Origin of the sequence: Segatella copri (genome assembly GCF_026015465.1) — a bacterium.
Lineage (GTDB): Bacteria > Bacteroidota > Bacteroidia > Bacteroidales > Bacteroidaceae > Prevotella > Prevotella copri_E.
This window is the reverse complement of the sequence record NZ_JAPDUQ010000002.1, coordinates 1-57,671: the sequence shown is the minus strand read 5'-3', so window position 1 is coordinate 57,671 and position 57,671 is coordinate 1. Positions and strand designations below refer to the sequence as shown.

The window sequence follows — 57,671 nt, the reverse complement described above, 5'->3', positions numbered from 1 at the left end:
ATCTGGACCGCGGACTGACCGTGGACGGAAGAGGAGATGCAAAAGTTAATAGTTTACAGTTTAAAGTTAATAGCAATAGTAATGACAATGTTGAAAATAATAGACTATCGGGCAACGACGGCAATACTGCTGTTTCTGCTGGCTCTGCTGTTCAGCCTGCCCAACCTGATAATAGCCATGGTGCTGATGCTCCTCATATCGGGGATTCTGGAGGCAATCAGGATGCTGGCGGACTGGGAGCCAGGGAGAAGAACCTGATTGCGTTTGACCTCTTTACGCAGGCTGCCGGACTCGGGGGTATGGAGATTGATACCGTGGGGTCGAGACACTCTTCGCTGCTGGCTATCATGAGCGCCGGTGCTTCGAGGGTGATGGAGGAAGAGGAACTGATGAAGGTGGTGAGGGTGAAAATGCCGAGCTACTATCAGGAGAACGACTGCCATCAACTGATTCATGACTTCTATGCGAAATATGCTGACAATACGAAGCCGATGTCGAGGGAAGTGATGAGGGTGAATGCGCTTGCGGAGCAGAAGGCGAATGAAGTGAAGAGTGAAGAACGAAGAGTGAATAATTCGAATGCTGTGACTAATTATGCTGTTCAAGGTTCGAATCTCAAAGTTCAAAGTACTGGGGAGGATTATCCTGACCCGCCGGAGATGCCGAAGAAACTGCCGAAGCTGGTGGAGCTGCTGATATCGAGGACACCGGAACTTTATAAGCCGGCTGTAGCGCACGCTATCTTCCCGCCGCTGGCTACGCATCTCTGGAAGACGAGGTTCCGGTATATTGACAACGTAGAGCACGAGGCGAGACTGATGACGCTGCTGCTTGCGGGTACCGGAGCGGGTAAGAGCAGCGTAAACAGGCCTATCGATTTCATTATGGAGGATATCAGGCTGAGGGATGCTGAAAACCTGAAGCGCGAGAAGGCGTGGAAGGATGAGATGCTGCGCAAGGGTGCCAACAAGGATAAGCGCAAGAGACCAGAAAACCTGATTATCCAGGAGATTGATGCGGATATGACGAACCCGGCTTTCGTGATGAGAACGGCCGAAGCGCAGGAACATTTCCTCTATACTTCGCTCAATGAGCTAGACCAGTTTGATGCGCTCAAGGGTAGCGGAAGCCAGCAGTTCCGTATCATGTGTCTTGCCGCAGACCCGGGTAACAAATATGGACAAACTCGCGTAGGAACGATGAGTGTTACGGAGCGTGTTACCATCCGGTTCAACTGGAATGCATCTACCACCATCCAGAAGGGTCAGCGTTACTTCTCTAGGGTTCTTACCGATGGTCCTATCAGCCGTATCAACTTCTGTACCATCCCCGAAAGGGAAATCGGCGAAGATATGCCTGTTTATGGAACTTATGATGAATCGTACCGTGAGGCGCTCAGGCCTTACATCGAAAATCTGAACAAAGTAACGGGCCTGATTGAGTGTAAGGAGGCGTTTCAGCTTGCCCTCAAACTGAAGGATGAGAATGCTGAGTTTGCCCGACTGTCGCAGGACAGGACGTTTGAGAATCTCTCGTTCCGTGCCAACGTCATCGCTTACCTGAAGGCATGCGTGCTGTATGTAGCCAACGGTTGCAAGTGGGAGCCGGAGATTGACGAGTTTATCCGCTGGAGCGAGCAGTATGACCTGTACTGCAAGATGCGGTTCTTCGGCGACATGATTGCGAAGGAGAACTATACGGCGGAGAGGAGTTCGAAGCGTGGGCCTCAGAATCTTTTACAGATTCTGCCCGATAGCTTTACGGCTGCGCAGTTGCTTGCCATCCGGCTGGAGCATGGACTGGATGCGAAGGGTACTGATATGATGATCAGGCAGTGGCTGCACCGGAATTATATCAGGCGGGCGTATCAGTATACGGGCAAGCGTGACAGTTGTGACAGTTGTGACAATTTTGAGAAGCTTAAGTATCGCCACGACGGTATGGTTATTGAATCTTAAATTTATTTTTACTTATGCAGATAGTTTTAAAACGTATAGCGAAGAAGAAGACCTACACGATAGGTCGCCTTTACATCCTGAAGGATGAGGATGTGAAGAAGCGCACGATTGAGACTGTGAACAAGTGCAGGGGGCTGAAGACGGTGTGCGAGGTGCCCCAGGAGAAGCTGAATGCGGACTCGTATTTCTGTGATACGATGGAGCCGTGCTGGCGCAATCTTCTGGGTGTGGAGCTGAGTCCTGCCGAGGAGAATGTGCGGTTGGGGCGTGTATCGGGCAAGAAGGCGCAGAAGATGAAGGGCAAGACGGCGATACCTGAGGGCACTTATCCGGTGGTGGTCAGCAAGTCGCCGAGTTTTAAGATGTGGTTGCCGCTGCTGTTGGGTGTCCCCAATTTTGAGGGCATCCGCATTCATGCCGGCAATTATCCCGATGATACGCAGGGCTGCATCCTGGTGGGTGAGAACCGTGTAAAAGGCATGGTTGTGAACTCCCGCATCTGGCTCCACCGCCTCATCAATGCCATTACCGCTGCGAGAGACAGGGATGAGAGCATTTGGATTACGATTTTATAGTGATTAGTGTTTAATTTTAATACATTTTTATATCATGGAAAAAAATTATAAAACAAAAAAGGAAGAAATGAAGAATGAAAAGACAGCGGGGAATGCTGTTGTGTTTGAAAACCCTGAATTCGGTAAGATTCGTACCTTGACCGATGAAGATGGAGAACCCTTGTTCTGTGCAAAGGATGTCTGTGATATACTGGGGTATAAAAAATCAAGAAACGCTGTAAACCAGTTGGTTAACCACCTTGACGCCCTAAAACAGGGCGTCAAGGTATCGGGCAGCCTTCGTAAGGATGGAAGCCGAACAGTACGAACTCAGCAGATGCTTTTCGTCAACGAGAGCGGTTTCTATGCTTTGGTTCTCGGCTCCAAGCTTCCAACGGCGGTGAAGTTCAAAAACTGGGTTACTTCCGAGGTGCTGCCACAGATTCGCAAGACGGGCGGTTATATTCCGGTACAGCAGGGAGAGAGTGATGAGGAGACAATTCGACATGCTGAAGAGATTCTCAGGGCTACACTCAAGGAGAAGGAGAATCTGCTGAAAAACCAGCAGGTACAGATTGATCAGCAGAAGAAACTCATCGGTGAACAGGATACGGAGATTCGTCGGCTGAACGGTGTGGTGGACGAACAGGTGGTTTGCATCGCCAAGAACGGTGAGAACATCATCCAGTTGGAGAATCAGGTGGATCATCTTCTGCCAAAGGCGCTCTACACCGACAATGTGCTCAACTCTGTTTCCTGCTATACCACCACGCAGATAGCGAAGGAGCTGGGTATCACGGCACAGGAGTTGAACCGCCAGCTCTGTGCCCTTCATATCCAGTACTACCAGAGCGGCCAGTATCTGCTCTATGCTGATTATGCCCACATGGGCCTGGCGAAGAGCCGCACCCGCTACTCTACCCTCCCCGACCCTCACTGCGATGGGGCACAGGAGAAGCTGGGCACCGCCTACACCCACACCTACCTCGTATGGACAGAAAGAGGAAGGAAGTTCATACATTTATTAAAGGTAAAAGGGTAAAAAAGTAAAAAAGAGCCTAGCGGGGATAAGCTAGCTAGGGCTCTTTTTACCTTTTTTAGGGGGACCAGCGATGGAATCGCTGGGGACGGGGGCAGGAAGGGGAAAGGCCTCTTCCTGCCTCTTTGCGCCCCTTTGCGCCCCTTTGCGCTCCGTTCCCAGCGATTCCATCGCTGGTCCTCTAAAAAAAGGGAGAAAAATTTGGTAGTTAGTAAATAAAGCCGTAACTTTGCATGCTCTTAAGCAGAATAAAGGAAATAGATTAGTAATTAAAAGCAAATATGAATAATCATACGACATCAATAACGACAAACAAGAAACATCACTACCGGGAACTGCTGGCTATCGGCATTCCTATCATCATAGGACAGCTGGGTACCATCATTCTGGGATTTGCTGATACGCTGATGATTGGCCATCACAGTACACCCGAACTGGCGGCTGCCGGACTGGTGAACAATATCTTCGGTCTCGTTTTCGTATCCTATATGGGATTCACCTACGGACTCACTCCTATCATCGGACGGCTCTACGGCGAGGAACGGACCGACTGCATCGGACAGAAAGTGCGCAATGCCTTCTGTGCCAACATGCTGACGGGCATCATCTTCACCCTCGCCCTCGTTGTGCTCTACCTGAATCTGGAGCGCATCGGACAGCCTGAAGAGCTGCTCTCGCTCATCCGTCCTTACTTTCTGGTAAACCTTGCCTCGGTGCTCTTCATGGGCATCTTCTTCACGATGAAGCAATTTCTTGACGGACTCGGACAGACCAAGGTGGCGATGTGGGCGATGATTGGCGGCAACGTAATCAATATCCTGGGCAACTGGGTACTGATTTACGGTGTGGCGGGTTTCCCGGAACTGGGTTTGCTGGGAGCCGGTATTTCGACGCTGGTGAGCCGTATTCTGATGGCGCTGGCAATGGTGGGCATGCTGATGACGGGCAAGAATTTCGGGGAATACAGACGCGATATTCTGCACAGTTCTCTGACCAAGGCAGACTTCAGGGAGATGAACCGGTTGGGCTGGCCTGTGGCGCTGCAGCTGGGCATGGAATCGGCTGCCTTCACGCTGAGCTGTGTGATGGTGGGCTGGCTGGGAACCATTCCGCTGGCGGCTCATCAGGTGATGATAACCCTCTCGCAGCTCTTCTATCTCGTGCTTTCGGGCATGGCGGCTGCGCTGGCTATCCGCGTGAGCCATTTTATGGGTCAGAAGGACTACGGGGCAGTTCGCCGCAATGCCTACGACGGGTTCCGGCTGAACCTGCTGTTCTCGCTGTGTATGGGTTTGCCGGTATTCCTGCTTCGCCATCAGATAGGTGGCTGGTTTAATGATAATGTGGAGGTGCAGGCGTATGTGGCTACGCTGATTATCCTGATGATGGTATATCAGTTTGGCGACGGACTGCAGTATACCTTTGCCAATGCGCTGCGTGGCATCGCCTGTGTGAAGCCGATGGTGCTCTATGCCTTCATCGCCTATTTCGTCATCTCCTTGCCGCTGGGCTACACCCTGGGGTTCCCTTGCGGCTTGGGCATTCTGGGCATCTGGTTAGCCTTCCCGTTTGGTCTGACCATAGCAGGCGAAATGTATCGCAGAAGATTTGAGAAGGAACTGAAGAAGATAGAAAAGAAATAAAGAATTAGGCACGGGGGGAAAGAATTAGGCACGGATTACACGGATTACACGGATTTATAGAGACATGCTCTAAACGAGTTATAATCTCAAAAAAAATCCGTGTAATCCGTGAAATCCGTGCCTAAAAACGAGAGATAACTCAAAACGAGTTGTAATCTCGAAAAAAATCCGTGCCTAAAAACGGGATTTACTCAGCAACCTGCTCAGCACGATCATCTACGTTCTCACCCTCTGTAGGAGCGAGAGTAGCCTTGAAATCGGTGATGCCGTACTTAGCGAGAATGTTGTACCACTGGAGGAGCTTCTTGATATCGCTGTCGTGAACACGGTCGCGATCGTAGTTAGGAAGAACCTCAGCAAAATAAGCGTGGAGCTCAGCAACAGGCGCCTTCTTGTAGTTGAAAGTGCTAGGCTTGCCCTCTTCCTTCTTGCTTACGCTGTCGAGCACTTCCCAGAGTGGCACCTCATCAGCGTCTGTATACATAGCGATGTCACCAAGGCTTGTTACGCGGTCGGTAGCGAAAGCTGGGATACGCTTGTGAGTCTCATCGAGTGTTTCTACGATGAGGTTTCTGTTACCTCTTGATACCAATTTATAAAGGCCTGGTTTGCCTGCAATTGAAAGGATTGTTTCCATTGTCTTTTCTGTTATTCTTTATTATTAATGATATCTAATAATTTCCTTACCTGTGCATCGATATCCTGCTCGCCATCGTTCACGATTTCGAAATCGGAGCGGGCTGCAAGTTCTTCCTGCGGCATGACGGCATCTATCCACTGCTGCGCCTTCTCTGCCGGGATATGGTCGCGCTGCATGATGCGCTGGATGCGGACCGGGACGGGAGCCGTTACGCAGACCACGAAATCGAGGTGGATACGGCGGTAGAAACCGCTATCGAAGAGGATGGCACTCTCCATCCACTCATAGCTGCTCTGCTCGAAATCGCGCGCCACAGCCGGATGAACCACATCGTTGACAGCCTGCTTGTTAGCCTCGCCAGCCAACAGAAACTGAGCCAGCACGGGCTTCTGCAAAACGCCCTCTGCACTATAAACCTGCTCGCCCACCAGCTTCTTCAAGCCAGCCTGCAAGCGGGCATCGGTGCGCATGAGCCGCTTAGCCTCAGCATCGCAGTCGTAAACCCGGATGCCCTGTTTCTCCAATATCCGGCACACATAACTCTTTCCGCTACCTATACCCCCCGTTATCGCTATCTTCATCATAGTAGAAAACTATCAACTATAAACTATCAATTATCAACTATCATTGCTGTTCCAGCAGATAATCTACCGTTTTCAGTTCGAGATGCGCCTTGCTCACCGAGCGCGGCACGCTGCGCAACTGGAGTTTGCACTTGTCAGAAGGGTTGTTAGCCAGATCGTTATAATCTACTACCACCTTAAACTGGCTCGGCTTGATGGTTCTGAAGAGGCTGGCTCCGATGGTGAATCTTACCGCCACTTTAGATGGGAAGGTACGGAGCACCATGTTATCTGGCATGTTGATGGCCGTAACAGGCACCTCGACCGACTCTTCGGTAAGCACATCAGGATATACCGCCAGACGCACCATCTGAGGCACAATCTTCATGCCACGTATCTTCTTGATAGGTACGCTGCGATGAATGGTATCCTGCAGGTTGCGCATGTTGAACGGCTCGATTTCTACCGATTCCAACTGGTCGAGCTGCTTCTTGTTGGCATAAACCGTAACCGTAGACGGCAGGAATTCGGTATGTGCCAGATAATAGCTCTTGCTGGTTGTAATCTTACCTCTGAACACCACAGGCACCCGCTTGGAAGAGCCGTAGGTGAAGAAGAAATCGAATTTTGCCGGCTTGATGGAAATCAGTTTGGTAGAGCCATAGAGCTGGGATGCCACCTGTTTCTGCACATCAGCCATCGGAATCTGTCCCGTTCCCGTTTCCTCGTCGGCATAATTGGCAAACCGGAATGTGAGCGGATGAATCTTGCCTCCGTAAGCATAGGTAACGAGTGTGAATCCCTTATCGCGCACCGTAATATGCACGGTATCAGTGAGTTCGCCGGTTATCACCGCATTGCGGGGCACGCCGGTTAACTGCACAGGAATATTGAATTCTCTCTCGGTAGTCTCATTGAGCGTCATCATCAGCCAGAAGATGCCGCTGAGAGCGAGAAAGAACAAAAAAATCAGAAACTCCTTATTCAGACCACTGAACAGGAAGTTTCTGACAGCTTTTAATATGCTCTTGATACTATGCATTAGGTGTCTGACTAGCTGCATCAGCAAACACGTAGCCCTTAGCTACAGTGATTACCACGCCACGAGCTATCTCAACATCAACGGTATTAGCCTCGAGGTTAACACGCTTAATTGTGCCATAAACACCGCCGCCTGTAACCACCTTGGTACCCTCTGCCAAAGCATTCTGGAACTTGCGGATTTCCTTCTGCTTCTTCTGCTGAGGACGGATCATAAAGAACCACATGATAGCGAAGATAGCTACCATCATGATGAGAAAACTCATGCTGCTACCACCGGCAGCTGCTTGCAATACTAAATTTGTCATGTTGTTAAAGTATTATCTATTATTATTTTATGTTCTATATATAAATAAGGTGTGACCAGCAAGAAAGGCCTCCGTTATTTACTCACCCTCGCCCGGAGCGCGATGAATGCGCGGACGACGGCCGGCTGAGTGCTGGTTGTCTGGGCGCTGTTTGCCGGCATGTTCGCCGTGCTGTGCGTGCTGCTTGCGCTCAGGCATCTCCTTCTGGATGAGGTTGCGGCTGATGAGCTCGCGGCAGATGTTGTCGATCATACCGTTAACATAACCGCCGCTTCGAGGAGTGCTGTATGCCTTGGCAAGTTCTACATACTCGTTGATAGTGACGGTAGCCGGGATGCCAGGGAAGTTCACAATCTCAGCGATGGCAATCTGCATGATAATTACATCCATATAGGCAAGACGTGAGAAATCCCAGTTGCGCAAAGCCTCGCTCATATAGCGCTGGTAGGTATCGCAGTTGAGGATGGTAGCACGGAAGAGCTTGCGTGCAAACTCTCTGTCTTCAGCATCCTTGTATTCTGGCAGCAATTCCTGCTTGGCCTTAGCTTCCGGGTCGAAACGCTTGATAGTCTTCAATACGAAAGTATCTATGATATCCTTGTCATCGTTCCAGTAGAGGCTCTTCTCCTCGAGGAATGCATCAAGATCTTCATTATTCTGAATGAACTGCTTGTAGATGCGGCGCCATACCTCGCGGTCGCGGCTGTACTCGTCGAGATCGGCGAGTTCCTCATCAATAGCACCGCTGATATAATCAGCATAGAGATCGCTAGACGTAATCGCAGTATACAGTTTGCGCACCATTTCGATATCCTCATCCCAGTTGGAATGCTTTACATCTATCCATTCGAGCAGCATCTTGTTCTCTTCGAGCTGCAGAGCGAACTTATTGAATGCGAAACGTGGTGAAGGTTCCTGCTCACCCTCTCTTTTGGCACGAGCTACATCTACATCGTAGCGCTTGCGTGCCTCCTGGGTGATGGCAACGATGAGCTGCAACATGTAGTTGTACAAATCGTATGACTTGGAGAGACTAAACATCAGCTCCTTCTCAGCGTTATCCATGTTATGATCGCTGTTTTGATAGTATGCGTAGGTTAACTGCACAATCTTACGTCTTATCAAATCCCTATTAATCATTCTCTAATGTTTTAAAAGATTCATTTATTAAATTACCTAATACGCTTGCAAAAATACACATTAAATAGGTAATAGACAAGAAAACGGGCAAAAATTTCAGTTTATTTAAGCAAAAAATTGTATTTTCCTTAATTTTTCTGCATGTAGGACATGTTTTTCTATAAAAAGTTTGCTCATTCCAAATAATTTTCGTAATTTTGCACCCGCTTTAAGCAAAGCTAATCCGTGTGATGGCGAGTTAAGGCACATTTTTTATTAATAACTTAATTTAGAGTAACACAAAATGAAAGAGATTAATGTAACAGGTCAGAAGCGTACAGACCTTGGCAAGAAAGCTTCTAAGACATTGCGTAAGGAAGGTTTGATTCCATGTAACCTTTATGGTGAGAAGAAGGGCGAGAACGGTGCTCCTGAGGCTTTGTCATTCGCAGTTCCATTCGCTGAGTTGCGTAAAATCATCTACACTCCTCATGTATACGTTATCAACCTCATCATCGACGGTGAGAGCCACACTGCTATCATGAAGGAGATTCAGTTCCACCCAACAACAGACGCTCCTCTGCACGTTGACTTCTACGAGGTTAACGACCAGAAGCCTATCACTATCGGTATTCCAGTTAAGTTGACAGGTCTTGCACAGGGTGTACGTGATGGTGGTCGTATGAACCTCTCTATCCGTAAGATCAACGTTACAGCTCCTTACCAGGTTATTCCTGAGCACCTCGATATCGACGTTACTGAGTTGAAGATCGGTAAGAGCATCAAGGTAGGTGACCTCTCATTCGAGGGTCTTGAGTTGGCTACAAGCAAGGCTGTTGTAGTTTGCTCTATCAAGATGACACGTAACGCTCAGCTCGCAGCTCAGGCTGCTGATGATGCAGAGGCTTAATCGCTGAGTCATCAAGAGATTTTACGAACCTGAGTAAAGCATTATCAAACATTGGATAAATATTTGATTTGTGGGCTTGGTAACCCTGGCGATGAATACGCCGGCACCAGGCACAACACAGGATTTATGGTATTGGACGCTTTTGCTAAAGCGTCCAATATTCATTTTGAGGATAAGCGATATGGCTTCGTAGCCGAGACTACGCTCAAGGGAAGAAAGATTTTCCTGCTCAAACCTACCACATTCATGAACCTCAGCGGTAATGCGGTAAGATATTGGCTGAATCAGGAAAAGATTGACCAGAGCCGACTGCTCGTTATCAGCGATGAGCTAGCCCTGCCTCTGGGTGCTTTCCGACTGAAGGCGAACGGCAGCAACGGCGGCCATAACGGATTGGGACATATCCAGCAGCTTATCGGTCAGAATTATGCCCGCCTGCGCATGGGCATCGGCAACGATTATCCGCGTGGCGGCCAGATAGACTGGGTGCTGGGCAAATATACTGAAGAAGACATGAAGCAGCTTCAGCCAGCCATCGACCTGGGTGTAGACATCATCAAAAGCTTCGTATTGGCTGGTATCGACATCACCATGAACCAATACAATAAGCTAGGGAAGAAGTAATCATGAAAGAATCAGCAAGAATAGACAAGTGGCTCTGGGCTGCCCGCATTTACAAGACCCGCAGCATTGCTGCCGATGCCTGTAAGAATGGCCGCGTAACGGTAGGAGGCGTAACGAGAAAGCCTTCCTTCATCATCAAGCGTGGCGATGTGGTGAGCGTAAAGAAAGCCCCTATCACCTACTCTTTCGAGGTTCTCGACTGCATAGAGCAGCGCGTAGGCGCCAAGATGCTGTATGGTGTCTATAAGAACGTAACCGACCCTAAGCAATACGAGCTCCTGGAGATGAGCCGCATCAGCGGATTCGTAGACAGAGCCCGAGGCACCGGTCGCCCAACTAAGAAGGAACGTCGTGCCCTGGACGCCTTCGTAGATCCAGCCATGTTTGGATTTGACGAAGAAGACTGGGACGAAGATGAAGAATAAAAAAGAATCCCTATACATCTTTTATACTGTATAGGGATTTTTTTTTATTCCCATTGAGCATTCTTCTTTTGCTGGCTCTTTTCATGAATAATCAACCCGACAGCAAAAAGACAAATCAGGATGAGTGCTCCACAAATCATTGCGAAATTAATTTCTTGTGTAGTCATAATTATTTTCCTTTCTTTCTTTTATTATTTTTATCGTCAGGACTATTAAGGTGCACAAACCAAAGCCCTAAGCCTAATATTACCATCATTATTAATATTGCTATAGCAACCATTCCTGGGGTATTCATGTCTCCAAAAAAACTTGCTAGCAAGAGCGCCGTCAACATATACTTGGCAACGTCCATTAACCATTTTCCAAATTCCAGTCCCATAAGCATTTCTATTTAGCTCTGCAAATATACAACTTTTTATGAAACAATGCAAGAAAACGGGAATAAAAAAAATCTAAAAATATTCTATTTGGTAACAATTTCGTATTTTTTCGCCCGATTTTAGCAAATAATCATTAATTTGTTTGGACTCTATTGTAAAAAATCCTATCTTTGCACCCGAGAGATGATGGAAAGGCATGATAAATGGCTACCTCATTTTCAGCTTTATAGTAACATACTATTTCAAAAGCTACGAGAATATTAACAGTTTTAAATTTATAAATTGAAAGAGTTATGAAAAAATTATTTGTTATGGCAGCTATGGTGCTGTCTTCAGTAGGTGCTTTCGCACAGCAGGCTGCAGGTACAACAACTATTCAGCCTAAGGTAGGTTTGAACGTTTCTACTATCGCTGACGGCGATTGGAAAGCTGGTTTCGCTGCAGGTGCAGAATTGCAGTATCAGGCTACAGACAAGGTAGGTATCGCTGTTGGCGCTCTCTACTCTGCTCAGGGCACAAAATCAGACCATGTAACTTGGACTCCAGGATATATCAACGTACCTGTAACATTGAACTACTATGTAGCTCAGGGTCTCGCTCTCAAGGCTGGTATTCAGCCAGGTTTCATGGTAGGTAAGGATGATATGCCTGACGAGGTTCTTAAGACATTCGACCTTTCTGTACCAGTAGGTCTCTCTTATGAGTATTCTAACTTTGTATTCGATGCTCGCTACAACATCGGCTGTACAAAGGTATTCAAGCACTCAGACGAAGGTTACAACAACGTAATCCAGATTACTGTAGGTTACAAGTTCGCTCTCTAATCGAGAACTCTTGATAAGACAAAATAACAAGAGGGTGTGTCATAAGTCTGTGACGCACCCCTTTTTATTTTTTGCCTTTTCACAGATACGAAATCTTTAAAAAACATTTTTATTTACAACAAAGCCCAAACTTTCACAAGCTCGGGCTTTGCCTTTCCGCAAAAGATTTGTATCTTTGCAGAAAACTTCTTTAAGTATGGCAAAGATACAAATAAAATCTGAAACTCGGCACGAATTGAGCTTTTTTCCTAACTCTTTCGATGATTATGTGCCAAAAGACAGCAAAGTTCGTATGGTGGATCGTATTGTTCGCAGTATGGACATCAACCCTCTCATGGATACCTATGATGGGATTGGTGCTCCTCCTTACAGTCCGAAGATGCTTCTAAGTTTAGTTGTTTTTGCCTATATCAATGGCGTTTATTCCTGTCGTGGCATAGCGGACGCACTTAAATACGATGTTCGCTATATGTGGATTTGTGGAGGTAAGCAATTATCTTTCGCAACAATCAACCGCTTTAGATCCAATCATATGATTAAATGCATCGACTTTTATTTTGATGCAGTCGTCTCCATATTGGTTGAAAAGGGCGTGATTAGTCTGGAGGAACAATATGTTGATGGCACTAAGATAGAGTCGAAAGCAAACAAGTACACGTTTGTATGGAAGAAGACTGTGGAAAAGAACAGGGCTAAGCTCTTGGAAAAGACCTCTGCTGCATTGGCTCAGATAAAAGAACAAATTCGCCTGAATGGCGGGAGTGACATTAAGGAAGAAGACAGCGAGCCAGCCACTTCCGCCAAGGATGTAGAGAGAAGTGCACGTTTGTGTGAGAGGCAAGCTAAGAACCTTCCTAAGGCAAAGCTTACAGGAAGAGAGAAGCAAAAGCTAAATACTCAGATAGATCACTTGTTCAAAGCCTCGGACAAACTGTGCGAGTATGAAAAATCACTGGATATACTGGGCGAGAGAAACAGTTACTCCAAGACTGATCCCGATGCGACCTTCATGCGCCTCAAGGAAGATGCCATGAACAATGGGCAGACAAAGCCTGCCTATAACCTTCAAATTGCGACAGAGAATCAATATTGGACGAATTTCGCCCTTTATCCCAATCCAACAGACACCCTGACCTTCAAGCCTTTTTTGGATAAGTACAAGAAAAGATATGGAAAGCAATCCAAGAGCGTCACCGCAGACTCAGGGTATGGCTCGGAGGAGAACTACGAGTACCTAGAGATGGAAGAAATGATGGGTTATGTAAAGTACAACTGGTTTCACAAGGAACAGCATAAGCCTTTCAAGGAGGATGCCTTCAACCAAGCGAACTTCTACTACAACAGGGATGATGACTATTATGTCTGCCCCATGGGACAACACATGGAACCTTGTGGACAACGGCAAACGAAAAGTGACTCCGGCTATGTGTCTGTCATTACATTATATAGAGCACAACGATGTGATGGATGTCCGCTTGGAAGTCTCTGCAAGAAATCCAAAGGCAACAGAACCATATATGTCAACCATAAACTGAATGCATATAAAAAGGAAGCCTTCCTGCTACTAACGTCTGAAGAGGGCTTGAAACACAGAAGCCAGCGACCGATAGAGCCGGAAGCTGTATTTGGGCAGATGAAGGCAGATATGCATTATAAGCGATTCAGGCATTTTGGAATGGACAAGGTTTACATGGATCTAGGATTGTTCGGAATGGGATTCAATTTGAAGAAATATTTGGGTATAAAACGATAAAACTCAATTTTGTTTTTTTATCGTCAGGGATAACTATGCCCTTTTGTGGGCTTTGGGGCTGTTTTGTTATCGATAAAACAAGAAAAGTAAAGTTTCTATACAATATAATAAGATTCCCTTTGTGAAGAAAGACTACGATTCAACTAGAATATATAGAAACACACACAAAAAAAGGGTGCGTCACAGACTTATGACACACCCTCTTTCTTTTTTTCTCGTCATATCTGTTTGAAATAAGCCTCACGTAAACATGGAGTGAGGCTTACTATCGTTTAAAATGAAGCTTACTTCATTTTCTTTTCTAGAACATTCTGCCGCCTGGACGACCACCGCCAAAACCGCCATTGAATGGACGACCATGGAAGTTTGGACGGCCACCAGGACCACCAGGACCACCAGGACCTTCAGGTCCACCCCTACGGGCATCCTTGCCTCCGAAGAGATTCAGGCGGTAAATCACGTGCAGCATCGCATAGCTGTTGATGGCATTATACTCCGTATCCGTGCGGGATGTAGCAGAAATGGCACGAGAGAAGGTGCTCTGCTGGCGGAGGATATCGTAGAACTGCAGCATGATGGTAAGAGGCTTGCCCTTCAGGAAGCCCTGAGAGAGCTGCGCATTCCATACAAACTCATCCGTATTCATGCTGCTGTCGCTATAACCGCGGCGGCTGCTGATAGAGAGGCTTGAGTTCAGACTGGTGCCCCAAGGCGCTGTAAGCGTCATGCTAGGACCATAAGAGAACTGCCAGGTATTGAGGTTGCTGTTTGGCTGCAACTTGTTTGTAGCATGGTTATAATTCAATGTTCCATCGAGCGAAAGCTCCAGCCAGTTGTTGCGATAGCTGAAAGAGAGGCGCTCTCTCCAAGTAGTACTGCGGGTGGTATTCTTCTGGGAATCAGACTGCTTGTCGAGACTCAGATAACTCACGTAGTTGTTGTAACCCAAGTAGGTGTCGGTATTCAAGTTCCATACACCGGCACTATCGATAGAGCAGTTGAACATAAAGGCTCCCATCACATTCCAGTTGCCATTGATATTCTCAGGTCGGGTGATTCTACCACCAGTCTTCTCATCGTAGGTCACCTTGTTGCTGATGCTATTGTTGGTGGTTGAGAAGTTGATGAAGGTCATGACACCCTTGTTGTGGTTCTGCACGAAATTGTTGTAGAACAATCGGAAGTTCTGGGTGAACGATGGCTTCAAACCAGGGTTACCCTTCGAGATGTTCAGCGGGTCGCTGTTATCTGTGATATCAAGCAACTGAGAGATGCTTGGCTGAGAAGTGGTACCACGGTAGTTCACACGCAGGTTGCTCATCTTTGAGAAGCGATAACGGAAATCGAAGGTTGGACTCACATTCACCACATTGCGAACGGTATCTACATGCACTCCCTGATAATCCTGGATATACTTCGACTGCTGTGGCTGAACCATCACACCGAAGTTCAGGTTGTACTTCTGACGGACGAATCGCATCATCACCTGGATATCGTGATTATAGTTGCGATACTCTGAGAAACGGCTCTGATCATCATCCTTGTAATCTTCGAGATGACCGGCAAACGGATTCAGATAACTATCCCAACTACGATATTCATGATCGCCATTCATCGCATACTTGCTGAAATCGTAGGTGCTGCGGTCGCTCTTGGAGTAGCTGTAAGTAAACTTATAGCTGAACTGCAGGAAGGTAGCCTTCCAGAGTGGCTCACTATAGGTCAACTGGCCCGCATAGCTGTAATTCTTCGAAGGAGTCAGGTTATAGCGATTGGTCTGATAAGTAGAATCCTTACCCTCCGCTGTCTGTACGAGATAGAGCTTGGCATTGTTGAGCGAGATGCTCTTGCTGTCATTATCCGTATATTTGGCATCCACACGGAAGGTGATGTTACGTCCCTTGTTGCCCAACTTGCGGTTCACCTGCAGCATACCTCTGATATTGTTATTATCAGAATAGGTGATTCCGTTAGTCAACTGACTGTTCACCATAGCCTCAGCCTTCTCCAACTCATCAATACCTTCCTCAGAAAGAGGGTCTTTGGAGGTAATGGTATAAGGATCCTTGTTGTAAGAAGCCGACTGGCTGTCACTCAATCCATCGCTGGTACTCCAGGAGATGGAAGGACGGAAGAGGATATTGGTCATAGAGTCTGGCATCCACTCCAAGCGGATGTTGCCGTTCCAGCTGTTGTTGCGGGAGAAATTCTGAGTCAAGCTGTTGCTGAACGAAGAGCTGCTACCCATGAAGTTCTCGCTGGAACGACGGCTCCAAATATCGCCATCGCTGTGATTCCAGCGAAGTGAAGTATTGAACTTGAATTTATCTTTCAGTTCATAATTATAGTTAGCACCTATCATCTTGCTGGCATTCAAACCGTTAGCACCTCCGAAACCTCTACCGGGGCCACCGCCTCCGAAACCACGGTCGCTGGTGTTATTGGCATTGGCAAAGAGCATGAATCGGCTGTTATTAGAGAAATAACCGCCCATACCACGCATGTTATAGCGGCTCTTGTTGCCCACGCCCAGGTCGATATTGGAAATCAGACCCTTATTCATACCCTTCTTGACACCGAAGTCGAGCACGGTCTGCTCCTCGCCGTCATCAATACCGGTTACCTTAGAGAGATCACTCTTCTCATCGTATGCCTTGATTTTCTCGATGATGCTGGTAGGCAGGTTCTTCAGGGCAGTCTTGGTATCACCGGTCATAAACTCCTTGCCGTCTACCAGAATCTTCTTTACCTCCTTACCATTAATCTTGATGGTACCGTCATCGCTCACCTCTGCACCCGGCAGACGCTTTACGAGTTCCTCAACTACCGAGCCTTCCGGTGTGCGATAGGCAGAAGAATTGTACACGAAAGTATCCTCCTTCAGGGTTACCTTCTGAGCCATGGCTGTTACCACTGCGCCTTTCAGCATGATAGCCTCAGCACCCAGCACAATCTTACCCATAGCCAGATCCTTGTTATCAGAAATTTGGATACGCTTCACGGTAGACTTATATCCTACACTCGAAATCTTGAGCAGATACTTGCCATTAGCCGGAGCGGTGACGTGAAAGAGTCCGTTCTCATTACTGATGGCACCAGCCACATACGTGCTGTCGCTCTTAAGCAATTGAATAGTTACCTGCTCAATGGCCTCCTTGGTATCGCGGTCGGTAATCTGACCGGATATCAGTCGCTGCTGAGCAAAGGATGCTATTGCCATCAACAGCAGCAGCATCGTCAGAATCGATTTTTTCATTCTTATTTTTAATTTGTTATTATATTCACTTGTTCGTTATTTCCACCTGACCATTATTTTCACTTAACCGTTATGATATTTTAATAACCATTTTTGTTAATCTGGTAGTTTTGACGCGTTAAATACACCAAGGTTTAATGCATTCTGAGATAAAAAACGCAAAATTAGCAACTTTTTTTTTGTATTGTCTCCATTTTAGTGTATCTTTGCACGAAAATTAATACGTTAGAATGTTATGGAACAAAGAGTAATCATATCAACCCAACTGGAAAGCGAACTGGTAAGTGCACTTTCTGAGTGTGAGCACGACAAGCTTTTTGTGCTTACAGATACTACGACATTGGAACTATGCATGCCTGTATTGCAGAGTTTTTACTGCATGAAGGAAGCCCATATCATCACTATTCCGGCTACCGACAGCCATAAAGACATCGACAGCCTGATGATGGTATGGAAAGGACTGCAGGAGGGAGGAGCTTCACGCCACTCCTGTATGATTAATCTGGGCGGCGGCATGGTAACCGACCTGGGTGGCTTTGCTGCCAGCACTTTTAAGAGAGGTATCAACTTTATCAATATCCCTACCACCCTGCTGGCTATGGTAGACGCATCGGTAGGTGGAAAGACAGGCATCAACTTCGGCGGATTGAAGAACGAAGTAGGTGTATTCAATGATTCAAAATTTGTTATTCTCGATACAGAGTTCCTGAAGACGCTCGATGCAGAAAACATCTGTTCGGGCTATGCAGAAATGCTGAAACATGGTCTGATTTCTACAGAAGCAATGTGGGAAGAACTGGTCAGTTTCGACCTCGACAAGCCTGATTTGAAGCAGTTGCAGCGCATGGTAGGCGACAGCGTGAAGGTAAAGGAGCGCATTGTAGAGCAGGATCCGCACGAGCAGGGCATCCGCAAGGCGCTGAACCTGGGGCATACTTTCGGTCATGCATTCGAGAGTTGGGCTTTGAAGCGCAAGCCTATCCTGCATGGTTATGCAGTGGCATTCGGTCTCATCCCTGAACTCTATCTGAGTGTTGCCAAAACCGGATTCCCTACTGAGAAGATGCGCCAGACCGTAAACTTCATCAAGGAATTCTATGGTTCACTGGATATTACCTGCGATGACTATGATGAGCTCATCGAACTGATGCACCACGACAAGAAGAACCAGAATGGCATCATCAACTTCACGATGCTAGGTGGCATAGGCGATATCCGTATCAACCAGACAGCTACGACAGAAGAGATCAAGGAAGCACTCGATTTCTTCAGAGAAGGATAATTCAGCTAAAGAATCTTTCTTCAGAGAATCTCTTTAAAGAAGGATAGCACGCTTCGGCTTTCCGGTTTCGGTAAGCGGAAGCTGGTTTACATGAAGGTATTCTCTAGGAATCCAATATTTATGATCAGATAAGAGGCGGCGAACAGTCGCCTCTATTTTTTCCATATCCTCATCTTCCGTCAAGAGGACAGCAATTTCTCCAAACTTCCCGTCTTTCTTCTTGACAATCATGAAAGCTTTTTCGAGATAAGGTTTCAACAGAGCCTCAACCTCTTCTATCTGAATCTTGATGCCTCCGCTGCAAATCACATTGTCTTTTCTGCCTTTGATGCGAAAACGGAGTTTTTCCACCTTATTATATATATAGGATTCTATTTCCACTATATCGTTCGTTACCAGGGGCTCTGCACAGACCTGCGGAGCATCTATCACCAGACATCCTTCCTCGGTCTGACTGATTTTCACACTATCGAAAGGCTGGTACCATTCGCTAGCCTCAGCACCGTTAATTCTTCTCAGGGCAATATGCGAGAGCGTTTCGGTCATTCCGTAGGTACTCCAGATGGCAATATCGCCGGGAAGAGCCTTCAGTTTCTGTTCGAGAGCCTCATCTATGGCTCCACCACCGATAATAAGATGCCTGATGCGGCAGAGACGAGCCCGCTCTTCAGGAACCTGCAGGGTATTATAAACCTGCATCGGGACCATCGCAGCGAAGGTAATCTCTTCATTTACATCTTTCAAAGGATGCCCACTTGGGTAAACTGAAATAAGATGGAGATGGCGCTCTATACTCCGCACCACCACCATCTTACCTGCAATATAATCGAGCGACATACAGAGCAGGGCGCTATCACCAGGTTTCAATCCCAGGAAATCACAAGTGATGCGGGCCGAGTTGAGCATCCGCTTTTTCTCAACCAACATCGGTTTAGGCTTGCCTGTAGAACCACTTGTATGAACAAGCATCCGGTCGCTACCGTTATTCCATTCTGAAAGGAATTCTTCTAAAGTCATTTTACTACAAACAGTTTGTCACCACGAATCTCCAAAGGCATCGGTATATTATCAGTAAAGAGCTGTCCGGTGCCCAAGCCTTGCGGCATCTTGACATTAGGACCATATACTTTAGCTGCATAATGAGCAATAGCATTCAGACCGATATTACTCTCAAGAGCAGAAGTAATCCAGCTGCCGATACCGCGCTGGTTAGCCAGTTCTACCCACTCGTTACATCCATAGATTCCACCATGAAGTGAAGGCTTGAGGATGATATACTGAGGACGGACCGTATCGAGCAAAGCCTGCTTCATACTCCGGACATTCACACCAATCAACTCCTCGTCTAGGGCGATAGGAAGCGGTGTTTCGCGACAAAGCTGAGCCATCTTAGGCCACTGATGCTGCTTGATAGGCTGCTCAATCGAATGAATGTCATATTTAGCCAAAGCCTCCAGCTGACTCATTGCATTCTCCGGCAAGAAGCCGCCATTGGCATCTACACGCAACTCAACCTGCTCCTTGGTATACACATCACGGATGCGCTTGATGAGATCGAGTTCCTTGAAAAAATCGATGGCACCGATCTTCAGTTTCACGCAATGGAAACCCGCCTGGAGCTTCTCCTCCAACCGGGCCAGCATTTCCTCGTAAGTACCCATCCACACCAATCCGTTGATTGTGATACCTTCTTCACCTCTTCCGAAAGGAGAATCGAAAAGATCTGTCAGGTTCTCCATTCCGGCTGGAACAGAAACCCCTTTCTGCTTCAACATTTCTGAAGAAGAAGATGCTCCTTCAGCAGGAACAATCTCCAAAAACTTCTTCGCTGCATCGAAGAACGAAGCGAAGGCTGTTTCCAAACCGAAGGTGATGCTAGGATAAGCACGAATCATATCGTAAGGAATGCGTCCCATCTGCTCCACCATCTGACAAACCTGTCGCAGGGTCATCTCATATTCCGGTTTGGCATCGCAACTGAGATCAGGGAGCGTAGCACACTCTCCCACTCCCTCTACTCCCGGCAATTCATCCGATGTAAGGGTGAGATAATAACTGTGTCTCGTGGTATATACGCCACGAGACGTGCCTGCCGGCTGCTTGAAGTGGAGCGTGCGCTCCGAGATTTCTATCTTATACATTCTTTATATAATCTATATATCAATACAATTGAATTCTTCACTCTTCGTTCTTCACTTCCCTTCCCCTACTTTTTCTGTTTCAATTCGTAGAGATCCTTACGGCGGTCGCGAAGATTTCTTACAGCACCGTAGGTATGAAGCTCATTCAAGAGATTCAGGTCAACATCTGATACGAGAATCATCTCGGTATTAGGTGTTGCCTCTGAACGCTTGCCATCGTTAGGGAAAGCAAAGTCGCAAGGGGTGAACACGGCGCTCTGGGCATACTGGATATCCATGTTGTGAACACGTGGCAGGTTGCCCACACTACCCGCAATGGCAACATAGCACTCGTTCTCGATGGCACGGGCCTGTGCACATACTCTTACTCGGGAGTAAGCATTCTGGGTATCGGTCATGAATGGAACGAAGAGAATCTGCATGCCATCCTCAGCCATTAATCTTGACAACTCAGGGAACTCCACATCATAGCAGATGACGATACCAATCTTACCGCAATCGGTATCAAAGGTCTGGATATGGCTACCACCACTCAATCCCCAGCACTTCTGCTCATCTGGTGTAACATGAATCTTCTCGTACATGTCTACGCTACCATCTCTGCGGCAGAGGAAGCCCACATTATAGAGGGAATCGTCCTTAAGATAAGGCATACTACCCGTGATGATATTGATGTTGTAACTGATGGCCAACTCGCGGAAACGGTCACGGATTTCTTCGGTATACTGCGCCATCTTTCGGATGCTCTGCGCCTCACCCAAATCATTGAAACGAGCCATCAAAGGCGCATTGAAATACTCTGGAAAGAGTATGAAATCGCTCTTGTAATCGCTCACAGAATCAACGAAGAACTCAACCTGTTCAAAGAGGTCATCCACCGAAGCGTATGGGCGCATCTGCCACTGTACCAATCCGATTCTTACGGTTGGCTTGCGGTCTACATAAGAATCCGTAGGCGGCTGATAATAGATGTTATCCCACTGCAAGAGGGTGGCGCAGTGTTCGCTCTCCTCATCGCTAGGAAGATAGTTGCGGATTACGCGGCGCACGTGGAAATCATTGGAAAGCTGGAAGGTAAGAACCGGGTCATAGATTTCACGGTTTCTTACATGCTCAATATACTCCTTAGGGCGCATCTTATCGGCATACTTGTGATAGTTTGGTATACGACCGCCAAACATGATAGCCTTCAGATTGAGCTTCTCGCAGAGTTCCTTGCGATACTCATACATACGGCGAGCCAGGCGCAAACCACGATAATCAGGGTGGATAAATACCTCGATGCCGTAAAGAATGTTTCCATTAGGATCGTGAGTATTGAAGGTTTCATTACCCGTAACCTGAGCATAGGTATGATCGCCCTTCACCATATTATAATTGACGATGATAGAGAGCGCACAGCCCACAATCTTATCATCAACGATAATAACCACCTGACCCTCAGGGAAGATAGTAATGAGTTTCTTAATCTGTTCTTTTGTCCAGAATACATCTGAGTCTGCGTAAATACGCTTAAACGACTTGGCAAGCTGATCATAATCCTCCATACGGAGGTTGCGCATGCCTACCTTTTCGATTTTTCGAGTTGGTTCCATAACAACTGTATTTTTATTATTATCTAAATCCGGGTGCAAAGATACAGCAAATTATAGATACGACAAAGAGTTTTCGCAAATAATTGACATTTACGAAAACTCTTTTCATGTATTTTACACAAAGAGCGCGTTTACGCTTAAAATCAGATGCTAATATTTGGCATTTTCCTGTGGAATCGCTTCATCATGATCATTCAGATAAAACAACTTCACAGGATGATACTTCTCACTTGCCACAGAATATTCTTCCTGGCGATAACGGGTCAGGATGCCTCCTATCCCCAACATCGTATGAAAAGCCGAAAGACTCGTCTGTACCTGTTGGGTACGATGACCAGACAAAGTTTTCAGTATTCCCGGATATTGCTTTCCATAACCTTCTGATGTCCAGATGATGAAAGGAACATGCAGTTCATAATCAGATGCCTTCGGGGCGGCGTGCAGAAAGAGGCGACGGTCATCATCAAAGATATTCTCTCCATGGTCGCTGGTATAGAGCAGCGCCGATGTAGGTTGGCTATATACCCCATCCGTCTTTGCCTGAGTCTTCTCCCATTTCTGCAGACGTTCTACGATACCATGCAGGATATAATCGGTATACCGGATGGTATTATCGTATGCATTCAGCAGGTCACGCCGGTTCTCTGGCTTCGCTTCGCTCTTACTGTCAGGTTTAAAGAAAGCGAAATTACGGGGATAGCGCTCTTGGTAATTAAAGTGAGAACCATAAGTATGAAGTACCACGAAGAGTTTCCGATAACGGTATTGCTTGGATGAAGAAGCATCTGCCGCAGGCAATATCCCATCCAACTTCTGCAACAAATCACTATCATAATGATTATCTTTTGCAGAAGCACCTTCCTTCAGGAAGTAATGTTCATCAGCCTGTTCGCCAAGGAAATCAATAAAAGAATGATTAGGCAGCTGATTGCTGATAAATACGGTATGAAATCCCGCCTCCCTGAAAGCTGCCAGGATACCTTTCTCATGAAAGAGACGTTCGAAATCCTCTGCTGATGCAGCCGACAGGAGCATAGGAACACTCTTATGCGTAGTATTACTCTGGGTTGTAGCATCGGGAAAAGCTATGATTCCAGGAGTCTTGGAAAGCAAAGGATTGGTATCGCGCGGATAGCCATAGAGACTGAAATTGTGGGCTCTCGCCGTCTCTCCCACCACCATCACATACACCTCGGGAGCCTCAGCATCGTGCTCGCTCCTGGCATCAAACCTGAAATTTCTGCTTGCCTCCCTGTAATTCTCTGAAGCCGCATCACGCTCGAAAGCAAGATAGAGATTATAGCAAACGTTAACAGGATAAAGCTGGTTGCGCAAGCGATAATCATCTACAGCCACATAGCAAGCCAGCAGACAGAATAAACCGACAGCAGCTATCTCCAAAGCCCAACGACGCACTCGATGCTGGAGTTGAACCACTATCATCCCTTTCTTGCTGATATTGACAACAGCCAGAACCAGCAAAGGAAGATAAACCACAAAAACACCCACCACAGCAGGCAACAGATTATCAAGCAGTTCCTTCACCTCGCCAGGATTGGTAGTTACAAGATTCAGAAACATATCTACCGCTATCACTCCCGTCCCGAAGAGATAAAGCAATACCAGTTGGAAGGCAGCGAAAAAAACAAAAAGAAAAGCCCACCAGATCATCTTACCCGGGCATCTGGTTAACGAAAAGAACCACATGTAGAGTGCCAAAGGCAGCAACACATTGGCACCACAAGCCCAAGGAGCCAGACATTCAGTATAGCACAGAGCTATATTAGGCAACAACAATGCTCCCACAGCATACCCGTAAAGGAATGCTCCCGATGACACCTTATTATATATATCCGTAAAACTGTTCATTCTACTTTTTCATTAACACTTTAAAGAGCATTATCAAACTACATAAAGAGCATTATTACTAAAACGCTTCATTGATATTGAAGAGAAAACCAGACTGCCCCGACTTACCGAATCCATAATCCAGACGTACATTCACATTCTTCTTAAATTCCCAGCGATAACCTACACCGGCATTCGGCAAAATCTGTTTAGAGCGCAATGCCGAGAATTTCGGGAAGATGGTTCCTGCTCCAACCCACACTACGATGCCATTACGCTTCCATACATGTTGGCGCAACTCAACCGTTGCTTCCAGAGAATGCTTATCGCGATAACGGCCTTCATAATAGCCACGCATGGAATGAGTACCACCCAATTCAGCCATCATTCCCCACGAAGGATTGCCAAAGTTGAGGTTAGCCCCAATGTCCTCGGCAAGAACCGTTCCCTTACCCAGTTGCTGATAGGCATCAAAACGAAATGCCGTCGTACTGAAAGCATAATCATTTCCCATAAATCCAGGTCTGAACATCTGATTGATATTCAAACAGATACCACGATGTGGATTCGTAAGATTATCTCTGTTATCATATACCAGAGAAACGCCAGCTCCTACATTCCAAGTATGCTGATCCATGCCTTGCAGTAATTCCGGACGCTCAATATGTTTACCTATTACATAGTCATAACTCGCCATCGGTCCGATATAGAAATTATCTGCTACACGAAACAGGAAGCTAACTTCAGCCTGAGCCTGCCAACGCTTCATGTCACTCTTATTGGCATCGTTATCGCCCATCTCATAGCCTATTCCCCAAAAATCAGCGGGAAAAGAATAGAAATAAAGGTGATAATCGATGCGATATCTTCCTTTAGGAGCAATATGGTTACCACGGACACCCAACATATAGAAACCTACAGAACTGACATCACCATAAAGCGAGACATTAGAAGGAGGAAGAATACTGTCATTCGGATCAGTACGGTATAGTCCTGCTGCCACCAATCCCAATCCAAACTTGGTATCAGAGGCATAATGAGGACCACCTATCACACTAAAATCGAAACGCTTATGCTTCTTGTTTTTGTTGGAATCATTAAAGTAGTCAAGAATCCGGTTCACCCATGATTTCCCGGCACGTAAAGCCATCGTATCCACCTTCTCTGCAGATGAGATACTATCGGTTACAGAAAGCTCAGAGGCATAGCTGCCCAATGCCAACATCATAATAAGTATTGTCAGAATATGCTTCATTTTGTTGATTTTATTATTTTAATACACTAATGCTACATTATCAATCCACAAGGTATTGCCTGGAGTTCCGATATAGGCTCCACCATCGGATGAGGAGAACTGAAGAATCAGATGAGTAGGTTTTTCGTTAGCACTCGCCCATCCTACTTCTTTTACCGGCACACTCTTACCCTTGCTGTTACGGGCATAGTCAGTGGATCGCAGTCCCATAGTAGCAGCCTGATAACCTGCCATGTGGCGGATATCGCCATAATGGATTGTATAGGTAGCATCTTCCACCCATCTATCGGTACTCTTTCCGAATCTGACTACCATCGTACCCACACGTTTAGCTGTTATATTTCCCTTAGCATCTTCATGCCGTTTCTGCAGATAGAGCACAGCTATAGCATGATCTCGACCTGCAACCGTAGAGGCTCCGCTAAATCCATTCTGCTTGATACGATTGGCTGCATTAGGAAAAGAAGTCTTATAATCAAAGCGCAAAGCCTTAGGACGTGCGGTGAATGGTATACCCCAGTTTATGGCTTTAGGACCATCCTTGGTACTTGTTATCGGTTCACGAACATCACCCAGAAAGAGAGAACCGGCAGCCAAAACCTTGATATTGATGAGTCCCAGCACTTTTACTTTCTCTATATGGGTTACCAGTTTGGCACAATATCCACTACCATGTTTATCACGAAACACAGAGTTATTCGTCTTATAGATGCCCGATACATGTGCCAGGACATTAGAGGAACCCCAAGGCGAACCACCCTTATTGCTATAAGGAATATTACCATTGATAGTCATATTAGGTCCAACGGCATAAACTTTTTTCTGATTTCCTCCGATAATGCCTGATTCTTTGATATTCCTGATTACCCAGTGGTCCATATTACCATATTTAAAAGGAACCACCTTTTCCTGTCCCTTAACGGGAAGGCACGACAAGGTAGCAACCGCCATAACGATGCCTGATATTATTTTTTTCTTCATATCCGTTTCTTTTATATATCATTAAGGCTGCAAAGATAGAAAAATATTTTCTAGTTTTCAGTTTTCTTCGACATAAAGCATAAAAAATTAAGAAATAATAATATATTTACTGCATTTTAATTGCCATAAAACAAAAAAGTCCTGCATTTGCTGTTATAAACAAATACAGGACTCCTGATTCAATATACAAAACAAAATCTCTTGCACCGGTTACAATAAAAACATGTTCCGATTACTCCAAAAGCTATTATCGGTTTGAATACATATTATCGTAATACTTCTGGTAATCACCCGATGTTACATTATCCATCCATTCCTGGTTATCGAGATACCATTTTACGGTCTCCTCGATACCCTCCTCAAACTGGAGAGATGGCTCCCAGCCGAGTTCCTTCTGCAACTTTCTAGAGTCAATAGCATAACGCATATCGTGACCCTTTCTGTCTGTTACATAAGTGATGAGATCCATATCCTCGCCTTCCTTTCTGCCGAGCAATCTATCCACAGTCTTGATAACCACCTTGATGATATCGATATTCTTCCACTCGTTGAAACCACCAATGTTATAGGTCTCGGCAATCTTACCCTTGTGGAAAATCATATCGATGGCACGGGCATGATCTACTACATACAACCAGTCGCGCACGTTCTCACCCTTACCATATACTGGCAATGGCTTGCGATGACGAATATTGTTGATAAACAGCGGAATCAACTTCTCAGGGAACTGGTATGGACCGTAGTTGTTGGAGCAGTTGGTCACGATGGTAGGCATACCGTATGTATCGTGGAAAGCACGGACGAAGTGGTCTGAGCTTGCCTTGGATGCAGAATATGGAGAGTGAGGATTGTACTTGGTTGTCTCCAAGAAGAATTCCTCGCCGTAAGCCTCGTGGTTCTTATCGCTGGATGCCTTGGTAGTGAATGGTGCAGGGATGCCCTCAGGATGAGTCATCTGCAAGGCACCGTAAACCTCATCGGTAGAGATGTGGTAGAAGCGCTTACCCTCGTATCCCTCAGGAAGACTTTCCCAGTAAATCTTTGCCGCCTGGAGCAGAGACAGAGTACCCATCACGTTGGTCTGAGCGAAAGTGAATGGATCCTTGATACTTCTATCTACGTGGCTCTCGGCAGCGAGATGGATGATGCCATCCACCTGATAGTCCTGCATCAGTTTCAACATCAGGTCGAAATCACAGATATCACCCTTTACGAAAGTATAGTTAGGCTTGTCCTCGATGTCCTTGAGGTTAGCCAGGTTGCCTGCGTATGTCAACTTGTCGAGGTTGATGATGTGATACTCAGGATATTTGTTCACGAAAAGTCTTACTACGTGTGAGCCGATGAAACCAGCACCGCCCGTGATAATGATATTCTTCATTTCAATTAATAATTTATAATTAATAATTATTTTGCTGCCGCCAATTCAGCGATGCACTTCTTCAAACTGTCAGTCCAGTATGGCACCTTAAATCCGAAAGTCTGCTTCAGCTTACTCTTGTCAAGTACAGAGAAGTGAGGACGCTTCACTGGGCTTGGGAACTCCTCGCTGTAGCAAGGCTGTATATCGCAAGTATTTCCGCTCAGTTCGCAGATAATCTTAGCGAAATCAAACCAAGAGCAGACACCCTCATTAGAGAAGTGGTAGATGCCCGTCTTATCCAACTGGTCAGTTTCGATGATATGTGAGATGACAGCAGCCAGGTCGCCAGCATAAGTTGGAGTACCCACTTGGTCGAAGACCACCTTCAGGGTGTCGTGGCTTGCCGTGAGACTCTGCATGGTCTTCACGAAGTTCTTACCCCACTGCGAGTAGAGCCATGCTGTACGGATGATGATATGCTTGCATCCAGTAGCTTCAATACTCTTTTCGCCTGCAAGTTTCGTTTTACCATATACCCCCAAAGGATTCGTTTCCCAATCTTCACGGCAAGGTATATTCTTGTCGCCCTGAAAAACATAGTCGGTAGATACATGAATCAAAGTACCATCTACCTCCTTCATAGCCTGTGCCAAATTTCCCGCAGCAGTATTGTTGAGCAGATTAGCCAGATCGTAATCTGTTTCAGCCTTATCTACGTTGGTATAAGCAGCGCAGTTAACAATTACCTGAATATCATTCTCCCTCACCTTTTCTCGGATAGCGTCAAGATTGGTGATATCCAGTTTTTCATAGCCTTCAGCCACATCGGTGAAGACAAACTTGTGATTGCTTTTTGGGGCACAGATTTGCATTTCATGTCCCAATTGACCATTAGCGCCTGTTACTAATATATTCATTGTTTTAATATTTTATTCAATATAATATTTTAAAGTCTACTTACCATTTCCCTCTACACATGAAGAAAACTGATTTTTTCTCTCGAAATCTATTTACTACTACCTATATATATAAAATATGTGGCAAAGGTAAAAAAAAAAATTGAGTTGACCAAAAAAAAGAAAAGAAAAGAGAAGAAACTAACATATATTAAACAAAGACCGCCACACTTTTTCACAAAAGCATGGCGGTTTTCCCTAAAACATAATAGATAAGCTTTGCCTTTAAGGGCAAACTTGAATCATCAAGTAGCCTAGTCTATTACCAATCCTTTTTTCCCTAATATAAACTAAACCTGTTTTCCTATTTAAATCAACATACTAAATCAACAAAAGGAATTTTCTTTATCATTAAATACTTTTAGAAGACTTGAAGTGGTAATTAAACCATAAAAACTACTGTTTTCTGATTTCGTTTGCAAAGTTATATCATTTTTTTCAAAGTTGTATACCTAAGTAGCATTTTGGTAAAAAATCAGTCTACCAAAGAAACAGATAACTCATTAAGAATCAGACGCTTTAATATATTAACTATTTTTATCTAAAGTAAATGGCATTATATGAAAGGAAATTTGTATCTTTGCACCACAAAACGGACAAAAGGACGAAAATGACATTTAAAAGACGATTTTGTTATAATTATAAAGAAGCATTAAAGATGAAACTACTTATATATTTACTTCTTTTGCTTACTATGCCATTGGCTGCTCAAGGCAAAACGGACGAGAAGACTTTATTGGATTGTATTGACAAGATGATTGAAAACGACCAATATTATCAGGGAATCAAGGAAAAGGAATTGAAACATCTGAAGCGGCAAGCTTATGAAGCTGAAGACGACCAAACCCGACTACTGTTTCTTGACAGCATATATCATGCCTATAGTGCTTATCGCTACGACTCAGCATACGCATATATGAAACAGGGGCTTGAATTGGCAGAAAAATGTCATAACACCTATTATATATTACGTAACCAGATAAACCGGGCGTCCATACTCTCGGTGAGGGGATTTTATGGCAAAGCAGAAAGCTTACTCCAATCGCTCAATCCTGATGAGATGCCATACCAGCTGAAGCAATACTATTACTTCACATACGCCTGGCTCTACAACTATTGGGAATCATACGCCAAGAACTCAGATTATGCCGAAGAATTCCGTGCCCAGAAAAAACAGTATATGACCCTTCTGATACAGAGTTTCAACGAAAACAATAAGCATAACGTCTTCTATCAGTATCTCATGGGCGAATACGCCTATCTCCACAACCCTATCAGCAAGGAATCGCTCAACTATTATCTGAAGGCACTGAAGATGTCGCCAGCCAAATCCCGCATACATGCCATGTCGGCTTATGGTATAGCCAGATATTACAAAAATACCGGCAAATTCGACCTTTACGAGGAATATCTCGTAGAGGCATCCGTGAGCGATGGATTGTGCCAACTCAAAGAAACTGTTGCGCTTCAAAAGCTAGCCTACTACATCTTTAAAAAGGATGCGAGCAACAGTAAGAGAGCTGCCAAATATATCCAGCACACGATGGAAGATGCACAATTCTTCAACAACCAACTGCGCATGATGGAGATTTCCAACATCCTTCCAGTCATCGCTTCAGCCAACCAGCAGGCTGCCGAGCGCTCTCGTACCCGCTTTCTTTGGGGGTTCATTGGTGTAAGCATAGCGCTGGTCATCATCCTCATCCTCTCCTTAGTCAACAACCGACAGAAGAACAGACTGAAGAAAAACAAGGCTGAGATTGAAGAACAGAACGAGAAGCAGAAAGAGATGAATGCACAGCTCACCGAACTGAACCAGCAGCTGGTAGAGACCAATATCAAGCGAGAGACCTACATGCGCCTCTTTATGGACATCAGTGCGGCTTATATCAGCAAGTTATCAGATTACCGCAAACTGGTAAGCCGTAAGATCAAGGCAAACCAGACCGCCGATTTGCTGAAGAGTCTCAACACCCATAAATTGGAAGAAGAGGAATCACAGATGTTCTACAACCGGTTCGATAAGGCATTCATGGAGTTGTATCCGGGTTTCGTTACAGAATTGAACAAGCTTCTGCTGCCAGAATGTCAAATGGAAGTTCCTACTACTCACGACCTGACTACTGAGATTCGCATCTTTGCCCTGATGCGACTGGGTGTAACCGACAGCCAGGAGATTGCCACCCTGCTGCATTACTCCACCCAGACCATCTATAACTACAAGTCTGGAATGCGGGCAAAGGCGATTAATCGAGATACATTCGAATCAGATATCAATCAGCTTTGCCACATCATTAATAGTTAATAATTAATAGTTTACAGTTTATAGCATAAACCGCTTTGGCTATCTTGCTCAACGGCGCAGCCTCTATAAACTATTAACTATTAACTGTAAACTATTAACTAGCTTCTGTGTATCACGGTTCCGTTAGCCTGATGCGTAGCAAGAACCAGCACCTCAGCTATTTGCACGTGTTCCGGGGCACTTGCAGCATAGAAGGCTACATCAGCCACGTCATCACCGTTCAGAGGCTCTATGCCGCGGTAAACGTTGTCTGCGCGATTCTGGTCACCATGGAAACGGATGTTAGAGAAGTTTGTTTCAACCAAACCCGGTTTCACATTAGTAACACGCACTTTCGTATGTGCCACATCAATACGCAAGCCGTCTGTAATAGCCTTTACAGCCGCTTTGGTAGCACAATATACATTACCTCCAGCATAAGCAGCATCACCCGCCACACTACCTATATTGATTACATGACCATGATTACGCTCCACCATACCAGGTACTATCAGACGAGTCATGGTTAAGAGGCCCTTAATATTGGTATCAATCATCTGGTCCCAATCTTCAAAATCGCCCTCATATTCAGGTTCCAATCCACGTGCGAGTCCCGCATTATTGATAAGCACATCCACATTGCGCCACTCCTCAGGGATGTAATCCACCGCTTTCTTGGCAGCTTCACGGTTACGCACATCGAAAGCCAAGGCAAGCACCTCAACGCCCTCAGCCTCGAGTTCTTTCTTCAGGATTTCCAACTTTCCCGTGTTTCTACCTGTAAGAATCAGGTTATAGCCGCCACGGGCAAAACGACGTGCACAACCTTCACCAATACCGCTTGTTGCGCCTGTAATAAGAGCAATTTTATTCATATTCTTTGATACTTTGAATTATACTTAGAACTTTTGATACTTTGAACTTTATGATTAGCGAAGCAATTGAATTCTTCACTCTTCACTTAAAGAATAAGGACTCTGACCTCAGCATTCGCCATTTTTTCTATCTGGTTCATCGGACGTTTATAATAAACACTCTGGATAGCCTTGTTGATGATGCCATGCCCCACAGCAAGAACGGTCTGGTCAGGATAAGTAACCTTGAGCCAGGTAAGGAAATTCTGGGCTCTTGATTTCATCTTTTCCAGCGTCTCTATGTTGTCCGGCCAATCCTTTGGGTCCTTCGGCAGGTCAGGGATGAATTTACCCGTAAAATCGCCCCAATCGCGCTCTCTGAGCAAGGGAGTGGTGACAACGGGATGCGAGCCGGCGATAATTTCACAGGTCTGTATACTGCGATAGAGATCGCTCGATACGAAAACATCGATAGGTGTACCCGCCATTTTCCTGGCCACTTCCTCAGCCTGCTCAATACCTTTCATATTGAGTTTTCCCGGTGTTTGTCCCTGCATAATTTGCGCCTTGTTATCCACCGTTTCACCATGGCGCACCAAATATAATTTTGTCATTGTCTTTACTTTTTCCGTCTATATCAAAAATGAGTTTTTACTTTTCCTAAGTCTATACTCCAGACATAGTTTTTACTTTCACTAAGTCTCTTTCCAAGACATCATGATTCTGATTTTGCTTACAAAATTACGGCTTTCTATCGAGACCAACAAATAATTTGCGTTAAATATAGCAATAATTAGCGTTAAATATAGCAATAATTTAAGTTTATATAAAAAACTTCTTGCTAGTTTCGGATTTCTTTCGTAACTTTGCCCCGAAATAACAAAATCAGTTTTAGTATGAAGGTAATACACAGTTCAATATTCCGCGCAGTATGCGCCATCATCGTAGGAGTCCTGCTCATCCAATATCGTGAGCAGACCGTCACCTGGATAACCATCGCCATCGGTGTTTTGTTTTTCCTTTCAGGTGTCATCTCCCTTGCCAGTTATTGGGCAGCCAAGCGCAATGCAGAGAAGATGCAGGGCCAGATTCTGTATGATTCCAATGGTAAGCCTATCATGGGTATGATACCTAAATTCCCGCTTGTGAGTGTAGGCAGTCTTATCCTGGGATTGCTGCTTGCCCTGATGCCTCAGGTGTTTATCGCCTGGCTGATGTTCATCCTGGCATTCATTCTGATTCTGGGTGCTCTGACCCAGTTTGCCAACCTGGCTTCAGCAGCTAAGATGGGACGCGTAGGCATTCTCTTCTGGCTCTTCCCTTCAGCCCTTCTTCTGCTGGGTCTGCTCGCCATCATTAAGCCTTCAGCCATCGCCTCTGCTCCTCTTTTCATCATCGGTTGGGGTATGCTCATCTATGGAGTAGTAGAGCTTCTCAACGCCTTTAAAGTCTCCAACAACAAGAGAATCTGGCTGAAGAACCAGCAGCAGAAACAGGATTCAAAGGAGATTTATGTGGATGTAGAGGAAGTGAAGAACGAAGAGTAAAACAACGAAATCATTATATCATCATATATGAATAAAATTAAGTCTCTCTTTGCCTGGTTATGGCAAAAGTTTCGCGCATTCTGTACCTGGTACAAAGGATTGTATCAGGGCAGAGCGTGGTATACCAAGACCCTCGTTGCCTTGGCAAGTTGTATAGTCGCCTTCATCTTGTATCTGGGCGCAGTAGATATCAACTTCTTATGGCTCTTCGGCAAGTCACCTGGCTATTTCTCAGGCATCCTGGACCCACAGACCTCAGAGGCCTCTGAAATCTATTCGGCTGATGGAAAGCTCATCGGCAAGTATTTCAACGAAAATCGTACTCCGGTAGAATATGATGAGGTAACACCTGATTTCTTCAAGGCACTGGTAGATACCGAGGATGAACGATTCTACAAGCACATCGGTATCGATCCTATCGGTGTGTTTGCTGCTGCCAAGGATGCACTCCTCCATCATAACGGGCGCGGTGCTTCTACCATCACACAGCAGCTGGCGAAGAACATGTTCCGTGTACGTTCGCAATATTCTACCGGTTTGCTGGGCAAGATTCCTGTACTCCGCCTGCTCATCATCAAGAGCAAGGAGTGGATCATCGCGGTTAAACTCGAAACGGTGTTCAGCAAGAAGGAAATCATCACCATGTATGCTAATACGGTAGATTTCGGTAGCAATTCCTATGGTATCAAAACCGCTGCGAAGACCTACTTCAACACCACCCCTAAGGAGTTGACCACCGGTCAGGCTGCCGTGCTCGTAGGCATGCTCAAGGCTACCACCTACTACAACCCACGCACCAACCCGGAGAACAGTCTTGCACGCCGCAACACCGTATTATATAATATGGTGACACATGGCGATCTCTCAAAAGACAGATACAATGAACTGAAAGATGAGCCTATCAAGCTCGATTTCAAGGTAGAAGAAAACTACGACGGACAGGCTAAATACTTCCGTGAGGCAGTAGCCAACTACCTGAAAGACTGGTGTAAAGACGAAGGTTACGACCTCTATACCAGCGGTTTGAAGATTTATACCACCATCGATACCCGCATGCAGAAGTATGCAGAAGATGCAGCCCGCAAGCAGATGAAACAGGTACAGCAGAACTTCAACAACCACTGGAGCATCCGCCGTACCCAGGCAGGCAAAGGCAACTGGATGGGTCAGGATCCTTGGCAGGATGAGAACCACAACGTGATACCAAACTTCATCCAGGGCATCGCCGAGCGCCAGCCATTCTACAAGGCATTGGTAGCCCGCTTCCCTAATAATCCCGACTCAGTAAACTATTACTATAAGGAGTGGGTTCACCCGGTTAAGGTGTTCGATTATGACAAGGGCAGCATCACGATGAACATGACATCAGAAGACTCCATCAAGTATATGACCACCTTCATGCACTGCGCCTTTGTAGCCATGGAGCCACAGACCGGAGCAGTAAAGGCATGGGTGGGCGATATCGACTTCGACCACTGGAAGTATGACAAGGTAACAGCCGAGCGCCAGCCTGGTTCTACCTTCAAGCTCTTTGTTTATACCGAGGCGATGAATCAGGGTTTAACCCCTTGTGACAAGCGTCGCGACGAATATATCTCTATGGAGGTATACGATAAGAAGAAGCACGAAATGACCATCTGGCGTCCATCCAATGCCAATGGTTCGTTCTCGGGCGACAGTATCCCATTGAAGAGTGCCTTTGCCAAGAGTATCAACTCTGTGGCTGTAAGATTAGGACAGGAGATGGGCATCAAGCGCATCATCGAGACAGCCAAGAAGATGGGTATCAACAGTCCGCTGGATGACACCCCTTCTCTCGCCCTCGGTTCCAGCGATGTCAACCTTCTGGAGATGGCATGCGCCTACAGCACCATTGCCAACAATGGCAAGCACCACGATCCGGTATTGGTTACCAAGATTGTAGACCACGATGGTAAGGTGGTTTACGAGGGTCCTTCTACAGAAGAGCAGGTAATACCTTACAAGAGTGCCTTCCTCATGCAGCAGCTCTTACAGGGCGGTATGAAGGAGCCGGGAGGTACATCCCAGAGTCTCTGGGGCTATGTAGGCAACTACCGTGATACAGAGTTCGGTGGAAAGACAGGTACCACCAATAACCACTCCGATGCCTGGTTCATGTGTGTGAGCCCTAAGCTCGTAGTTGGTGCCTGGGTAGGAGGCGAATACCGCTGTCTCCACTTCCGCACCGGAGCCTTGGGTCAGGGTTCGAGAACCGCTCTTCCTGTGTGCGGTTACTTCCTCCAGAGTGTCTTTGGCGACCCAGCCTTCCAGCAGTATCACGGCAAGTTTGACAAGCCACAGGACAGCGATATCACCAGCGATATGTACATCTGTGCAAGCTATGCACCAAAGCCAAAGGTAGATACCACCAAGGTAGACAGTACCGCCTTCCAGGAAGAGATTGTTCTCGATGACGAAGGCAACCCTATCATCCGCGAGGTTCCTGCCAAGAAGGCTGAAAGCGAATCTGCCACCGGTACTGCCACCACAGAAGAAAAGAAAGAGAAGAAGAAGGCCAAGCCAACCGAGCAGCCAATCAACTTCGATGATCTTTAAATTTAGTTTATAGTTTATAGTTTATAGCGGCTACGCCGTTTAGCAAGAAGGCGATTTAATGTGGCTTATGCTATAAACTATAAATTATAAACTATAAATTAAATACAATGATTGATCTCGACAACCCGGAGTTGCAGAATGCACTCCAAATCATACAGTTTACCCGTCGTTCGCTTTTCCTTACCGGAAAGGCGGGGACGGGTAAATCTACTTTTTTACGTTATATAGCCGCTAATACCAAGAAGAAACATATCATTCTTGCCCCAACAGGCATTGCGGCCATCAACGCCGGAGGAAGCACGCTCCACAGCTTTTTCAAGCTTCCTTTCCACCCGCTGCTACCCAACGACAGCATGTATTCCGTCCGCAACATCCGCAACACCCTGAAGTATAATTCAGAGAAGATAAAGATTATCCGCGAGGTAGAGCTCATCATCATCGATGAGATCAGTATGGTTCGTGCCGATATCATCGATTTCCTGGACAAGATATTGCGGGTATATTGCCGCAACATGCGAGAGCCTTTCGGGGGCAAGCAGCTGCTTCTGGTGGGCGATATCTTCCAGCTGGAGCCTGTGGTAAGAGAGGACGACCGCCGTCTGCTCAGCCCCTTCTACCGCAGCAGTTTCTTCTTCAATGCCAAGGTGTTCGAATACTTCAAGCTCGTGAGCATTGAACTCAAGAAGGTATACCGTCAGAGCGATCCCGTTTTCATCAGCATCCTCGACCATATCCGCACGTCTCAGGTGCCCATGCAGGATCTCCAGCGCCTCAACCAGCGCGTGGGAGCCCAGCTCGATGAGAGCGATTCCAAACTTGCCATCACCCTCTCTACACGCCGCGATACGGTAGATTACATCAACGACAGCCAACTCCAGCGTCTTCCGGGAGAGCCTTGCCTCTTCCGTGGCCACATACAGGGCGAGTTTCCGGAGAGCAGTCTCCCTACCCCTATCGAGCTGTACCTCAAGACGGGGGCTCAGGTTATCTTCATCAAGAATGATATCGAGCATCAGTGGGTGAATGGCACGCTGGGCACCATCATCGGTTTTGATGAGGATGAGGATGCCAAGATTTATGTGCGCACCGAGGAAGGCAAGGATGTGATGGTGGAGCCTGCGGCATGGAGCAACATGAGATACCATTTCAATGAGGTTGAGAAAAAGATTGAGGAGGAAGAGATTGGCAGATACGAGCAGTACCCCATCCGTCTGGCTTGGGCGATAACGGTTCATAAGAGCCAGGGCCTCACCTTCAACCAGGTGAAGATTGATTTCACGGGTGGTGTCTTTGCGGGCGGACAGACGTATGTTGCCTTGTCCCGCTGCACCAGTCTCGAGGGCATCAGTCTTCAGGAGCCGTTGCGTCAGAGTGATGTTTTCGTGCGCAATGATGTCAAGCAGTTTGCCCGTCATTATAACGACCAGAGCACCATCAACACAGCGCTTACCCAGAGTAAGGCCGACAAGCAGTATCATGATGCCGTCAAGGCCTTTGACAGGGGCGATATGCAGTCGGCTCTCGACAACTTCTTCCTTGCCATCCACAGCCGTTATGATATCGAGCAGCCGCTTGCCAAGCGTTTCATCCGCAGAAAGCTGAACAGGGTGAACGAGCTTCAGGCAGAGAACGAGCGGTTGCGCGAAGAAATAAGAAAGAAGAATGAAGAGAAGGAGAAGCAGCAGAAGTTCCTCAAGCGCCTTGCCACGGAGTATGTGATTATGGGGAAGGAGTGCGAAAAAGAGGGAATGAAAGAGGCTGCCATCATGAATTACCGCAAGGCCCTTACCCTTTATCCTGAGCACCCGGAGGCGAAAAAAAGGCTTTTAAAAGTAAAAAGGTAAAAAGCAATATAGATAAAACAAAAAAAACAGGCAAAATCACTTGCCTGTTTTTTTGTTTTATCTATAAGCTGAAAAGCTTTATCAACTGGAAACTTTCAACTATAAGCTATCATCTAGTACCATTGTACAGCGTTCGAATAACCGCTGCGCTTGTCGTATTTCAGCGCATCTGTCAGGGTGGCTGCGTTACAACGGAAGGTGAAGTTGTAGCTCGTATATGGAGCGAGAACCACAGAACAGCTCATGTTAAAACAGTGAAGATCACGAGCCAGACTGGCGGTGGTCATACTGATCTTGTGGTTGTCAAAATCATAACCGGATGAGAAACTGATGTTCCAGCCATCACTGATTCTTACGTTACCACTCATGTTTAGAGTCTGGGTAAACTTATATGCATAGCGCATCGTCTTCTCATTGAACTTTTCTCTTCGCGTATCCTCGCGCATTGTTACACCATAACCGAAGGTCAGCGACCATGGCATCTTAAACGCCATATAACCATCTGAATCCGTTTCAGCCTTGCCGCCCTTCTTGGCTGCCGTCTTACCCTTCTCCATGCTGTCGTCTACGTTGCTCTCGATGTCGGTATCCAGACCTTCATCGTCATCATCATTGCGCTGGCTGTCCTTCTTGTCGTCCTCATCATCGCCCCCGCCAAAGAGTTTCTTCAGCTTCTCCGGGTTCAGTGTGAACGAGAAGTTTTGCGACATACCCTGGAATCGTCCGAACCTGCCCTTGCCCCACTCCGTATGGGTACCCACATAAACATTGTTCTGGTCGTCCAGCTCGTAGGCATAGGTGGCAAACACAGCGTCCATGTTGAAGGTATAGTTCTTCCACCACTTCAGTCTGAGTTTGATATTCATATCGCTCCAAGGGCGAACCTTAGCTGCGGTATTGTAACTCATGTTGATGTCGAACGCATCGATGATACTGAGTTTCTTGTATCCGGTAGAGTCCTTATCGCTCTTCACCTTCATCTCGATGTTGTTGCCCAGGGAAAACGAGATATTACCACTCTTACCCTTGCCCGGCGCATCGTAAAGGGCATTGGCATACTTCGAGTAGCTCACCAGTGATACGTTTCCGTCGGCATCGGTCTTCTGGTAGGTGTCCCAGTAGCCGTAGCGTGAAGCTCCGAAGTCTGGGGCATAACTGAAACTCACCGTAGGAGTAAACACGTGGCGCACAGCCTGTATTTTATCTCCGAAGAGCTTGCGGCTTGGTATGTAGAAACCATAGAGTTTGGTAGAGAGACCTACGCTCATGTTCCAGTTATATACGTTGTTGAAACCGTAGATGGTATCACATTTCTCCGTTTGGCTGGCTTCATCCCATGATCTCTCCACCTTGTTGGTATACATACGGTCAGTGAAATTGAACGATGGGTTCACATTGAGATATTTGAAGAGCGTGAATGTAGCGCTCACCGGTATCTGATGCTGCCATCCGTTGCGCCAGTCCTTGATGAGTGAACTGTGCATCAGCTTATCCTCTTTGGTATTGATGCTGTTAGAGATGTGTCCCGTATAGCTCATGGCTATCTTCTCGTACCATTTCTCATCGCCCACCATCTTCTTTCTTCTGAACGGATAGAAGCGAGAGATGCTGATGTTGAGGTCGGGCAGCGTCATGGCGATGGATTTATCGCGCATGTTCTGCGAGAGGTTGGCGGTGGAACTGAGCGTCATACCGATGCTTGAGAACGAGGTGCTCCAGTTAACAGATGAGGTTCGCGTACTCTGCGTCATCGTCTGCGGATTGTAGAGCGAATTGAGGTTGTTGCGTTCGTAGCTCGATGTGGCGAAGTTCACACTTGCCGAAAGCGAACTGTATGGGCTTGCCTTGCTGTCCTGGCGGTGGCTCCATTGCAGTTTGAAGCTCTCCTGCTCGGTATAGTCTGGCATTCCCTTGTCGCCGTTCTTCGTATCCTGGTAACTGAAGAAGAAGGAACCCGAGTATTTGTATCTCTTTCGGTAGTTGCTGGCTGCCGAGAGTCCCCACGATCCCTTGGTATAAATCTCGCCCAGCAGCTTCAGGTCCCATTTATCGTTCATGGCGAAATAATATCCGCCATCTCTGAGATAGAATCCTCGTGCCGTTTCATCGCCGTAGGTTGGCATGATGAAACCGCTGCTGTAGCTCTTGGTGAACGGGAAGAAGCCGTAAGGGATGGCAAGCGGCATAGGCACATCGCACACCACGAGATAGGCTGGTCCGAATACCACATCCTTGCCCGGCCTTACCTTGGCTCGGGAGAGCGAGATGTAGAAGTCGGGATGCGGATCATCGCAGGTGGTATACCTTCCGTGCTGCAGATAGATGACTCCCGATGAGTCGCGTTTCGACTTCATACCGGTCAGGAATCCGTCTTGCTGTTCTGTATATACATTATTAATAAGGGCCTTCTTGCTCTTGAAGTTGAATTTGATGGTGTCGGTATCATAGGTGTCGCTACCCATCTTGAAGACAGGTTTGCCCTTGATGCCTCCCTCCACCGTACTGTCGGGTGTACCCATCGCCTTCACGTTGCTCTTGTCCATATCCATGGAGATGCGGTCGGAACTGAGGTCCATGTTGGTATACTTCACGTTGGAGTTTCCGTAGAGATATGCCACCTTGTTCTTGGCATCATATACGAGAGAGTCGTCCGCCTGATAGTTAACCGGTGCGTCTACTCCACCCTGTTTCTTTCTGGCGATACTGTCGAGGCGGATACTGTCATCCACCACTTTATTATGTTTCCATATAGCTTTCTGCAGCGAGTCCATCTGCGTGGTGTCGTCAACCTGTTTCAGCTTGGGCTTTATTTCGTTGCCCAGCGAGTCTACGAACACACTGTCACCCACGCTGTCCACGGTTTCCGTCTTCTCCGTTTTCTTCTTTTTCTTTTTCGAATCGGGCGTACCTGGGTTAGCCACCATCATACACGAGATGGCAGCGAGCAGCAGCATAGCTATCGTCGATTGTTTTCTCATTCAATAAATTAGAATTCTATTCAAACATGCGTTCCCATTGCTGGAAGCGTTTTACTCCTTCCTCCCCGAACTTCATGAGACTTTTTTCTGCTTTCTCAATTGTTTTTTCCCGGTCGAGGTGAGTTTTGCTGAAGAATTTATCAGCGTAGCAAATCACCTTCTCCTCCATGGTTTCCGGCAGGAAATCCTGGTGTGGCAGGGGCAGGTTCTGTGCTATGATCTGTGCCTCTGTGATGCCTGCACCGGTATGGCGCTCACATACGCGGGCATGTCGCTCATATCCTTCCTTGCGCAGGATTTCTGCTCCCAGTCGTCCATGGCAGATGTAGGACTGCGAGCCGAAACACTGTATGCCTGGGGCATCGGTCATGAAGATGCCGAGGTCGTGGAGCATAGCTGCTTCTTCGATGAACTGGGCATCGAGTTGCAATTCGGGATGATACGAAACAATCTGTAGCGCTTTTCGCGCTACAGATTGGCTATGTGTGATGAGGATATGCCGAAGCTCATTATCCTCAGGATAATACTTATCAATAATAGCTTGATAATTCATTTCTATTATATTTACTCAGCGTTGCGCTCGATGTAAGCGATAACATCGCCCTTGCGCACCTTGCTGCCCTGCTTGGCATTGATTTCTACGAGCTTGCCGCCCAATGCAGCTGGGATGGTTTCAAACTCGCCCCAAGGAGCCTGGATATAGCAGAAGGCATCACCTTCTTTATATTCCTTGCCGATATATGGCTCTACAGCTGGCTGGCACTCGCCCTCGCCCTGGAATTCCCAGAAGAGCTGGCCGGCTACTGGTGCCACGATGGCATCTGCCTTGGCATGCTTGAACTCTGCAAGCTGTGCAGGAGTAAGGGTTGTACCGAGCTTGGCATCCTTTGCCTTCTGAAGGTCGGCCAGGAAGTTCTTCTTTGCCTGTCCGCTCTTGTAGTTGCGATACTGCTCTGGGTGCATAGCGAGCTCGAAGAGTTCCTCGTCGTCCTGACCGTAATCCCAACCGTTCTCGTCCATCTCCTTCTTGAAGTCGTCGAGGGCATTAGTAAGCAATGTGTGAGCATCTACGTCGGTAAACTCGCGGCCCTGCTTCTTGGCGAGCTCTACGAGTTCTGGGTCGATAGTTCCAGGAATCTTACCGCTCTTACCGAGAATCATACCCCACATAGAGTCGTCCATCATTACGAAGCGGCCCTTGCCCTGCTCCATGGTGAGGAGGTTCATCAGTGAGATGTTCTTTACATACTGGCTGAATGGGGTTACCAATGGAGGATAACCTACGCGTGGCCATACATACTCTACCTCGTCGAAGAGCTTGATGAGCAGGTCGTCCATAGACAACTCTTCCTCACCCTTCTTCTTGCGGATGTTGTTGATGGTCTGGCGCATACCGCCGAGATCTGCCATCATACTTCCCATCATACCGCCTGGGAGACCGCAACCGAGCAGGAGTGAAGACATGATCTTGTTACCTGGGTTGATGAAATATCCGAGCCACTCGTCGATGAACTCCTGAGTCATAGCACGCGCCTTCATATAAGCGCTCATGTTGATTTCAGGCACCTCGAAGCCCTCGTTCTTCAGCATGCTGATAACTGAGATTACGTCTGGGTGAACCTTACCCCATGACAGTGGCTCGATGGCTGTATCGATGATGTCGGCACCGTTGTTGCATACCTCGAGGATAGAAGCCATAGAGAGACCAGGACCAGAATGGCCATGATACTGGATGATGATCTGTGGATACTTGTCCTTGATCATCTTGGTGAGCTTGCCGAGGAATGCTGGCTGGCCGATACCTGCCATATCCTTCAAGCAGATTTCCTCTGCACCGGCAGCGATGAGCTGGTCGGCGATGTTCATGTAATATTCCAGGGTGTGTACAGGAGAGTTGGTGATACAGAGTGCACACTGTGGAGTCATGCCGCCCTCCTTGGCCCACTTGATAGAAGGAATGATGTTGCGCACATCGTTCAGTCCGTCGAAGATACGTGTGATGTTGGTACCCTGCTTAGCCTTTACCTTATACATAAGGGCGCGCACGTCGTCAGGCACAGGATACATACGAAGAGCGTTCAATCCGCGGTCGAGCATGTGAGTCTTGATACCCACCTCGTTGAAAGGTTTGCAGAATGCGCGTACGGCATCGTTAGGGTTTTCACCTGCCAGGAGGTTAACCTGTTCGAAGGCACCGCCGTTAGTCTCTACTCGGCTAAAGCATCCCATTTCGATGATAACTGGGGCAATTTTAGCCAACTGATCCTTGCGTGGCTGGAACTTACCAGAGCTCTGCCACATGTCTCGATAAACGAGACTGAACTGAATTTTCTTCTTCATTATTCTTGTTCTTTTTCTTTATATTCGATGTATGAATTAAATTCCAAGGTGCAAAATTAGACAAAAAAATCGAGAAATCGTCCTATTCGCCTCTTTTTTTATATTTATTATGTAATTTATTTCAATATTTCCTTCTTCATCTTGCTGTTCAGCTTCTCGGCTGCGGCATGGGCCTTGGCGTTGGCTTTCATCGCATCGAGCGAGCGGTGGAAACCCTGGATGCGGCCCTCACGGTCTGAGAGAGCCAGACTGTCGCCCTTCATATATACAAAGGTGAAGGTATCGCGCTTCGTCTTCTCGTTGATCACCACGCCATCCAGCTCGCGGTGGCCCTGCACCAGAATCAGTTTGCCATTGTAGGCATGCCATTCCGTATACTGAGGCACAGCAGGATATTCTACCGGACTGTCGTCATCCACATCCTTGTTTATCCTCACCCTGCCCACGGCCATCGCCTCGCTCATGCGCTTTAGGGTGAAGCCATACTGGCGCGGCACCATATAGGTTTCTACGATGCTGTCGGGCATATTGGCAAGGATTCTCGCCTGCTGGCGCTTACTCAGATGCGATACATCGCGCAGCTTCGGCATTACCGGATAGGTCCAGGTGGCCTTCAGCTGGTCCAGGTCTATCACCATGTCGGCACGGTTCTTCTCATCCTTCTCCTCGCATGGCATCACGCAAACCCAGTCGCCCACCTCTATATCTCCAAACACCTGATGGTTGCGAGTGGCATCCAGAATGTTGTATCTTACGGGGTCGCCGCCTCCGTTGGGCAGCAGCACCAGCGCGGTATCCGAGCAGCCCAGGCAGGCAAGTCCATAGATAGCCCTGTCGCCCTTAGCCGGTTTCGAGAGGCTGATGGCGAGTTTCGAATTGTCCATACGTGGTGGTTTCTTTCCCCTGTGACATGCTGCGAGGGTTGTGGCGGCTAGCGCCAGTGTGAGTATTGTCTTGACTTTCATCTTTCTATTCATTATTTCAGATGCAAAACTACAACTATTTTTTGGAAGCACCAAATATTGAATCGTAAAATAATTAAAAAAATAGGTGATATATTTTGTAGTGTCTCGATTTTGCATTACCTTTGCAACCGTTTTTGGGGATCAACATCCCCTCGTCCTGCCACACACGCCGGATGATGAAAAGAAATAGGACCAACTCAAGAATTATATGCAACAAGAGAATATGACAGACAAGACAAATACACACGCTCTCCCGGCATGGACCGAGGTAGAGTATACCGCATTATGCAAAACCCCGTACCTGTTAACCCCATTCTTCATCCCTAAGGAGGCGAAGTGCTTCACGTGCCGCGAAGATGGCACGAGGGAGGAAGAAAGAATGGTTTTCCTCGTTTTCAAGTCTACTGCAGCCCCTGCTGATGCCGAATGGGAAGATGATCCTGTTCCGGGCGAGATGTGGGTGCGCGCGCTGGGCGATGATGATGAGGAGATTGAGCCTGCCAAGGTGATTTACCTGGGTCAGGACATCGAGGATTTCATCCGTGTAGCCGCTGAGGACGACCAGACCATCACCTTCGATTTCTGGTGGCGCTACGGCGAGGTGAAGGTGGAGAAGGCTGAGAAGACGGATGACGGATTCGTATGCCGCAAGGATGATTTCGGCGATGACGGACTGGCTGTTACCCTGATTCCTGAGGACGGCGGCAATCCGGTTGTCCTCCGTCTTCAGATTCCTTATATCGGTTTCTCGCTCTACGATGCCGAGGGCAACAAGGTGCATGGCGAGCTGAGCATTCCGCAGGATAAGGTAGATGACTACACCTACGAATTTGTGGGCGATGACAACAACGACCGTTTCACCCTTCAGCTCGACAGCAACAGGCTGGTTTACATGTGTGTATTGCGCCATGAGGACCATCAGCTGGTGGTTCGCAACCAGCGCGACCGTCTTTCGGTAGTAGATCAGATTCCTACCGAGGGCAAGCTTTCTGAGTTGCTGATGAACACGAATTCTGCGCTCATCAAGAACAGAAATCACCGTTGGCGCATTCAGATTGAGGGCACCACGCTGTCTCACGAGGTTGAGTTGAATGTAGATGCGGCATCTCTGGTAGCTTTTGCTGAGGAGCAGATGCAGAAGGGCATGGAGATTGACGAGCTGGGGCAGCATCTGATGGCACTGGAGCAGAAGTATCATTTCCAGTGGTTCTGGCTGAGTGAGGACGACTGGAGTCATGACAATCCGGTGTTCGACATGTTCATGAAGCAGCTTTGTGCTTTTTCGTATGTCAGTCAGAATCCTGTTCAGGCAGATGCGTTGATGGCAAGGAACTACAAGCGTAAGATTCGCCGTTACAGCAGTATGCTGAAGGCTCACAAGCGTGGCGAGTTGAATCTTTTTGAGGAGAGTGATGAGGTGCGAGCCGAGTATCTCCGCATCTTCCAGGGTTTCCACCAGCCTTTCGTAGAGGCCTTTGAGAAGAAGGAAGAGGAATAATCTTTAAAGTTTTATCCCTCACATCCCTCACTTTTTCTCTTCTTAAAACACTAATCACTTGATAATAAAGGAATTATCCATTTAGGAAAGCGTGATGGATGGATAAAATGTTTACAATATCCATCACGCTATCCATCACTAATAGCCTTCATCTATCACGTTTTTCAGCTTATCTTCTTGCAAAAAGCAAGAAGATCTTTGCAGAATATGGTTATGGGACCTGGCGAAAACGGACCACACGTTGTGCTGCGCTGGCTCACGGATATTACAGCGTCGGGTTACAGATATTACAGCGTCGGGTTACAGATATTACTGCGTCGGGATACAGATATTACTGCGTCGGGATACAGATATTACTGCGTCGGGATACGGATATTACTGCGTCGGGGTACGGATATTACTGCGTCGGGGTACGGATATTACTGCGTCGGCTAGCGCAGACGTATCCGTAGGCTTATTGAGACGGCTGAATCAGCTAACTGAGACGGCTGAATTCGCTGACAGAACTACTTGAGTTAGCAAACTGAACTACTTGAATAGCCCGACCGGGATAAAAACAAAGCGGGCGGACATCTTCTCACGAAGAAGGCCGCCCTGTTTCATAATTAAACTTTGTTTTGCATTAAAGAAATGCAATGCTTGAGCAAAAATATTTTTATTTCTCTATCAGTCCCTCTACATACTTGCAGAGGATACTGATGCCCTTGAGGTTTTCGCCACCCTGCGGAATGATGATGTCAGCATAGCGCTTGGTGGGTTCGATAAACTGCTCGTGCATCGGCTTCAGGACCTTGAGGTATCGGTCTACCACCATCGATACGGTGCGACCCCTGTCGATGGTATCACGCTGAATGTTGCGTATCAGGCGCTCATCAGCATCGGTATCCACGAACACCTTCAGGTCCATCAGGTCTCTCAACTTCTTGTCCACCAGCGTCATGATGCCTTCGATGATCACAACCGGTTTGGGGTCAACGTGAACAGTTTCCGGTTCACGGTTGCATTTGATATAACTATAGGTGGGTTGCTCTATCGCCTTGCCAGCACGCAGATCAGCGAGCTGCTGGTGCAAAAGCTTCCAATCGAATGCCGACGGGTGGTCGAAGTTGATCCGATGACGTTCTTCCTCGGTCATCTGCGAGGTATCGTTATAATATGAATCGAGGGGCACCACAGCCACATAATGAGGCGGCAGCACTTCTACGAGTTTCTTCACCACAGTAGTCTTGCCGGAGCCTGTGCCTCCCGCAATGCCAATAACGGTCACTTTATCTTTCATATTCTTTCTATAAGATTTCATCAAACATCTTGCGGTAGAATTCAGCCTTCTTCTCCACTGCCATAGGATAGGCACGGGAACTGGAGGGCATGCGGTACAGACGGAGTCTGCGGCCCTCGAACTGGAATTCTGCATAGCCTCCCATCTCAGGCTTTTCCTTGATGCCAAAGTGTTCTGAAAATACCTTCGTGGCAAGCTGGCCGGCTGTAAGCACCGCCCTGCAATGGGGCAGCTGGCGGAGCATGCCGTCAAGATCGGCGGGCTGCACGATCTGCAGGTCCTTGTCGGATGCCGTATTCTTGGTACGTATCACCTGCTGTGCGGTATCATAGATGGCGACGCCCTTCTCCCCGAGAAATTTCTTAATAGCATCGAGGCGGTAGGTCTTCTTCTCTACATCCACGAAATGGAACTTATCCTGGAAGTAGATAATCCCGAATATCCTCCACATATCATTCTGGAAGTTAGGATAATACCAGGGCATGCACCACCGCTTTTCTGCAGGCGGAAACGTGCCGAGCATCAGCAACTTGGCATTGCCCGGCAGCCACGGCTCAAAAGGATGATTCTCAACCATTCAACTGTTAACTATAAACTCTTAACTATCAACTAAATCAAAGCTTTTCCTTCACCAGGTACATCACTACCGGCAGGTGATCGCTGTAGCCGTTAAGCCATCTGCCGCCTGCCTTGGTACGCAAAGGAGCACCCTTGTACTGACCTTCCTGCTGGATGAGGTAATCGCGGCGGAAGATGTGGTTCTTCCAGAACTTCAGAGAACTGTAGTCCTTGTTCTTACTATCCCTGTTCAGGAGATTAGGCGTGATGACTATCTGGTCGAAGAGATTCCATGAACCACTGTAGAACAGGGTTCCCTTGCCCTCCTTGGCCAGGATGTTGTACCATGGATTGTACATATCATCGGCACCCACCTCGCTGATTTCAGCCTTCGCCTTCAGCACCTTGTGCATGCTGGCGTTGGTAGGATCATCGTTCATATCACCCATCACGAACACTTTCATCGCTGGGTTCAACTTCAGCAAACTGTCTTTTACAGCCTTGGTCTGGCGTGCTCCGCTCTCGCGATAGAACGAAACGGAGAAACGGCTTGGCCAGTGGCATACGATAACCGCCACATCCTCGCCCGCCAGTTCACCGCGAACGGTGAGGAAACCACGGGTCTTGTAGGCAGAATCCTTGGCGAGTTCCTGTACGTAAGGCACCAATCGGGTGTTCTTCACCGTGAAGAGTGCCGGATTATAGAGCAGCGCACAGTCGATGCCTCGCTTATCGGGACCCTCGATATGGCAGAACTGCATGTTTCTTGCCTTGAGAGGCGGCTGTGCGGTGAGATCTTTCAGCACGTTGGCATTCTCAACCTCAGCCAGACCGATGAAGGCACAACCCACGTTAGGCAGCACATCGGTACCCATGTCGGCAAGTGCACGCGACATATTCTTGAGTTTATTGGTATATTTCATACCATTCCATCCCTTAGCAGGGAGATACTCATAATCATTCTTACCGGCATCATGGCAGGTATCAAAGAGGTTCTCCTGATTGTAGAAACCTACAGCATACACTTGAAACTGCCTGTTGCCTGAAGTCTGCGACTTCTTTTTCTGTGCCGTAGCGCCCAGCCCAATCATGAGGAGGGCAGCCAGCAAGAGCAAATATTTTCTCATACTAATATTAATTATTAATGTATACCTAATTATATATATTCACCTTAACGCGGTGAGGTAACAGGCAGCAAAGATACCTAAAAAACCGGAAATATCTCCATGAAAACGAATATTTTTTCAGATTTCATGCATTTTTAACATAAATAAATTCATTTTTCAAAAAACTTTTTGTTACTTTGCAGCATTAAACACATTGAATCGGAACAGAAGACACAAGACCAGGGACCACGGTAAGTCCCCTTATCGCCTAAACAAGACCTAGCGGGACATATATCATCACTGCTCAAAAAGACTGCTGTTGCCGGTTTATTAATACTTAATACATATAAACTATGCAGAAGAAAGTAAACTTAGCAATGTTAGCGCTCTTCTCGTGTTCATTGGCTATGGCTCAGAACGAAAAGACTGACCAGAACATAGCCCAGGGACTCGACGAAAATGCTTTCACCTTCTCCGAGGCACAGTTGGGCGAGGACGATGACATGTCATCCAATGTCACCATTCTCAATTCTACCAGCAACGTATACGCGAGTCAGGCAGGTTACCTGTTCTCGCCAGCACGTTTCCGCTACCGTGCCTTCAACCAGAAGTACAACGATGTCTATATCAACGGTGCTTCCATGAACGATATGGAGACCGGACAGTTCCGTTTCTCCAATATCGGCGGTTTGAACCGATTCTCCAGAAACGTAGACTTCGCCCTGCCTTTCGAAGCCAACGGCTATTCGATGACGGGCATGGCAGGCTCCAACAACTATGATTTCCGTGCCGGAAGCATGCAGGAAGGCCAGTATGCCAGCGTAGGTGTTGCCAACCGCAACTATACTCTGCGCGGACTCTACTCCTACTCCAGCGGATTCAACGAGAAGGGATGGGCCATTACAGCCGGTCTCACCTACCGCTGGGCTAACCAGGGATACGTAGAGGGAACCATCTACAATGCCCTCTCCTATTTCTTCGGTGTACAGAAGAAGTGGATGAACGGCCACTCGCTGAGCTTCTCCACATGGGGTAACCCGACAGAAAGAAGCACCCAGGGAGCATCTACCGACGAGGCTTACTGGCTGGCAAACGACTACCAGTATAACCCATACTGGGGATACCAGAACGGACACAAGAGAAACTCACGCATAGTGAACGACTTTGCCCCTTCGGCTATCGCTACATGGGACTGGGAAATCAACGACCAGATGAAGCTCACCACATCGGTGTTCGGAAAATACTCTATGTACAAGAGCACCAAGCTCAACTACAACAACGCAGAGAATCCACAGCCAGACTACTGGAAGAACATGCCATCAGCCAGCTACTATGTATGGGGCGACTACAAGAACGGCAACAACATGTATACCTGGGAAAACTGGAACAACGCCGTAAACTACTGGCAGGCAAGCAAGGCAAACCGACAGATTAACTGGGACCGCCTGTATTATGCCAACCAGCAGGCAGCCAAGAACGGACAGGATCTGCTCTACTATGTTCAGGCTAAGCACAACGACAACCTGACCCTGAGCCTGTCATCCGTTCTGAACACCAAGCTGACCAAGAAATCGAACCTGGCTACGGGTATCATGCTCGGAAAGAGTACCAACCAGCACTATCAGACACTGGAAGACATGCTGGGCGGTGCCATCTTCCACAACATCAACACCTATGCCCTGGGCGATTATCCTAAGACCGACCCACGTGTGCAGTACGACCTGAACACAGCCGGTCCTAACAACACAGGCAAGCTGGTTTACGAGGGCGACAAGTTCGGTTACGACTATCGCATCGACGTGGACAAGGCAAACGCATGGAGCACCTATACAGCCGAATTCTACAACATGAAGGCGATGCTGAGCGGACGTATCGGATATACCGGAATGAACCGCCGAGGCTACATGCGCAACGGTATGGCACCGAATAACAGTCAGGGCAAGAGCGGCACAGCCAACTTCCTGGACGGTGGTGTAAAGGGAAGCCTGAACGTGGATATGGGCAGAGGTCATGCCTTCAGCATCGGAGCCGGATACGAGTTGCGTGCACCGATGGCAAACACAGCCTTCATTTCGCCTGAAATCAGCAACGACTTCGTGACTAACCTCAAGAACGAGCGCATCTTCAGCTCTGAATTCAGCTACCAGTATCGCAACGCATGGCTGAGTGCCAACGTGAGCGGATACTACAGCCGACTGGAGAACGTTACGGAATGGCAGAACTTCTACAACGATGATGAGAACTCATTCACCTACGTGAGCATGACCGGACTGAAGAAGGAATACTATGGTGTAGAGGTGGGCGCTAAGATCAAGCTTACATCATGGCTCGACCTGAAGACTCTGGGCGCTATGAGCGAGGCAAAGAACATCAACAATGTAAACGCCGTATACATGCTCTCAAAGAGTGCTGAGGTTTACCAGGACAAGGCTTACGTGATGAATATGCGCGAGAGTGGCACACCGCTCACAGTGGGAAGCATCGGTCTCGATGCCCACGTAAACGGATGGTTCGTCAACCTCAATGCCAACTACTACGACCGCATCTACCTCTCTTATTCTCCAAGCTACAGATATGAGAAGGTGCTGACCAACCGCCAGGCTGCCCACAAGGCATTCCCTGAAATCTTTGCTCCTACTACACTCGACGGTATGAGCTGGACTGAGGATGCTGTAGCCCAGGAGAAGGGTCACGGAGGATGGATGGTTGACCTGAGCATAGGCAAGAGCGTGAGACTGAAGAAGGGTTCTCTCAACTTCAACCTCATGATTACCAACCTGCTGAACAACCAGACCATCGTAACAGGCGGATATGAGCAGAACTCACGTTCAAGCTATACACTGGATGCTAACGGCAACGTGAAGAATCCACGCCTCTACCAGTTCTCTAAGAATCCTAAGAAGTATTACACCTGGGGTACCAACGGCATGTTCCAGGTATCTTACAGATTCTAAAGAGCAGTTTCTCTTTAACATAAAGAACAGGGAGTAATCCCGTTTCTCTATAACAATAAAAAGAAAGAACAATGAAAAAGATAAAATTCATAGCATTGGCATTCCTGGCACTGACTCTGGGGTCGTGTATGGGCGACGGTTATGCTGACCCAGACCTGACCGAGAAGGTGCCTGCATCTCCATGGGGCAACAACAGCCTGAGGGAGAAGAATGTGATCAGCATAGCAGATTTGAAGACCCAGTTTGCTACGATTATCAACAGCGACAATGGCTACAAGCTGATTGAGAAGGACATGATGATCAAGGCGGTAGTGACGGGCAATGATGTCAGTGGCAATATCTACAACCAGGTGAGCGTACAGGATGCATCCGGCGCAATCATCATTGCCATCAACGGAAGTGGCCTGTCAGGTTATCTTCCTGTTGGTCAGGAGATTCTCGTAAACCTGAAGGGTCTCTATATCGGAAGTTACAAGAAGTTGCCTCAGATTGGCGGTGTGAATACCAAGCTCTCAGATGGAAGTCTGGGTATAGGAAAGATAGAGCGTGCCATCTGGAACGAGCACTTCAAGATTCTGAACCCTGGCGAGGCGGATGCAAGCACGGTAGTGCCAGAGGAGTTTGACCTGACAAAGCTTACTGATGCAGCCTATATGGAGGCTAGCGTGTGCAAGTTGATGACCCTGAAGAAAGTGAAGTTTGCTTCTGCCAACGGTACAAACGTATGGGCGCCAGATGATACCAATACGAGTCTGGAACTGATTGATGCAGAAACGGGCAAGAAGATCAGCAGCAGCAATCTGGTAGTGCGCAACTCAGGTTATTCTAAGTTTGCCAACGAGGTGGTTCCACAGGGTGTATTCGATATCACCGGTATCTTCACCCGATTCGGCAACACCTGGCAGATTGTGATTCGCAGCACGGATGATCTGAGGGCATCAGAAACAGGCGGTACATTGGAGAAGCCTTATACCGTGGCTCAGGCACTGGAGAAGATCAATGCCGGTACAGCAGGCGATGCTAAGGTTTATGCTACCGGTATCATCGTAAAGGTGAAAGATGTAGATACAGGCACGTATGGTAATGCTACATTCGTTATCTCTGACGACGGTAAGGATACAGAAGGCAAGACTCTCGATGTATTCCGTTGCTTCAACATCGATGGTGCAAAGTGGACAGAGGAAACCAAGGGTATCCTTGTACCAGGCAAGAAGGTGGTTGTATCAGGCACCCTGCTTGATTATAACGGCACCAAAGAGATCAAGGGTGGCAATCTCATCTCTATCAAGTAATTACTGATTATCAAAATAGTAACAATATTTAAAAAGACAATAATATGAAAAAGTATATATTTTCAGTTTTGATGGCGGCAATGGCTGCCTTCACATTCAGCAGCTGCGAGGATGTGCCAGAACCTTACACACAGCCTACCAAGCCTGATGCTCCAAGTGCTGGCGAGCCTAAGGGTACAGGTACTGCTGCAGATCCATTCAACATTGCCGGTATCATTAAGTATATCGAAAATGGCGGTAGCGCAGATCAGGAAGTTTACACCAAGGGTAAGGTGGTATCAGTTAAGGCAGGCAGCTTTGATGCCAGTTTTGGTAGTTTGAAGTATTATATTTCTGATGATGGTACTACGGCTAACCAGTTCTATGTTTACAATGGCTATGCTGGTCCAAATCGCACAAAGTTTTCAGGCGAAGATGCTCTGAAGCCAGGCGATGAGGTTGTTATCTGCGGTAAGGCTAAGAACTACAGCGGAACCAACGAATATGATACAGGTAACTATCTTGTATCTCTCAATGGTAAACCAACAAGTGGGTCTACAACCCCTGATACTCCAGCTGACGGTTACATCAATGAGACATTCAGCAAGAGCTTCGGTTCATTCACAGCCAAGACCATTAAGGGTACAGCATGGGTTATCGACTCTTACGGCTATGCCAAGGCTACAGGTTACGATAATGCCTCTAAGATAACAACTCCTTCAGAAAGCTACATTGTTTCTAAGGCTATCGACCTCTCTGCATCTAAAAGCGCGACATTGGAGTTCTCTTACATTCTCCGCTACGTTACAAAAAATGGTACAGCCGTTGAGGGAGTAAAGAATCAGGTTCTCATCACAGACAATTACACTGGTGACCCAGCTACAACCAAGTGGACAGACATTACAGGCACAATGAAGGAAGGCACAGACTGGGCGACCTGGGAAACATACAAGCACGACCTGTCAGACTTCAAAGGTAAGAAGAACGTAGTTATCGCTCTCCACTATGCCTGCGCAGCTTCATCTGGAACATGGGAAGTAAAGAATCTCTCAGTGAAAGAGGCTACAGGAGGAACTCCAGACACTCCATCAAAACCTGATACTCCTGCTACAAAAGACGGCATTACCATCGATGGCACCACCGTTACATTGAGCAATGCGGCAGCCACAACCACGGGTGCCAGCGTAGAGCTGGATCTCAACGCAGCAGGTTTGGTGAACGAGGCAGCCGTAGAAACCGTGAAGTTCTCAGATGGTTCCACCGTAAACTTCGATGCCAACGGTCAGAATAATGGTCCTAAGTTCTACACCAAAACCAAGGGCGTTCGCGTATATGCCAACAACAAGCTCATCTTCAAGGGCATCAAGAAGATTAAGCAGATTGTGATGACCTGCGACAGCTACAACGGCACCAACTACGTGGGCAATGCCACAGCCACCATCGAGTTCTCAGGCACCACAGCCACCTACACCAACCTCTTTACAGAGACAACAGGCGGCGGTGTTCAGCTTCGCGTGAAGACCATCAAGATAGTTTATGCGGAGTAAAGCGCTAATTCTCAAATATTTCTTAAAAAGAAGAGGAAAAATTTGGTGGTTTCAGGAAAAAAGCGTAACTTTGCAGCCTGAAATTGATAACAGGCTATAATGGGCATGCCCCGATAAGGGACACGAAATGATGCAGCAAGCATCCCCATGACGTCTAATTTTAATAACCCAATAAAAATAAAAAAAGAAAAATGAAAAAAGGTATTCATCCAGAGAATTATCGTCCTGTAGTATTCAAGGATATGTCTAACGGCGATATGTTCCTCTCTCAGTCTACATGCAAGACTAACGACACTGTTGAGTTCGAAGGCGAGACTTATCCAGTTGTTAAGATTGAAATCTCTAGCACATCTCACCCATTCTACACAGGTAAGAGCAAGCTCGTTGATACAGCGGGTCGCGTAGACCGCTTCATGAACCGTTACGGCAAATTGAAGAAGTAATAATATACCTTTTTTATAAGGATATATTTATTATCGCAAAGATACTGAGTGCATTCCAGCGTAGTTGCATATACGTAGGAATGCACTTTTTTTCTCTATTCTATCCTCATGCAATCGATTTCTACATAATTATATAGAAAGTACTTAATCTTTAACTTCAAAACATTATCGAGAATTATGAAGCATACTAAGTTTTTTATCTTCGCACTCGTTGCTGCGATGACGTTCTCTGCCTGCGGCACTGACGATACCCTGCAGTTCTATTTTCCTGAAAACGGTGGTAATACCGGTGGCGGTAATACAGGTGGCGGTAATACCGGAGGTGGAAGCACAGGTGATGGCAGTTTGGGAGATAATACTCCAGGAGTATCTACCAACAAGGCTAACCAAAATATGAATATGCCTACAGCCATTATGCCTGAGGTTGTAAAGAATGCCATCAATGGTCTGGAATTCCCTAAGATTAAAGGCGGTTCAAGCTATGTGGTTACTCACATGGCAGATAATGCAGTTAACTTCAGTTCTGAATGGGACGACAATCTCCAATCACAGCGCTGGACTTGCTACTTCTATTGTGAAAGCAACAAAGGAGGTAACGTGGGACGTTTAGGAGATTATATCAATGACCCAGACTTGGCTAAGTATTACCCAGGAATTACAGAATTTGCAGAAACACCATACAAAAACTCAGGCTATGATCGCGGACACCTGATAGCATCTGATGAGCGCCAAGTTTCAGCTGTATCAAACAAACAGACTTTCTATTTCACCAATATGCAGCCACAATATTCTACCTTTAACCAATCTAAAGGTATTTGGTTTGCAATGGAACAGCAGAACTTAAAGCAAAACATCTCAGGAAGAGATACGCTATTCGTAGTGAAGGGTGGCACTATTGAAAATGGAAACGTAATAGAATATGTTAAAAACAGAAGCCATATCAAACCATCAGAGTACGTAAAGCAACCTCATGATGGATATATCCCTGTGCCAAAATATTTCTTTGTAGCATTCCTGGAAAAGAAATATAATAAAGACACTGACAGTTTTAAATACAATGCTTTCGGCTACTGGTTCCTTCACGAGGACAAGGTATTTGATAAGAAGAACGATAAGCTCGGCAAATATGTCGTAAACATCAAGACGCTGGAAGACAAAACCGGCATCGACTTCTTCTGTAATCTCCCGGATGAAATAGAGAAGGATGTGGAAAACGTAGATACAGAAGTCATCAAGAAACTTTGGGGCTTTAAATAAATCAGGCTATATACAAACAAAGAAGAGGGTGTGTCATAAGTTTATGATTCACCCTCTTCTTGTTGTTGAAGTTGTTGAAAGAGATAGGATATGTTGTTGGAAAAGATAGGATATGTAGTTGAGATAGTTAGTATCTTCGGTCGCACAACAGCTGTTGTGCGCTTGCATAACAGCTGATATGCGCATGCACAACACCTGTTGTGCAAGCGGTGGTCAACTGTTATGCACCAACTATTATCCAGACTTATGACACCCCCGTTTCTTGGTTTATATCATCATCTTCTTGGCAACTTCTTGATAGCATGTGGCATGAATGCCCTACCGGTAGCCTTACCGAAGCTAGAAGCTACGGAATCGGTTGCAGCAGAACGGGTCTTCTTACGGGCTCCACTCGGATTGTAGCGCACTAAATCGATCTGCATCACATCACCCTTAGCCTTACCTGTTCCTATCATATAACCATAGAACACATCCTGGCCCCTTTCATCACCCAGATAGAAACCATACTGCTTAGCACCTGCATCCATCACATAGGTAGCACCAGAATCATTATAACGGATATAAATATCACCATTCTTATCGATGTACCAGGCAAACTTCAGGGTCTGGGTTTCATTGCTTCCATCATCGGCATAATCCACTTCTACACCATTACCGCTGAGCGAGTTAACCTTATCACCCGCCTGATAGAACGTCATCTCGGCATTGAAACTGTAGTTATTGCGAGACTGGCCGTCCTCAGCAAGTTCAGAGAGCATCACAGAGCCTCTCCAGTCGCCTGTAAGAGTCTGAGCCTCCTTCAGCAGGTAACCATCCTGAGAGCCGTTAGAACCGTTGTTCCAGTCGCCCTGATTCCATCCCCAGCCACCATGATTATAGTCATCATACCAGTAATAATCATCATGCCAATAATCATCATCATCACATGAGGTGAATGAGAAAGATGCTGCGGCTATCGCCATCCACATCCATATCCGATTAAACTTTTTCATATCTTGTTTCCTTTCTTCAAACTAAATTCCTTATTGCCTTACTTCACTACAAAACGGCGAACAGGCTTCTGATTATCATCTGCCACCTTAACATACTCTACAGAATCCTTAGCTCCGCGAGAAACAATCTGGGTGTTCTCCAAGCCCGAATGCTGCTTGCTGTAGCCCCAACCGTCATCGTAGTCCCAATCGTAGCCCCAGTCATAATCGCGCCAGTTATAGCTGTAAGAATCGCGATAAAGCTCGAAATAAGCACGGTTGCCATTATCAGCATCTACATATCCAGAGAACTTGCGGTCGCCCAGAGCATAGTCGTAAATCACAACATCGCTACCCTCATCAAGAAGAGTGATATAGATGTTTCTGTTGCGTACTGTCCAGGTAATACGGTTTGCTATATAATTGTTGCCATGCCAGTAATTTCTCTCAAAGTAATCGATCCAATAGCCTGTACCGGAATAGATGCCATCATTCTGGTCGAATCGGATTACCGAGTAGAGGGGATTGTGATTACCATATTTACCATATTCTACCAACATATTACCCTTCCATGTACCATCGAGGGTGTATGCAATATCAGAATCATCATCACATGAGGTGAATGAGATACTCATCAAAGCTATGAAAGCCATTGTGAGAAGAGTAGTAAACTTTTTCATATCAATTTATCAGTTAAGTTATTTATATCCTTATATCTTCTAATTTATTGAGCTCTTGAAGAACAGCATTCTTTCTTGAACCCGATGCAAAGGTAGTGGATTTCTCGTCTGCATCAAAGGGGAAAAGGATACAAACTGAGGGGGAAATCCCTATTCTTTCAAAAACAGCCGCCTTTTTGATAATATTGTATCAAAGTTTTAACACTTTCTTAACACATCGTATCGATATTTTTCGTATCTTTGCATCATAAATAAGTAAT

The 57,671-nt window shown here is 46.8% G+C and carries 47 protein-coding genes (1 of these 47 running past the window's edge); 20 read left to right on the top strand and 27 right to left on the bottom strand.

Features of this window, described 5'->3' with window-relative positions:
• From ONT08_RS07085 to ONT08_RS07070, 4 genes are all read left to right on the top strand, one after another.
• Positions 1 to 1,958 carry the 3' portion of a hypothetical protein gene (locus tag ONT08_RS07085; protein ID WP_264959601.1) on the top strand. Its footprint begins 637 nt before the window's first position, so only the last 1,958 of its 2,595 coding nucleotides appear in the window; the start codon falls outside the window, past its left edge; the stop codon is at positions 1,956 to 1,958.
• Positions 1,959 to 1,972: 14 nt separating this feature from the next.
• Positions 1,973 to 2,533, top strand: coding sequence for a DUF5675 family protein (locus ONT08_RS07080; RefSeq protein WP_264959600.1), 561 nt, complete (start codon positions 1,973 to 1,975; stop codon positions 2,531 to 2,533).
• A gap of 67 nt (positions 2,534 to 2,600) precedes the next feature.
• A complete protein-coding gene (locus ONT08_RS07075; RefSeq protein WP_264959599.1) occupies positions 2,601 to 3,554 on the top strand; it encodes a phage antirepressor in 954 nt (317 codons plus the stop codon).
• 278 nt (positions 3,555 to 3,832) lie between these two features.
• Positions 3,833 to 5,194, top strand: coding sequence for an MATE family efflux transporter (locus tag ONT08_RS07070; RefSeq protein WP_264959598.1), 1,362 nt, complete (start codon positions 3,833 to 3,835; stop codon positions 5,192 to 5,194).
• A 187-nt stretch (positions 5,195 to 5,381) separates the two neighbouring features.
• On the opposite strand, the gene ONT08_RS07065 is transcribed toward ONT08_RS07070, so the two are convergent.
• The 5 genes from ONT08_RS07065 to nusB form a co-directional block, all read right to left on the bottom strand.
• Positions 5,382 to 5,831 carry a DUF5606 family protein gene (locus ONT08_RS07065; RefSeq protein ID WP_022121573.1) on the bottom strand — a complete coding sequence of 150 codons (450 nt, stop codon included), beginning with the start codon at positions 5,829 to 5,831 and terminating at the stop codon, positions 5,382 to 5,384.
• A gap of 11 nt (positions 5,832 to 5,842) precedes the next feature.
• On the bottom strand, positions 5,843 to 6,415 hold the full coding sequence (gene coaE / locus ONT08_RS07060; protein WP_022121572.1) for a dephospho-CoA kinase: 573 nt from the start codon (positions 6,413 to 6,415) through the stop codon (positions 5,843 to 5,845).
• 43 nt (positions 6,416 to 6,458) lie between these two features.
• Entirely contained in the window at positions 6,459 to 7,439 is a 981-nt protein-coding gene (locus tag ONT08_RS07055) for a CdaR family protein (protein WP_264959597.1), read from the bottom strand.
• Positions 7,432 to 7,746: a preprotein translocase subunit YajC gene (gene yajC, locus ONT08_RS07050; RefSeq protein ID WP_264959596.1), complete on the bottom strand. Its 315-nt coding sequence runs from the start codon at positions 7,744 to 7,746 to the stop codon at positions 7,432 to 7,434. The genes ONT08_RS07055 and yajC overlap by 8 nt, the downstream gene beginning before the upstream one ends.
• A 78-nt stretch (positions 7,747 to 7,824) precedes the next feature.
• A complete protein-coding gene (gene nusB / locus ONT08_RS07045) occupies positions 7,825 to 8,886 on the bottom strand; it encodes a transcription antitermination factor NusB (RefSeq protein WP_264959595.1) in 1,062 nt (353 codons plus the stop codon).
• A 283-nt stretch (positions 8,887 to 9,169) separates the two neighbouring features.
• Between nusB and ONT08_RS07040 the strand changes: the two genes are divergently transcribed.
• Genes ONT08_RS07040 through ONT08_RS07030 form a run of 3 tightly spaced genes read left to right on the top strand, consistent with a single transcriptional unit; the run spans position 9,170 to position 10,824 of the window.
• Positions 9,170 to 9,775, top strand: a complete 606-nt coding sequence (locus ONT08_RS07040; protein WP_006847298.1) for a 50S ribosomal protein L25/general stress protein Ctc — start codon at positions 9,170 to 9,172, stop codon at positions 9,773 to 9,775.
• A gap of 51 nt (positions 9,776 to 9,826) precedes the next feature.
• Complete coding sequence (gene pth, locus ONT08_RS07035) at positions 9,827 to 10,399, top strand: aminoacyl-tRNA hydrolase (protein ID WP_118254008.1); 573 nt, start codon at positions 9,827 to 9,829, stop codon at positions 10,397 to 10,399.
• A 2-nt stretch (positions 10,400 to 10,401) separates the two neighbouring features.
• On the top strand, positions 10,402 to 10,824 hold the full coding sequence (locus ONT08_RS07030) for an RNA-binding S4 domain-containing protein (protein ID WP_203053821.1): 423 nt from the start codon (positions 10,402 to 10,404) through the stop codon (positions 10,822 to 10,824).
• Between the two features lie 44 nt (positions 10,825 to 10,868).
• On the opposite strand, the gene ONT08_RS07025 is transcribed toward ONT08_RS07030, so the two are convergent.
• Positions 10,869 to 10,991 (bottom strand): hypothetical protein, encoded by a 123-nt coding sequence (locus tag ONT08_RS07025; RefSeq protein ID WP_006847295.1) that lies wholly within the window; start codon positions 10,989 to 10,991, stop codon positions 10,869 to 10,871.
• Between the two features lie 2 nt (positions 10,992 to 10,993).
• The gene (locus tag ONT08_RS07020; RefSeq protein ID WP_040552996.1) at positions 10,994 to 11,203 is read right to left on the bottom strand and encodes a DUF6722 family protein; all 210 of its coding nucleotides are present in this window, start codon (positions 11,201 to 11,203) and stop codon (positions 10,994 to 10,996) included.
• Between the two features lie 294 nt (positions 11,204 to 11,497).
• Here ONT08_RS07020 and ONT08_RS07015 point away from each other — a divergent pair, with 294 nt between their 5' ends.
• Positions 11,498 to 12,028 carry a porin family protein gene (locus tag ONT08_RS07015; protein WP_117587175.1) on the top strand — a complete coding sequence of 177 codons (531 nt, stop codon included), beginning with the start codon at positions 11,498 to 11,500 and terminating at the stop codon, positions 12,026 to 12,028.
• A 196-nt stretch (positions 12,029 to 12,224) separates the two neighbouring features.
• Complete coding sequence (locus ONT08_RS07010; RefSeq protein WP_118200255.1) at positions 12,225 to 13,781, top strand: IS1182 family transposase; 1,557 nt, start codon at positions 12,225 to 12,227, stop codon at positions 13,779 to 13,781.
• Between the two features lie 301 nt (positions 13,782 to 14,082).
• On the opposite strand, the gene ONT08_RS07005 is transcribed toward ONT08_RS07010, so the two are convergent.
• A complete protein-coding gene (locus ONT08_RS07005; protein WP_264959594.1) occupies positions 14,083 to 17,037 on the bottom strand; it encodes a TonB-dependent receptor in 2,955 nt (984 codons plus the stop codon).
• Positions 17,038 to 17,272: 235 nt separating this feature from the next.
• On the opposite strand from ONT08_RS07005, the gene aroB reads away from it, so the two are divergent.
• Positions 17,273 to 18,319 carry a 3-dehydroquinate synthase gene (aroB, locus tag ONT08_RS07000; protein WP_264959593.1) on the top strand — a complete coding sequence of 349 codons (1,047 nt, stop codon included), beginning with the start codon at positions 17,273 to 17,275 and terminating at the stop codon, positions 18,317 to 18,319.
• 33 nt (positions 18,320 to 18,352) lie between these two features.
• Here the strand turns inward: aroB and ONT08_RS06995 are convergent, their stop codons facing one another.
• The 8 genes from ONT08_RS06995 to rfbD all read right to left on the bottom strand — a co-directional run bounded on the left by ONT08_RS06995 (position 18,353) and on the right by rfbD (position 28,419).
• Positions 18,353 to 19,336: an AMP-binding protein gene (locus ONT08_RS06995; RefSeq protein WP_264959592.1), complete on the bottom strand. Its 984-nt coding sequence runs from the start codon at positions 19,334 to 19,336 to the stop codon at positions 18,353 to 18,355.
• Complete coding sequence (locus ONT08_RS06990) at positions 19,333 to 20,460, bottom strand: o-succinylbenzoate synthase (RefSeq protein WP_264959591.1); 1,128 nt, start codon at positions 20,458 to 20,460, stop codon at positions 19,333 to 19,335. Before ONT08_RS06990 ends, ONT08_RS06995 begins: the two co-directional genes overlap by 4 nt.
• A 65-nt stretch (positions 20,461 to 20,525) precedes the next feature.
• Positions 20,526 to 22,055: a carbon-nitrogen hydrolase family protein gene (locus tag ONT08_RS06985; protein ID WP_117587178.1), complete on the bottom strand. Its 1,530-nt coding sequence runs from the start codon at positions 22,053 to 22,055 to the stop codon at positions 20,526 to 20,528.
• Positions 22,056 to 22,205: 150 nt separating this feature from the next.
• On the bottom strand, positions 22,206 to 23,924 hold the full coding sequence (locus ONT08_RS06980; protein ID WP_119236325.1) for a phosphoethanolamine transferase: 1,719 nt from the start codon (positions 23,922 to 23,924) through the stop codon (positions 22,206 to 22,208).
• A gap of 58 nt (positions 23,925 to 23,982) precedes the next feature.
• The gene (locus ONT08_RS06975; RefSeq protein ID WP_418332022.1) at positions 23,983 to 25,158 is read right to left on the bottom strand and encodes a BamA/TamA family outer membrane protein; all 1,176 of its coding nucleotides are present in this window, start codon (positions 25,156 to 25,158) and stop codon (positions 23,983 to 23,985) included.
• Positions 25,159 to 25,176: 18 nt separating this feature from the next.
• The gene (locus ONT08_RS06970; protein WP_259301875.1) at positions 25,177 to 26,139 is read right to left on the bottom strand and encodes a PCMD domain-containing protein; all 963 of its coding nucleotides are present in this window, start codon (positions 26,137 to 26,139) and stop codon (positions 25,177 to 25,179) included.
• 247 nt (positions 26,140 to 26,386) lie between these two features.
• A complete protein-coding gene (locus ONT08_RS06965) occupies positions 26,387 to 27,520 on the bottom strand; it encodes a dTDP-glucose 4,6-dehydratase (RefSeq protein WP_117587181.1) in 1,134 nt (377 codons plus the stop codon).
• Positions 27,521 to 27,546: 26 nt separating this feature from the next.
• Positions 27,547 to 28,419 carry a dTDP-4-dehydrorhamnose reductase gene (gene rfbD, locus ONT08_RS06960; RefSeq protein WP_117587182.1) on the bottom strand — a complete coding sequence of 291 codons (873 nt, stop codon included), beginning with the start codon at positions 28,417 to 28,419 and terminating at the stop codon, positions 27,547 to 27,549.
• A gap of 697 nt (positions 28,420 to 29,116) precedes the next feature.
• Between rfbD and ONT08_RS06955 the strand changes: the two genes are divergently transcribed.
• Positions 29,117 to 30,763, top strand: coding sequence for a DUF6377 domain-containing protein (locus tag ONT08_RS06955; protein WP_264959590.1), 1,647 nt, complete (start codon positions 29,117 to 29,119; stop codon positions 30,761 to 30,763).
• 98 nt (positions 30,764 to 30,861) lie between these two features.
• On the opposite strand, the gene ONT08_RS06950 is transcribed toward ONT08_RS06955, so the two are convergent.
• Together ONT08_RS06950 and ONT08_RS06945 are read right to left on the bottom strand one after the other, a co-directional pair.
• Entirely contained in the window at positions 30,862 to 31,617 is a 756-nt protein-coding gene (locus ONT08_RS06950; protein ID WP_117587184.1) for an SDR family oxidoreductase, read from the bottom strand.
• A gap of 86 nt (positions 31,618 to 31,703) precedes the next feature.
• Entirely contained in the window at positions 31,704 to 32,210 is a 507-nt protein-coding gene (locus tag ONT08_RS06945; RefSeq protein WP_118064606.1) for a histidine phosphatase family protein, read from the bottom strand.
• A gap of 282 nt (positions 32,211 to 32,492) precedes the next feature.
• Between ONT08_RS06945 and ONT08_RS06940 the strand changes: the two genes are divergently transcribed.
• The 3 genes from ONT08_RS06940 to ONT08_RS06930 all read left to right on the top strand — a co-directional run bounded on the left by ONT08_RS06940 (position 32,493) and on the right by ONT08_RS06930 (position 37,564).
• On the top strand, positions 32,493 to 33,143 hold the full coding sequence (locus ONT08_RS06940) for a DUF308 domain-containing protein (protein ID WP_264959589.1): 651 nt from the start codon (positions 32,493 to 32,495) through the stop codon (positions 33,141 to 33,143).
• A 27-nt stretch (positions 33,144 to 33,170) separates the two neighbouring features.
• Complete coding sequence (locus tag ONT08_RS06935) at positions 33,171 to 35,720, top strand: transglycosylase domain-containing protein (protein WP_264959588.1); 2,550 nt, start codon at positions 33,171 to 33,173, stop codon at positions 35,718 to 35,720.
• Positions 35,721 to 35,827: 107 nt separating this feature from the next.
• Positions 35,828 to 37,564, top strand: a complete 1,737-nt coding sequence (locus ONT08_RS06930; RefSeq protein WP_264959587.1) for an AAA family ATPase — start codon at positions 35,828 to 35,830, stop codon at positions 37,562 to 37,564.
• 113 nt (positions 37,565 to 37,677) lie between these two features.
• On the opposite strand, the gene ONT08_RS06925 is transcribed toward ONT08_RS06930, so the two are convergent.
• The 4 genes from ONT08_RS06925 to ONT08_RS06910 form a co-directional block, all read right to left on the bottom strand.
• Positions 37,678 to 40,542, bottom strand: coding sequence for a putative LPS assembly protein LptD (locus tag ONT08_RS06925; RefSeq protein WP_264959586.1), 2,865 nt, complete (start codon positions 40,540 to 40,542; stop codon positions 37,678 to 37,680).
• A 16-nt stretch (positions 40,543 to 40,558) separates the two neighbouring features.
• Positions 40,559 to 41,095, bottom strand: a complete 537-nt coding sequence (locus tag ONT08_RS06920) for an HDIG domain-containing metalloprotein (protein WP_117727556.1) — start codon at positions 41,093 to 41,095, stop codon at positions 40,559 to 40,561.
• 11 nt (positions 41,096 to 41,106) lie between these two features.
• Positions 41,107 to 42,882, bottom strand: coding sequence for a biotin/lipoyl-binding protein (locus ONT08_RS06915; RefSeq protein WP_006847273.1), 1,776 nt, complete (start codon positions 42,880 to 42,882; stop codon positions 41,107 to 41,109).
• A gap of 116 nt (positions 42,883 to 42,998) precedes the next feature.
• Positions 42,999 to 43,847: a hypothetical protein gene (locus tag ONT08_RS06910; RefSeq protein ID WP_254972561.1), complete on the bottom strand. Its 849-nt coding sequence runs from the start codon at positions 43,845 to 43,847 to the stop codon at positions 42,999 to 43,001.
• Positions 43,848 to 44,070: 223 nt separating this feature from the next.
• Between ONT08_RS06910 and ONT08_RS06905 the strand changes: the two genes are divergently transcribed.
• Entirely contained in the window at positions 44,071 to 45,345 is a 1,275-nt protein-coding gene (locus tag ONT08_RS06905; protein WP_264959585.1) for a hypothetical protein, read from the top strand.
• 655 nt (positions 45,346 to 46,000) lie between these two features.
• On the opposite strand, the gene udk is transcribed toward ONT08_RS06905, so the two are convergent.
• Genes udk through ONT08_RS06890 form a run of 3 tightly spaced genes read right to left on the bottom strand, consistent with a single transcriptional unit; the run spans position 46,001 to position 48,309 of the window.
• Entirely contained in the window at positions 46,001 to 46,624 is a 624-nt protein-coding gene (gene udk / locus ONT08_RS06900; RefSeq protein ID WP_117587693.1) for a uridine kinase, read from the bottom strand.
• Between the two features lie 7 nt (positions 46,625 to 46,631).
• A complete protein-coding gene (locus ONT08_RS06895) occupies positions 46,632 to 47,201 on the bottom strand; it encodes a uracil-DNA glycosylase family protein (RefSeq protein ID WP_264959584.1) in 570 nt (189 codons plus the stop codon).
• Between the two features lie 37 nt (positions 47,202 to 47,238).
• Positions 47,239 to 48,309, bottom strand: a complete 1,071-nt coding sequence (locus ONT08_RS06890) for an endonuclease/exonuclease/phosphatase family protein (protein ID WP_264959583.1) — start codon at positions 48,307 to 48,309, stop codon at positions 47,239 to 47,241.
• A 332-nt stretch (positions 48,310 to 48,641) separates the two neighbouring features.
• Here ONT08_RS06890 and ONT08_RS06885 point away from each other — a divergent pair, with 332 nt between their 5' ends.
• From ONT08_RS06885 to ONT08_RS06865, 5 genes are all read left to right on the top strand, one after another.
• Positions 48,642 to 51,242: a TonB-dependent receptor gene (locus tag ONT08_RS06885; protein ID WP_264959582.1), complete on the top strand. Its 2,601-nt coding sequence runs from the start codon at positions 48,642 to 48,644 to the stop codon at positions 51,240 to 51,242.
• Between the two features lie 71 nt (positions 51,243 to 51,313).
• On the top strand, positions 51,314 to 52,534 hold the full coding sequence (locus ONT08_RS06880) for a DUF5689 domain-containing protein (protein ID WP_264959581.1): 1,221 nt from the start codon (positions 51,314 to 51,316) through the stop codon (positions 52,532 to 52,534).
• A 44-nt stretch (positions 52,535 to 52,578) separates the two neighbouring features.
• Entirely contained in the window at positions 52,579 to 54,060 is a 1,482-nt protein-coding gene (locus ONT08_RS06875; RefSeq protein WP_264959580.1) for a hypothetical protein, read from the top strand.
• Between the two features lie 191 nt (positions 54,061 to 54,251).
• On the top strand, positions 54,252 to 54,503 hold the full coding sequence (locus tag ONT08_RS06870; RefSeq protein WP_006847266.1) for a type B 50S ribosomal protein L31: 252 nt from the start codon (positions 54,252 to 54,254) through the stop codon (positions 54,501 to 54,503).
• 177 nt (positions 54,504 to 54,680) lie between these two features.
• Positions 54,681 to 55,760, top strand: a complete 1,080-nt coding sequence (locus tag ONT08_RS06865) for a DNA/RNA non-specific endonuclease (RefSeq protein WP_264959579.1) — start codon at positions 54,681 to 54,683, stop codon at positions 55,758 to 55,760.
• Between the two features lie 275 nt (positions 55,761 to 56,035).
• On the opposite strand, the gene ONT08_RS06860 is transcribed toward ONT08_RS06865, so the two are convergent.
• Together ONT08_RS06860 and ONT08_RS06855 are read right to left on the bottom strand one after the other, a co-directional pair.
• Positions 56,036 to 56,752: a hypothetical protein gene (locus ONT08_RS06860; RefSeq protein WP_264959578.1), complete on the bottom strand. Its 717-nt coding sequence runs from the start codon at positions 56,750 to 56,752 to the stop codon at positions 56,036 to 56,038.
• Positions 56,753 to 56,790: 38 nt separating this feature from the next.
• Positions 56,791 to 57,411 carry a hepatitis A virus cellular receptor 1 gene (locus ONT08_RS06855; protein ID WP_264959577.1) on the bottom strand — a complete coding sequence of 207 codons (621 nt, stop codon included), beginning with the start codon at positions 57,409 to 57,411 and terminating at the stop codon, positions 56,791 to 56,793.
• Positions 57,412 to 57,671: the final 260 nt, after the last annotated feature.

Excerpts from the sequence above, each read along its gene's own strand:
- ONT08_RS06950 (WP_117587184.1), bottom strand. The coding sequence starts at position 31,617 with ATGAATAAAATTGCTCTTATTACAGGCGCAACAAGCGGTATTGGTGAA.
- ONT08_RS06955 (WP_264959590.1), top strand. The coding sequence starts at position 29,117 with ATGAAACTACTTATATATTTACTTCTTTTGCTTACTATGCCATTGGCT.
- yajC (WP_264959596.1), bottom strand. The coding sequence starts at position 7,746 with ATGACAAATTTAGTATTGCAAGCAGCTGCCGGTGGTAGCAGCATGAGT.
- ONT08_RS07010 (WP_118200255.1), top strand. The coding sequence starts at position 12,225 with ATGGCAAAGATACAAATAAAATCTGAAACTCGGCACGAATTGAGCTTT.
- ONT08_RS06865 (WP_264959579.1), top strand. The coding sequence starts at position 54,681 with ATGAAGCATACTAAGTTTTTTATCTTCGCACTCGTTGCTGCGATGACG.
- ONT08_RS07065 (WP_022121573.1), bottom strand. The coding sequence starts at position 5,831 with ATGGAAACAATCCTTTCAATTGCAGGCAAACCAGGCCTTTATAAATTG.
- ONT08_RS06860 (WP_264959578.1), bottom strand. The coding sequence starts at position 56,752 with ATGAAAAAGTTTAATCGGATATGGATGTGGATGGCGATAGCCGCAGCA.
- ONT08_RS06905 (WP_264959585.1), top strand. The coding sequence starts at position 44,071 with ATGACAGACAAGACAAATACACACGCTCTCCCGGCATGGACCGAGGTA.
- ONT08_RS06995 (WP_264959592.1), bottom strand. The coding sequence starts at position 19,336 with ATGACTTTAGAAGAATTCCTTTCAGAATGGAATAACGGTAGCGACCGG.
- ONT08_RS06965 (WP_117587181.1), bottom strand. The coding sequence starts at position 27,520 with ATGAAGAATATCATTATCACGGGCGGTGCTGGTTTCATCGGCTCACAC.
- ONT08_RS07005 (WP_264959594.1), bottom strand. The coding sequence starts at position 17,037 with ATGAAAAAATCGATTCTGACGATGCTGCTGCTGTTGATGGCAATAGCA.
- ONT08_RS06910 (WP_254972561.1), bottom strand. The coding sequence starts at position 43,847 with ATGAAAGTCAAGACAATACTCACACTGGCGCTAGCCGCCACAACCCTC.
- ONT08_RS06940 (WP_264959589.1), top strand. The coding sequence starts at position 32,493 with ATGAAGGTAATACACAGTTCAATATTCCGCGCAGTATGCGCCATCATC.
- ONT08_RS07055 (WP_264959597.1), bottom strand. The coding sequence starts at position 7,439 with ATGCATAGTATCAAGAGCATATTAAAAGCTGTCAGAAACTTCCTGTTC.
- ONT08_RS07020 (WP_040552996.1), bottom strand. The coding sequence starts at position 11,203 with ATGGGACTGGAATTTGGAAAATGGTTAATGGACGTTGCCAAGTATATG.
- ONT08_RS06885 (WP_264959582.1), top strand. The coding sequence starts at position 48,642 with ATGCAGAAGAAAGTAAACTTAGCAATGTTAGCGCTCTTCTCGTGTTCA.
- aroB (WP_264959593.1), top strand. The coding sequence starts at position 17,273 with ATGGAACAAAGAGTAATCATATCAACCCAACTGGAAAGCGAACTGGTA.
- ONT08_RS06985 (WP_117587178.1), bottom strand. The coding sequence starts at position 22,055 with ATGGAACCAACTCGAAAAATCGAAAAGGTAGGCATGCGCAACCTCCGT.
- ONT08_RS07030 (WP_203053821.1), top strand. The coding sequence starts at position 10,402 with ATGAAAGAATCAGCAAGAATAGACAAGTGGCTCTGGGCTGCCCGCATT.
- ONT08_RS06890 (WP_264959583.1), bottom strand. The coding sequence starts at position 48,309 with ATGAGAAAATATTTGCTCTTGCTGGCTGCCCTCCTCATGATTGGGCTG.
- ONT08_RS06990 (WP_264959591.1), bottom strand. The coding sequence starts at position 20,460 with ATGTATAAGATAGAAATCTCGGAGCGCACGCTCCACTTCAAGCAGCCG.
- ONT08_RS06920 (WP_117727556.1), bottom strand. The coding sequence starts at position 41,095 with ATGAATTATCAAGCTATTATTGATAAGTATTATCCTGAGGATAATGAG.
- udk (WP_117587693.1), bottom strand. The coding sequence starts at position 46,624 with ATGAAAGATAAAGTGACCGTTATTGGCATTGCGGGAGGCACAGGCTCC.
- ONT08_RS06875 (WP_264959580.1), top strand. The coding sequence starts at position 52,579 with ATGAAAAAGTATATATTTTCAGTTTTGATGGCGGCAATGGCTGCCTTC.
- ONT08_RS06915 (WP_006847273.1), bottom strand. The coding sequence starts at position 42,882 with ATGAAGAAGAAAATTCAGTTCAGTCTCGTTTATCGAGACATGTGGCAG.
- ONT08_RS07025 (WP_006847295.1), bottom strand. The coding sequence starts at position 10,991 with ATGACTACACAAGAAATTAATTTCGCAATGATTTGTGGAGCACTCATC.
- ONT08_RS06945 (WP_118064606.1), bottom strand. The coding sequence starts at position 32,210 with ATGACAAAATTATATTTGGTGCGCCATGGTGAAACGGTGGATAACAAG.
- ONT08_RS06975 (WP_418332022.1), bottom strand. The coding sequence starts at position 25,158 with ATGAAGCATATTCTGACAATACTTATTATGATGTTGGCATTGGGCAGC.
- ONT08_RS06880 (WP_264959581.1), top strand. The coding sequence starts at position 51,314 with ATGAAAAAGATAAAATTCATAGCATTGGCATTCCTGGCACTGACTCTG.
- ONT08_RS06930 (WP_264959587.1), top strand. The coding sequence starts at position 35,828 with ATGATTGATCTCGACAACCCGGAGTTGCAGAATGCACTCCAAATCATA.
- nusB (WP_264959595.1), bottom strand. The coding sequence starts at position 8,886 with ATGATTAATAGGGATTTGATAAGACGTAAGATTGTGCAGTTAACCTAC.
- ONT08_RS07080 (WP_264959600.1), top strand. The coding sequence starts at position 1,973 with ATGCAGATAGTTTTAAAACGTATAGCGAAGAAGAAGACCTACACGATA.
- ONT08_RS06935 (WP_264959588.1), top strand. The coding sequence starts at position 33,171 with ATGAATAAAATTAAGTCTCTCTTTGCCTGGTTATGGCAAAAGTTTCGC.
- ONT08_RS07070 (WP_264959598.1), top strand. The coding sequence starts at position 3,833 with ATGAATAATCATACGACATCAATAACGACAAACAAGAAACATCACTAC.
- ONT08_RS06980 (WP_119236325.1), bottom strand. The coding sequence starts at position 23,924 with ATGAACAGTTTTACGGATATATATAATAAGGTGTCATCGGGAGCATTC.
- ONT08_RS07015 (WP_117587175.1), top strand. The coding sequence starts at position 11,498 with ATGAAAAAATTATTTGTTATGGCAGCTATGGTGCTGTCTTCAGTAGGT.
- ONT08_RS06925 (WP_264959586.1), bottom strand. The coding sequence starts at position 40,542 with ATGAGAAAACAATCGACGATAGCTATGCTGCTGCTCGCTGCCATCTCG.
- ONT08_RS07075 (WP_264959599.1), top strand. The coding sequence starts at position 2,601 with ATGAAGAATGAAAAGACAGCGGGGAATGCTGTTGTGTTTGAAAACCCT.
- coaE (WP_022121572.1), bottom strand. The coding sequence starts at position 6,415 with ATGAAGATAGCGATAACGGGGGGTATAGGTAGCGGAAAGAGTTATGTG.
- ONT08_RS07040 (WP_006847298.1), top strand. The coding sequence starts at position 9,170 with ATGAAAGAGATTAATGTAACAGGTCAGAAGCGTACAGACCTTGGCAAG.
- ONT08_RS06970 (WP_259301875.1), bottom strand. The coding sequence starts at position 26,139 with ATGAAGAAAAAAATAATATCAGGCATCGTTATGGCGGTTGCTACCTTG.
- ONT08_RS06895 (WP_264959584.1), bottom strand. The coding sequence starts at position 47,201 with ATGGTTGAGAATCATCCTTTTGAGCCGTGGCTGCCGGGCAATGCCAAG.
- ONT08_RS06855 (WP_264959577.1), bottom strand. The coding sequence starts at position 57,411 with ATGAAAAAGTTTACTACTCTTCTCACAATGGCTTTCATAGCTTTGATG.
- ONT08_RS06870 (WP_006847266.1), top strand. The coding sequence starts at position 54,252 with ATGAAAAAAGGTATTCATCCAGAGAATTATCGTCCTGTAGTATTCAAG.
- rfbD (WP_117587182.1), bottom strand. The coding sequence starts at position 28,419 with ATGAATATATTAGTAACAGGCGCTAATGGTCAATTGGGACATGAAATG.